The following is a 51476-nucleotide window of genomic DNA, read 5'->3' on the forward strand; positions in this document are numbered from 1 at the left end:
CTCCGCAGTTGGCAGGTACGGCAGCCACCGGCCCCATGCTGGTGCTGGGTACGCCGCAGTCGTCGGCGTTGATCGCGCCGTTGCGTGCGCAGATGCAGCCGCTGGGCGAGGAAGGCTACCTGCTCAAGCGCACACGGGTGGGCGGACGCGATGTGCTGCTGGTCGCCGCACCGCGGGATATCGGCGTGCTGTACGGGGTGTTCCATCTGCTGCGGCTGCTGCAGACGGGCGCTGCACTGGACGCCCTGAATGTGCGTCAATCGCCACGGCTCCGGCTGCGCGTGCTCAACCACTGGGACAACCTGGATGGCCATGTCGAACGTGGCTACGCAGGCCGCTCGCTGTGGGACTGGCAGACGTTGCCGGAGTGGCGCGACCCGCGCTACACCGACTATGCACGCGCCAACGCGTCCGTAGGCATCAATGGCACCGTGCTCAACAACGTCAATGCAGACGCACAGAGCCTTGCGCCGGACTATCTCGACAAAGCGGCAACACTGGCCGATCTGTTCCGGCCGTACGGCATCCGTGTCTACCTGAGTGCACGCTTCAGCGCACCCATCGAGCTGGGCGGACTCGACACCGCCGATCCGCTCGACCCGGCCGTGCAACGCTGGTGGCGGGACAAAGCCGAGCAGATCTACGCGCGCATTCCCGATTTCGGTGGCTTCCTGGTGAAGGCCAATTCGGAAGGGCAGCCCGGCCCGCAGGACTACGGCCGCTCGCACGCCGACGGCGCCAACCTGCTGGCCGATGCGCTGGCCCCGCACGGCGGCGTGGTGATGTGGCGCGCCTTTGTCTATGCGCACGACGTTCCTGCCGACCGGGCCACGCAGGCCTACAGCGAGTTCGCCGGCCTGGATGGTGCGTTCCGCACGAACGTGGTGCTGCAGGTGAAGAACGGGCCCATCGACTTCCAGCCGCGGGAGCCGTTCCATCCGCTGTTCGGGGCCATGCCGCGCACGCCGCTGGTGATGGAAGTGCAGATCACCAAGGAGTACCTGGGCTTTGCCACGCATCTGGTTTACCTCGGGCCGTTGTACGAGGAAGTGCTGCGGGCCGACACCCGCACACGCGGCAAGGGGGCCACCGTGGCGCAGTCCCTGGCCGGCATGGCCGGGGTCGCCAACATCGGCAACGACCGCACCTGGAGTGGATCGCACTTCGACCAGGCCAACTGGTACGCCTTCGGGCGCCTTGCGTGGGATCCGCGGCAATCGGCCCAGGACATCGCGGCGGACTGGGCGGCGCTGACGTTCTCGGCCGATCCCGGCGTGGTGCAGCCCATCGTCGGGATGATGATGGCCTCGCGCGAGGCTGCGGTGAACTACATGACGCCACTGGGCCTGCACCATCTGATGGCGCGGGGGCACCACTATGGTCCCGGTCCATGGGTCGATGGCGGCCCGCGCGCGGACTGGACGTCGGTGTACTACCACCGTGCGGATCACAACGGCATCGGCTTCGACCGCACCGCACGCGGCAGCAACGCCGTGGCCCAGTATTCCCCCGGCGTGGCCGAGCAGTATGGCGACCTGGCGCGGGTTCCGGAGCCGCTGCTGCTGTGGTTCCACCACGTGCCGTGGGATCACCGCATGGCCTCTGGGCGGGCGCTGTGGGACGAACTGGTCGGGCGCTATTCGCTGGGCGTACGGCAGGTGCAGGCCATGCAGGCCACCTGGGCGGGGCTGCAGGGCAAGGTGGATGCGCAACGGCATGCGCAGGTCTCGGACTTCCTGCGTATCCAGCTGCGCGAAGCACAGTGGTGGCGCGATGCCAGCGTGGCGTACTTCCAGTCGGTGAGCGGCAGACCGTTGCCCGCAGGCGAAGCCGCGCCGCCGCATCCGCTGGCCTGGTACCAGGCCCTGCAGTTTCCCTCCGCGCCAGGAGATGGCCGATGAAGCCGACGTCGTGGGTGGGATGGCTGCTGGTGGTTGCCATGGGCGGCTGCGCCACGCGTGCAGCGGCACAGGAACCAACGATGGCGCTGCTGCATCCGCTGTTCCAGGATCACGCCGTGCTGCAGCGTGACCGGCCGATTCCGGTGTGGGGCCAGGCCACACCGGGCGCCTCGGTTTCCGTGGCGTTTGCAGGGCGCACTGTCAGCACGCACGCGGCTGGCGATGGCCGCTGGCACGCAACGCTGCCGCCTGCCGCAGCCGGCGGACCTTACGAAATGTCGGTCCGCTCCGGGCATGCCAGCCAGATCGTGCGCGACGTGCAGATCGGCGATGTCTGGTTGTGTTCCGGGCAGTCGAACATGGAGCTTCCGGTGTGGCGCGCGCTTGATGCAGGCAGCGAGATCGCCTCCGCCACGGAACCGGGAATCCGCCTGTTCACCGTGCCGAAGGCGGCGGCGGTTTCACCGCAGAGTGATTTTTCCGCGTCTGTGGCATGGCGCCCCGCGTCACCGGACACCGTGCGTGACTTTTCCGCCGCGTGTTTCTACTTTGCGCGTGAACTGCGCAGGACCGTCGACGTTCCGATGGGGCTGATCCAGGCAGCGTGGGGCGGCTCGCGTATCGAGGCCTGGACCAGCAGCGATGCCCTGCGCATGCAGGGTGGCCTGGGCCCAGCGCTTGACGTGTTCGCGCTGTACGCGCGTGATCCGGCTGCGGCAAACGAACGTTGGGGCCAGCAGTGGCAACACTGGTGGACAACACGCGCCGATGCCGTCGCCGCCGATGCACCCTGGCAGCCAGGCAACGACAGCCGTGGATGGCAACGCGCACCCGCCACGCTCGGGGCGTGGGAGCGCTGGGGTGTGCCAGCGCTGGCCGGCTACAACGGCATGGTCTGGTACCGCACCCAGGTGACGCTGAGCGCCGACCAGGCAGCCAAGCGCGCACAGCTTGAGCTCGGCCCCATCGACGAGACGGACATGACCTGGGTGAACGGCGTGGCCGTGGGCAGCCAGTACGGTGCGGGCGAGCGGCGAACCTATGCGCTGCCAGCCGGATTGCTGAAAGCCGGCGCCAACACCGTGGTGATCAACGTTCTGGACACCTACGGTGAGGGTGGCCTTGCAGGGCCCGCGAGCGCGCAGGCCATCGGCCTGGATGACGGTACGCGCATCGAGCTGGATGCCCGCTGGCAGTACCGGGTGGCGCCAGGCGCACAGGCGCCGCCGCTGGCACCGTGGCACGCCGCCACGGGGCTGTCGACGCTGTACAACGGCATGATCGCGCCGCTGGGGGCCTATGGCCTGCGCGGCATGCTGTGGTACCAGGGTGAATCCAACACCGGCGACGCAACGGCATACCTCGCACGCCTGCGCAGCCTGCGTGACGACTGGCGGGGGCGGTTCGGCGCGCACACGCCGCTGCTGCTGGTGCAGCTGGCCGGCTATGGCCAGCCACCCGTGGCGCCGGTTGAAAGTGGCTGGGCGCAGGTGCGCGAGGCGCAGCGGCTCGCTGCGGCGGAAGACCCGCGCACCGGACTGGCCGTGGCAATCGACATCGGCGATGCCTACGACATCCACCCGCCGAACAAGCAGGAACTGGGCCGGCGGCTGGCGCGGGCGGCGCGCCATGTGGTCTATGGCGAGCGCAGCCTGGCGCCTGCCGGCCCAACTGCACGCGATGCATCGGTCACGCGCGCCGGCGTGCGTATCCGCTTCAACGGCGTCACCGGCGCCCTGGTCACGACCGGCGCGAACGGCCCCATCGGCTTCGAGCTGTGCGACGCCGATGCGCACCACTGCCACTACGCCGACGCGGTGTTGGACGGGCACGACGTCGTGCTGCGCAGCCCGCTGGCTGACACGGACGGGCGCGTGCGCTACTGCTGGGCCGATGGCCCGGTGTGCACCCTGCGCGACAGCAGTGGGGCGCCCGCCGGCCCGTTCGAGCTTTCCATCACCCCTGCGGAGGCTCCCTGATGCGTCTGCTGCTGGCTCCAGTACTCGTGTTGATGTCGTTGCTGCCGCAGGCGTGGGCAGTGCCGCCCGCGCCGCCGGTCTACTTCGACTGGTTCGAGTACAGCGGTCGCGACGCGGCCTTCGATGCGCCGTTGCCGGCCGGGCAATATCGCAACCCGATTCTTGCCGGGTTCCATGCCGACCCCAGCATCGTCGCCGCAAACGGGCGCTTCTATCTGGTCAATTCCAGCTTCACCTACTTCCCGGGCATCCCGGTGTTCGAAAGCGTGGACCTGGTGCACTGGAAGCAGATCGGCAATGTGATCGACCGACCGTCGCAGCTGGACTTCGACGGACTGGGCGTGTCGCGCGGCATCTTCGCACCGGCCATCAGTTACCACGACGGCATGTTCTACGTGGTCACCACGGCTGTCGACAGCGGCGGCAACTTCATCGCTACCGCCCGTGATCCTGCCGGCCCCTGGTCGGACCCGCACTGGCTGCCTGGCATCGACGGAATCGATCCGTCATTGTTCTTCGACAGCGACGGCACCGTGTATCTGCTCAACAACGATGTACCGCCCGGCCCGCCACGTTACGAGGGCCACCGTGCCATCTGGATGCAGCAGATGGATCTGGCGACCTTCACCCCGGTGGGGCCCCGCAAGGTGTTGATCGACGGCGGGGTGGAGCCGGCCAGCAACCCGATCTGGATCGAGGGGCCGCACATCTACCAGCGCGATGGCTGGTACTACCTCTCCGATGCGGAAGGCGGCACCGGGCCGCAACATTCGCAGGTGGTGCTGCGCAGCCGTGATGTGTGGGGGCCCTACGTGCCGTATGCGGGCAATCCGATTCTCACCCAGCGCGACCTGCCCGCCGACAGGCCGTTGCCGATCACCAATGCCGGGCATGCGGATCTGGTGGAGGGGCCGGACGGCTCATGGTGGGCGGTGTTCCTTGCCAGCCGCAACTACGACACGCGCCACTACAACACCGGACGCGAGACCTATCTGCTGCCGGTGCAATGGCGTGACGGCTGGCCGGTGATCCTGCCGGCCAACCAGGCCATTCCGTATGCGGCCAGAGCGCCCTCCTGGATGCAGGGCGAAGCGTCGCAGGCGCCGTCCACCGGCAATTTCACCGAACGTGACGAATTCGATGCGCCGGCACTCGGCAGCGGCTGGCTTCGCGTGCGCATCCCCAAGCAGCCGTGGGCGGACCTGCGCGAGCGACCGGGGGCCTTGGCCGTGCGTCCGCTGGCGGAGAACCTGGACACGCTGCGCAACCCCGCGTTCCTCGGCCGGCGCCAGCAGCACCTGCGCTTCGAATCCAGCACGGCCATGAGCCGGCCGGCGGCGGGCGTGGCCGCAGGCCTGGCTGCTTTCCAGAGCGAGACCCACTGGTATTTCCTTGGCGTGCGCAGCCTTGGCAGTGACCGCGTGGCGGTCTTCCTGGAAGCGCGCGACGGCGGCGGTGTCACCCGCACCCTGGCAACGCGCCAGGCAACGGCAGCGACGTCGCTGCGTCTGAAGATCGCCGGTGACGAAGGCCGCTATGCGTTCGCCTTCGACAGCGGCGACGGGCGTGGCTGGCAGACACTGGCCGATGACGTGGACGGAACGGTGTTGAGTACGGATCGTGCAGGCGGCTTCGTCGGCGCCCTGCTGGGACCATTCGCGCGCGACGAGCGTGCATTGAGGAGCAAATGATGACGCGCACTCCCATCTTCCGCACGCTGGCCCTGTGCGCTGCCATCGCGCTGGCGGGCACGGGTTACGCAGCCGAGCCCGCGCCCTGGCTCGACACCTCGGCCAGCTTCGAAAACCGCGCCGCTGCCCTGGTCGCACGGATGACCCTGGAGGAGAAGGCAGCGCAGATGCAGAACGCCGCGCCCGCGATCGAGCGCCTGGGCGTTCCCGCCTACGACTGGTGGAACGAAGGCCTGCATGGCGTGGCGCGGGCAGGGCAGGCCACCGTGTTTCCGCAGGCCATCGGCCTGGCGGCCACCTTCGATGTGCCGCTGATGGGGCAGGTGGCCAGCACCATCAGCGACGAAGCCCGTGCCAAGCACCACCAGTTCCTCCGTGAGGGCTCGCATGGCCGCTACCAGGGGCTGACCTACTGGTCGCCGAACATCAACATCTTCCGCGACCCGCGATGGGGCCGTGGCCAGGAAACCTACGGCGAGGACCCGTACCTCACCGCCCGCATGGGCGTGGCCTTCGTGCACGGCCTGCAGGGCGATGACCCGGTGTACCGCAAGCTGGACGCCACCGCCAAGCACCTGGCCGTGCATAGTGGCCCCGAGGCCGACCGCCACCACTTCGATGCGCGCCCGAGCAAGCGCGACCTGTACGACACCTACCTGCCCGCGTTCGAGGCGCTGGTGAAAGAGGGGCAGGTGGACGCGGTGATGGGCGCCTACAACCGGGTGTACGGCGAGTCCGCCAGCGCCAGCCGGTTCCTGCTGCGCGACGTGCTGCGCCGCGACTGGGGCTTCAAGGGCTACGTGGTGTCCGACTGCTGGGCCATCGTCGACATCTGGAAACATCACCGGATCGTTCCAAGCCGCGAGGCGGCTGCCGCGTTGGCGGTCCGCAACGGCACCGAACTGGAGTGCGGCCAGGAATACGCCACGCTGCCGGCGGCAGTACGGCAGGGCCTGATCAGCGAGGCGGAGATCGACGATGCGGTGACCCGCCTGTTTGCCGCGCGGATGCGGCTGGGCATGTTCGACCCACCCGAGCGCGTGCGCTGGGCGCAGATTCCCGCGTCGGTCAACCAGGCTCCGGCGCATGATGCGCTGGCCCTGAAGGCCGCCCAGGAATCGCTGGTACTGCTGAAGAACGATGGCGTGCTGCCGCTGTCGCGCAACCTCAAGCGCATCGCCGTGATCGGTCCCACGGCCGATGACACCATGGCACTGCTCGGCAACTACTTCGGCACCCCGGCCGCGCCGGTCACCCTCCTGCAGGGCATCCGCGATGCCGCCAAGGGAATCGAGGTGAGCTATGCACGCGGCGTGGACCTGGTTGAAGGGCGCGACGATCCCAGCGCTACACCCTTGATCGAAGCGACCTACCTGCGCCCGTCGGCTGACTCGCCGGAGCGCGGGCTGCGCGGCGAGTACTTCCGTACCGCCGATCTTTCCGGTACTCCGGCCCTGGTCCGCACCGATGCCCAGATTGGATTCCGCTGGGATCGGGGTTCCCCGACCGACAACCTGCTGGCCCGTGGTGAAGCCGCACCGGGGCAGGGCATCCCGAGCGATGGTTTCAGCATCCGCTGGACCGGCCAGTTGCTGCCGCCCGTCTCGGGGCGCTACCGGATCGAGGCGGCCGCCGACGATGGTTTCCGCCTCTACGTGGACGGCAAGCGGGTGCTTGACCACTGGGCCAACAGTGATCGCCTGCACGGCGATGGCGTGGACCTGGACCTGCAGGCCGGCCGCGCCTATGACCTGGGGCTTGAGTACTTCGACGCCGAGCGCGATGCCGGCGTCCGCCTGGGGTGGCGCATGCCCGGTGCCAAGCCGCCGTTCGAAGCGGCACTGGAGGCCGCGCGCAACGCCGATGTGGTGGTGTTCGTGGGCGGCCTCACCGGCGATGTCGAAGGCGAAGAGATGAAGGTCAACTACCCGGGCTTCGCCGGCGGTGACCGTACCGACCTGCGCCTGCCGGCGCCCCAGCGCTCGCTGCTGGAAGCGCTGCATGGCACCGGCAAACCGGTGGTGATGGTCCTCACCGGCGGCTCTGCCATGGCGGTGGACTGGGCGCAGCAGCATCTGTCCGCCATCCTGATGAGCTGGTATCCCGGGCAGCGCGGTGGCACTGCCGTCGGCCAGGCGCTGTTTGGCGACGTCAATCCAGGCGGGCGCCTGCCGGTGACCTTCTACAGGGCGGACGAGGCGATGCCGGCCTTTGACGACTACACGATGGAAGGGCGCACCTACCGCTACTTCCGCGGTACCCCGCTGTATCCGTTCGGGCATGGGCTGTCGTACACCCGCTTCGACTACGGCAGGCTGCAGCTCGATTCAACGCGCATCGCCAACGACGGCACACTCAAGGTGCAGGTCGAGATCGCCAACACGGGCAAGCGCGCCGGCGACGAAGTGGTGCAGCTGTATGTGCGACGGCTGCAGGCCGGGCCCGGCGACGCGCGCCAGACATTGCGCGGCTTCCAGCGTGTGCACCTGGCCGCTGGCGAGCGGCGCACCGTGGTGTTCGACCTGGAGGCGCAGCACGCCCTGCGCCACTATGACGACGCGCGCGGGGGCTATGCCGTGCCGGCGGGCGCGTACGAGGCATGGGTGGGCGGCTCCAGCGCCGACATCCGCGCGAAGGCCGGGTTCACCGTGGAGACCAACCGTGACTGATGCGCGCCGCATGGAAAGCACCGGGCACACGCTGTCCATCCGGGAGAAGCTCGGCTACAGCCTGGGCGACCTGGCCGCCAACCTGATCTTCCAGACGCTGATCACCTACCTCGCGTTCTTCTACACCGATGTGTACCGGCTGCCGCCCGCCACGGCCGCCACGATCATCTTCGTGATCGGCGTGCTCGGTGCCTTCGTGTTCACCCCGTTGATCGGCATCGCCGCCGATCGCACGGTCAGCCGCTGGGGCAAGTTCCGGCCGTGGATCCTGTGGACGGCCATTCCCTTCGGGGTGCTGTCACTGCTGGCCTTCAGCACGCCCGACCTGGCGCCGCGCGCCAAGGTCGTCTACGCCCTGGCCACCTACGGCCTGTTGATGCTCGTGTATGCGGCCAACAATCTGCCGTACTCGGCACTCAGTGGCGTGCTCACCGGCAGCATGGCCCAGCGCAACAGCCTGTCGGCCTACCGCTTCGTGGCGGTGATGATCGCGCAGTTCATCATCCAGGTCCTGCTGCTGCCGCTGGTGCTGATCCTCGGCGACGGCGACCGGGTGCTGGGCTTCGAGCGGGTCATGACGGTATTTGCGGTGCTGGGAACGGTGTTCTTCCTGATCACCTTCGCCACCACGCGCGAGCGCATCGTACCGGCGAAGGAACAGACTGCCGGGGTGCTGCAGGACCTGTCCGACCTGCTGCGCAACCGCCCGTGGAAGGTGATGCTGGCGCTGACCATCCTGGTCTTCATCAACCTGTCGCTGAAGGGCGGCACCTACGTCTACTACTTCCAGTACTACATGAGCGAGGCCGCCCTGGCGGGCTTCCTGGACAGCTCCGGCTTCAACCGCTTCATCGGCGCCGTCAACGCGGCACTCAACGGTCTGGGCCTGGCCGGCTTCGCCTGGCCGAAGGATCCGGCAACATCGGCCTTCAGCCTGTTCAACGCCTGCGGCATCGTCTGCATGATCCTGGGCATCGGCGTGTCGCGCCGCCTGGCCGACCGTTTCGGCAAGCGTGATGTCTTCGGCGGTGCCTTGCTGGTGTCCACCGTATTCCTGCTGGCGTTCTATTTCTTCCCGCCCACGGCGGTTGCCGTGGCCTTCGCTGCCTTCATGCTGCACGGATTCTGCTACGGCATCACCATCCCGCTGCTGTGGGCGATGATCGCCGACGTCGCCGACTACTCCGAATGGAAAAACCATCGCCGTGCCACCGCCATCGTCTTCTCGGCGATGCTGTGTGGCCTGAAGATCGGGCTCAGCATCGGTGGCGCGCTGGTCGCTGGCATCCTCGCCCATCACGGCTACCAGGCAGGCGCACCGCAGCAGCCCGAAGCCGTGGTGGACGGCATCCGCCTGACGGTGAGCGTCTACTGCTCCTTGCCGTTCCTGGCTGCGGTAGCGCTGCTTTTCCTCTACGAGATCAACAAGCGCATGGAGACCCGCATCGAGCAGGACCTGCAGTCGCGGCGCCAGGGCAGCGATCTGCAGCAACTGGCAGCACACGCCATCTCCCAGCCGCTGGTAAGCCACATCTACACGGCCGACCCTTCGGCCCATGTGTTCGAGGGGCGGCTGTACATCTATCCATCGCACGACATCGACAGCGGCGCCCCCTTCGACGATGAGGGCGGCCACTTCGGCATGCAGGACTACCACGTACTGCGGATGGACACGCCGGAGGGCGAGGCCACCGATTGCGGCATGGCGCTGCATGTGCGCGACGTGCCCTGGGCCAGCCAGCAGATGTGGGCACCGGATGCCGCCTCCCGCGATGGCCGCTATTACCTGTACTTCCCGGCCAAGGACGCGCACGGCAGGTTCCGCATCGGCGTTGCGGCGGCGGATCGGCCGGAGGGCCCGTTCACTCCCGAACCTGAACCCATCGAGGGCGCGTACTCGATCGACCCGGCCGTGTTCGAGGACAACGACGGTACGCACTACCTCTGTTTCGGTGGCATCTGGGGTGGCCAGCTGCAGAAGTACCGCGACAACCGCTACGACCCGGCGCATGAAGAACCTGCCGGCGAGGCGCCGGCACTGGGCCCGCGTATCGGGCGACTGGACGCCGGCATGACCCGGCTTGCCGAACCCACCCGGGAGATCGTCATCCTGGACGAGCACGGGCAGCCGCTGCGCGCCGACGACCATGCACGTCGCTTCTTCGAAGGGCCGTGGCTGCACAAGTATCAGGGCCGGTATTACCTGTCGTACTCCACGGGTGATACGCACCTGCTGTGCTATGCCACCAGCGACAGCCCGTACGGGCCGTTCACCTATCGCGGCGTGATCCTCACCCCCGTGGTGGGCTGGACCACCCATCACTCCATCTGTGCGTTCCAGGGGCGGTGGTACCTGTTCTATCACGACGCGTTGTTGTCTGGCGGGGTCACCCACCTGCGTTCGGTCAAGTGCACACCGCTGCACATGGAAGCAGACGGCAGCATCCGGACGATCCATCCCTATGGCACCTGAGCCGACATCGCCCAAGGATGATGCGCAGGCGGCACTGCCTGCCGGCCCACTGCACTGGTTGCGGGCAGGCAGGCTGGAGGTCGCGCTTGCACCGGAAGCCGGTGGCCGCATCGCCCAACTACGCTGCGACGGTGTGGACTGGCTCGTCGGCGAACATGACGCCCGGCAGGCAAGCATTGCGTGGGGGTGCTATCCCATGCTGCCCTGGGCCGGGCGCATCCGCCACGGGCGCTTCGCCTTCGACGGCAGGCCCTATCAGCTGCCGGTGAACTTCGGAATGCACGCCATCCATGGCGTCGGCTTCTCACGGCCCTGGCGCATCGACCGCCTTGAACCGGACGGCGCCTTGCTGTCGCTGGACCTCCCTGAGGAGGCCTATTGGCCCTTCGGGGGCAGGGCATCGCAGCACCTCCTCGTGCAGCCCGACCGCCTGAAGCTGCGCCTCGCGGTGCAGGCCGGTGCCATGGCAATGCCAGCCGTGCTTGGCTGGCACCCCTGGTTCCGCAAGCCGGAGCGACTGCTGTTCGCACCCAGCGCGATGTACCCGCGCGACGGGGAGGGTATCGCCACCTTGCCCTGCGTGCAGCCAACGCAGGGGCCGTGGGATGACTGCTTCATCAACCAGGCCGAAGTGACGCTGGTTGCCGCCGGCCAGCGGCTGCGGCTGAGCGCCGACACCGATCACTGGGTGGTCTACGATGGGGCAGCGCACGCCACCTGCGTCGAGCCGCAGACCGGCCCACCTGATGGATTCACCCTGGCGCCGACCCGGTTGCAGCCGGGACAGCAGCTGGAACTGAACTTCGAGCTGCGTTGGGAGATCGGCAGCGATGACGATCTGGCTGGCGCCGGCGCCGGCTGATCACATCTCCGCAGTAGAAGCCAGGAACTCCCCCCGGCTGTTCCGCTGCATCGAATGCCTGCCGGCCCTTCTGTTCTTCGCATCCGCCGGGCATGGCCCGGCGCTACCCATCTTCGCGTCTGCCGGGCATGGCCCGGCGCTACCATCTTCGCGTCTGCCGGGCATGGCCCGGCGCTACCCATGCGTCGCGTCCGGTAGTGCCGGCCGCTGACCGGCAACCCGCGATCCGGCGCGCGCCTACAGCACACTCTGCGGCCGCACCTTCAGCTAGGAGGCTCGCCATGTCGCGTGGCACGCACCGTTGGCTTCAATTGGCGTCAACCCGCCGTGCCTAGCCGGTCGGATCGGGATCGGGCCGTTCGTAGTCGTCGGGCGTAGCTTTGGGGTCATCACCATCATCGGGCATGTCGTGCTCCTTCCATGTCGCTTTGTCATTCCTGAGCCTGTCCGGGGTATGGCTCTTCGACGCATCGTCCACGTCGGCGCCAGGGTTGAAAGGCAGGTCATCCTGCAGCTTCTTCTCGTTCACTGGAGTGCTCCTGGGGCGTGTTGATGGGGCGTGTCGACCAGCCTCTGCCAGGGAGCGTTAACGCTGCAAGACAACCGGATGAAGGGCCGCCGCACGCCCCAGCAACCCTTGTGCGCAGCCCCGGCATGCGGCTGCGATGGCAGCGCTCCCTGCCTCATTGACCTGTCGTTGACGCACAGATGTCAGACTCGCGCACAAAGGGATGTCCGGGTGCATTGCAGGGGAGTGGTCATCAGGAGAGCTGGCAATGCCGTTCTTCACTGATTCAACGGAAGTCGCCGTCGAGGGCGTCGGCGCGGCGCGGCGCATCGGCTGGATGCGCTTTGTGGGAAACGGCTTGGGCGCGCTTCCGATTGCCTCGATCATTCTGGAGCGTCAGACCGGGGCTGCCCCTTGGCTGTTGTTGTTGCTCAACGCTCTCGCATGGCCGGCGCTGGCAATGCTGCTGACACGTCGCGCCCGCGAGCCGGCGGCAGCGCAGTTCCGCTGCATGATCGTCGACTCTCTCTTTGGAGGCGCATGGATCGCCTTCATGGCCCTCAGCACGGTGCCCTGTGCCTTGTTTGCCGCGCTGCTGGTGGCCGACAAGATCGCCGCCGGCGGCATCCGCCTGGCAACGAGGGCAACCCTGGCCCTCGTGGTCGGGTTCGCCGCCACCTGGCTTGCCCTGGGCCTGCCTTATCAACCCATCACCTCGCAGCGCACGATCGTTCTCAGCCTGCCTTTCCTGTTCGTCTATGGCATTGGGTTGAGCGTGCTGAGCTGGCGACTGGCGCGCCGGGTGAAGTCACAGAACCGCCAGCTGCAGCGCCTGAGCCGGATGGACCCGCTGGTGGAACTGGCCAACCGCGGCTTCCTGATCCAGCGCGCCCAGCAGATGCTGCAGACGGGGCAGCACCACGGCGGCGGCGCCTGCCTGCTGATGCTCGATGTTGATGATTTCAAGCGGATCAATGACTCGCATGGCCATCGTGCCGGCGATGAGGTGCTTCGCCGCATCGCGGTCGTGCTGCGTCAGCTGGCCCAGCCGGGTGACATGGCGGCGCGTCTGGGGGGCGACGAGTTCGCCATCCTGCTGGGCCAGCGGACACCGGCGCAGGCCATGCGTGTGGCCGAGCAGATCAGGCGCCGCCTGCAGGAACCGGGCGCTCCTGAAACAGCCGACATCCGGTTCAGCGTCAGTATCGGTATCGCCGCCGCGGCTGGCACGGCAAGCGCAGAGGACTGGCTGGCGAAGGCGGACAAGGCGCTCTATCACGCCAAACGGCACGGCAAGAACACCGCCAGCTACGCCGAGTGACCTGGTCCGAGACGGGGAGCTGCCCAGGTGTTCAGGAAGCAGGCTGCCGACCCCGTGCGGACGCACTGACCGCGAGAGGGGCGCCCGCGGTTGCAGCCAGGCCTTGATCAAAGCAGCAGCAAGGCCCCGATCAGCGCGGGCGGCATTACCAGCGCGCCGACACGCAGGAAGTCGAGCGCGCTGACATGCTCGCCCTCGCGGCGCAGCGCCACCAGCCACAGCATGGTGGCCAGCGAGCCGGTCACCGACAGGTTCGGGCCCAGGTCCACGCCAATCAGCAACGCCGCGCGCGTCTGCGCCGGCAGCTCGGCCATCTGCCCCAGCGAGCCCGCCGCCAGGCCCACGGGCAGATTGTTGGCCACGTTGCTGAGCAGTGCGGCTGCGCCTCCGGCCAGCCAGCCCGCCTGGTGCGGCGAGGTCTGCGCCAGCGCCTGCAGGTTGCTGGCCGCTGTCTGGATGACGCCGGTCTGCGAAACCGCTTCAACCAGCACGAACAGGCCAGCGACCAGCGGCAGCACGCCCCAGGAGACGTGGCGCAACAGCGGCAGCGGGCCGCGGCGCTGGCGGATCGCCACCACCGCCACGCTCAGCGCGCCCGCACAGAACGTTGTCAGGCCCAATGGGCCGTTCATTGCGGAGGTCACCAGCAGCACGCTGCCGGTGAACAACACGCCCAGCGCACTCAGCCGGCCACCCTCGGTAAGCGGGCGATGCTCGGGCGACGCTGCCAACGGCTGCGCGATCTCGCGGCGATGCACCCAGCGCAGCACCAGATACGTGGCACCGATCGCGGCCAGCGACGGCAGCGCGAACTGCGCCAGCCACTGCAGCAGCGGCGGCATGTGGTTGCCGTACACCACCAGGTTGGCCGGGTTGGAAATAGGCAGCACGAAGCTCGCCGCATTGGCGATGAATGCACAGACGAACAGATAGGGCAGGGGGTTGGCGCGGGCCGCCTTGCACGCCGCATAGACTGCGGGCGTCAGCACCACCGCCGTGGCATCGTTGGACAGGAACACCGTCACCAGCGTGCCGACCAGGAACACCAGATCGAACAGGCGCCGCCCCGAGCCGCCTGCATGCCGCACCGCATACAAGGCCAACCAATCGAACAGACCCTCGCGCCGCGCCAGCTCGGCCAGCACCATCATGCCGACCAGGAACAGATAGACATCCCGCCCTTCGGCAACCGCGTGCCAGGTCGTGCCGAACGACACCGCGCCAAGCAGCGGAAGCAGCGCGGCCGCGCCGAGCGCCCACACGTACTCCGGAATGCGGAACGGCCGGAACAGCAGGCCAACGGTGGCAACGGCCACGGCCGCCCAGATGAGGAGGGGAGAACTGGAAGCGAGCATGGAGTCGATGGGGTCTCAGCTGCACCGGCGCTTGGCCGCGCTGCCCGTCTCCGGGACGCGCATGGCCAACAGGAATGCGCCCGCTGCAACCACGGCAAGTGCAAGGAAGGCGGCATCATACCCTGCCAGCCGCACCACCAGTCCCGCCAGGCCCGGGCTGAAGGCGGCACCGATGCCGAACACGGTGGCCGCCGCGGCCAGGGTGACGTTGAAGCGCCCGCTGCCCGCGGTCAGGTCAGCCTTCGTAGCCAGGCACCGAGGCCTGGCCGTGCAGTGAGGGTGCGCTGGATGTGCCCTGCTCAGCGCCCTGTTGACACGTGTTCGTGGATGGCCGTCACCAGCTGCCCGAACCGATAGGGCTTCGGCAGGAACCTTACGGTATCGGGAATCGGTGGCAGTTGGGCGCGTTGCAGGCCAGAGGCGATCATGACCCGCGCATTGGGTTGTGCCACTGCCGCTTCTCGGGCCACATCAAGACCGGAGGCGCCCTCGGGCATGCTGTAGTCCGTCACCACGATGGCAAACTGCGCGTCGCCGCGCAGGAACGCGATCGCCTCGACCCCGTTTTCGGCGGCGGTAACGGCAAAGCCCTGCGCGGCCAGGGCGTCCGCAACAATGTTGCGGAGATCGTCTTCGTCTTCCACGAAAAGAACATGTATCGACATTTCAGTGCTCTTCCAAAGGGAAGCAGAGGCGGACCCGGGTTCCCTTTCCGACTTCGCTCTCAAGCTCGGTGAATCCGCCGGACTGGCTGGTAAAGCCAAACACCTGGCTCAGCCCCAATCCGCTGCCCTTGCCGACGGACTTGGTAGTAAAGAAAGGCTCGAAGACGCGCGCCTGCACGTCCACAGGGATCCCCTCTCCGTTATCGGCCACGGTAATGCAGACGTGTCCTGACAACCCTCTCTCCGAGTGGGCAGGATCGCGTGCCTGGCGCGCAGACGCCGTGATGGCGATATCGCCGCCACGTGGCAGTGCATCACGACTGTTGGACACCAGATTGAGAATTGCCGCCTCCAACTGTGCCTTGTCGACCGAAAGGCGTGGCAGGCCGGGGGGCAGTTCGATGCTGAGCGTGATGCCGTCGCCCGCCGATCGCCGCAGCATGGCCTCGCAGTCCCCCAGCATTGTCGCCAGATCCACCGACTCTGGTACGAGTGGCTGTCCGCGTCCAAAGGTGAGCAGCTGGCGGGTCAGCAGCGCGCCACGGTCCCCGGCCCGCTGCGCTGTTGCGAGCAGCGAAGAGACCGGTTGCTCTTTCACCTGGGCGCCGATCATGTCCAGGCAGTTTGAAATGATGGTGAGCAGGTTGTTGAAGTCGTGCGCCAGACCCAGGGTGAACTTGCCGATGGCTTCCATCTTCTGCGCCTGCAGAAGATCACGTTGCGCATGCAGCAACTGCTCCTGGGCGTGGTAGAGCTCGGTGATATCGCGCGTGATCTTGGCAAATCCCACCAGCTGGCCGTTGTCCCAGACCGGATCGATGACGATGCTGGCCCGGAAAACCGAACCATCCTGACGCAGGCGCCATCCCTCGCCGATGTACCGGCCTTCCTCGGCCGCCACCTTCAGGTTGCGCTGCGGAAGCCCGGCTGCCGCCTCCTCAGGCAGGTAGAACCGGGAGAAGTGGGTGTTGACCACGTCGGCGGCGCTGTAGCCTTTGATGCGCTGCCCGCCGGGATTCCAGGTACGGATGACGCCGGCAGGGTCCAGCATGTAGATGGCGTAGTCGGTGATCGAGTTGACCAACAGGCTCAGTTGCCGGGACTGGTCTGTCAGGACCCCGTCGGAATGTCGGGTGCTGCTCATGGATCATCCTGCCGTTACAGCTTGCAAAAAGCGAACGACCGCAAGTGTAGGGAAGAGATGCCAAGCGGTTGTCATGACGCCTTCACATCGCGTGTGCGCTACCGGCCGATGCCTCGCCGGTGGCACTCACGGCTGGCGTGGGAGCGTGATGGAGAACGTGGTAATCCCATCCAGACAATGGGCCTCAACACTTCCGCCGTGGGCCCGGCTGATTTCGCGCACGAGAAACAGGCCCAGCCCCAGGCTGGTGTGTTCGCCCTGCGAAGCGTTGTGCGGGCCGCGGCGCAGGGGATCGAACATTGTCCTCAGCACATCCTCCGACAACTGCTCCCCGGCGTTGGCGACAGTGATCAGCACGTGGCGGGGGTGTCCGGCCACAGCAACCACGACGTCGGTATCCGGATGCCCGTATTTTGCTGCGTTGGTGGTGAGATTGTGCAGCGCCTCCCGCAGCGAGGATGCATCGAAACACCCCGAGGTATCACCGGTGGCGCTGTAGCGGATCGATACGGTAGGCAATGATGCCCGTAGCAGATCGATTTCCTCACCCAGCGCCGATGCCAGATCGCAGGGCTCGGCAGATATTTTCATGCCACCGCCCAGTTTGCTGCGACTGTAGATGAGCAGATCGTCCAGCAGCTTGGTCATGCGCATGCTGCCGTTGAGAATCATCTCTATCTGCCGAGCGTGCAGTGGGTCCTGCAGTTCTTCGGACAACATGTCAGCCGAGAACATTACCGCCGCCAGCGGGCCGCGCAGGTCGTGCCCAAGCGCGGCCAGAAAGATCTGTCGCCAGGACTCCACTTCCGCGGAAAACTGCGCCAGTGATTCTGCAACCGCCTGGTCGATCGCCTCATTGAATCGCAGGATGTCCTCGATGGACGCGGTAACCAGCGCTTGGCTGTCGGCCCAACGTTTCAATACCGAAACCCGCAGCGCCCGGTACTCAGCCACCATCTGATTCAGGCCGAAGCCTGCGACAGCACGCGTCCTGCCATGGTAGCTGGCAGCGGATTCCGGCCCTGCCTGCACCGGCGCATGCCCTTGCGCTTGCATGGCCCGCTCGTCGTCGGTGCGTACGGACCTCAGCTCGCCGACGATTGCCTGCAGTATCTGTGGCAGGTGGTCCCGCAGCTCCTTCAGGCTGAAATCCGCTGCCGATGGCGCCTGCGATTCTGCGAACCTGACGGCATCCTCAATGATGGCCCGCGAATTCTGCTCGATGAAGTCGGCCAGGCGCATAGCTGTTGATCGGTGAGGGGACTGATGCTGGATCCTACCGCACATCACGACCGCCCACGTGAGCACGCCCGGACCGCTTCGGCCACGCAGTCATGCGGGTGGCGGGCAAGGATGGACCCGCTATGTGCGGCCCCTGGAAAGGGCGGTCCCGCCTCCCCCGTAGCAGGCAATCAAAGCAAGCGCGCCGGCCGCCGAACCACCACCTCGCGACGGCCGCGTGTAGATGAGGCCGAAGCTCCTCACAGCGGACATACGCCCGCAAGACGATGCCATGGCTGCATGGTGGCGCACTGTCCATGCACACCGCAGGAATGTTCCGGCGGCTCAATGAGGAATGCCGAGATGACCCAGAACAACCAGAACGACCGCAACCAGCAGGAAAACCGCGAGGGCCAGCAGAACCAGCAGCAGAACCAGCAGGAAAATCGCGAGGATCAGCAGAACCAGCAGGACAACCGCCAGAACCAGCGCAACGAGCGCTGATCCCGACGGTGCAGCGTCGGCGCCCCGGCAAGGTCCGGGGCGCCTCAAGGAATCACGTCATTACCTGAAGCCGGGAGATCCCATGTCGGCCATCGGACCGTCCGACCTCTATGAACATGTCAAGGTCGTCGCCCTGGATGCGGTCCCCACCTCCAACCTGGTTGCCTTTACGACCTCCCGCCCACAGCAGGATGGCGACCACTATCAGTCGGCGCTGTGGGTGCTGCATACCGACCGCGGCCATTGCGATGCGCGCCAGCTGACCCACCAGGGCAGCGCTGCATCACCCCGCGTCTCACCTGCGGGCGATCGGATTGCATTCCTGTCCTCGCGGCAAGGCAACAACTTGCCTGTGCCTTACCTCATTTCGCCGGAAGGAGGAGAGGCCTGGCCAGTCCCGGGCCTGGGTGATCTGGAGATCGAACAGCTTCTGCAGTGGTCCAGCGACAGCGACAGGCTGCTGGCATTGATCAAGCTGCCCTATGCAGAGGACGGGCGCGACGACGTGCAGCACCCAGCCCGTCCGCATGTGATTCACCACGTGCCGTTCAAGCTCGATGGCAGTGGCTACACGGCAGGGTTCCGTCGGCACCTGTTCGAGATCCATGCCGACGGCAGCAGGCCACCACGCCCGCTCACCTGCGGAGATTTCGATGTCACCTCAGGCGTGTGGTCGCCGGATGGCCGGCGGCTGGCCTACGTTGCCCATGGTAGCGGCACGCAACGCCATCGCTCCAATCTGTGGGTGATTGACGACCACGCCCCGGCGCGGCCGGTCACCACCAACATGGCGACGGTCATCGGGCCGGTATGGTCGGGTAACGGTGAATCGTTGGCATTCGCGGGCAACACCCTCGAAGGCGACTCCGCCAGCTACCTGCATGTCTGGAATGGTACGCACGTATCCGGGCCGCTCGGCCCGCATGCGCTGGAAACCGGGCAGATCCTCTGGGAGCCAGGCGACCAACGGCTGCTGACGATCGCCAACGACCGTGGCCTTTTTCCTCTGCTTGGCATCAATGCTGACGGCACCGAACCGGTGCTGCGCGATCTGGGCGCTTCGCAGGTCAGCCTGCTTGCCGCCGGCGGCAGCGGGCCCGTGTGCGTCTTCACCACCTGGTGCATCCTTGATGAGGTGCATCTGCTGGCATGGGCCCCGGACCGGGCCTCCTGCTGCGCCACTTCGCTGAACCGCGCCCTCAGCGAGCGCTTGCGCATGCACTGCGAGAAGGAGCGCTTCACCGTGCCCGACGGAGACGGTGGCCAGGAGGCCATCGATGTCTGGATTTTCAGTCCCTGGCAACAGAAGGGCGGCCAGCTGCCGCTGCTGGTGGACATGCATGGTGGCCCGCACAGCGTGGCATTGATGGATTTTGCCAGCCATGTCTACCTCTATGCGCTGGTCGCGCAGGGGTGGCGAGTGATCGCGGCCAATACGGTGGGGTCGTCCGGCTACGGCGATGCCTTTGCGCGCCGGTTGTGCGGACGCTGGGGAGCGTTGGATTTTCCACAGATACAGTCGATCGTCGCCCAGTTGCAGCAGACCGGGCGCGCCAGCACGTTCGTCGCCGCGTCGGGCAAGTCCTATGGCGGATTTCTCAGCGCCTGGGCGATCGCCAACGGTCCAGAGTTCGGTGCAGCGGTCATCAGCGCGCCCGTGGCAAACGTAGCTTCGCACGCTGGCACCTCCGACACCGGCTATTATGTCGCACCTTATGCGATGGGCGGGGAGATCGATGATGTCCGCGATCGCTATGACGCACTGTCGCCGGTGGAATATTTCGGCAAGGTCACGCGGCCCGTGCTCCTGCTCAACGGTGATCAGGACCAGCGTTGCCCGGTCGGGCAGGCGGAGGAACTCTACACGCGCCTGCTCCGGCTTGGCTGCCCCAATGCATCGATGGTGATCTACCCGGGCGGCAGCCATGGGCTGGCGGCATCCGGCAGGCCCTCCCACCGCGCGGACTATCACGGCCGCATCGTCGACTTCCTGGTGCAGAGCGAGGCCGACGCACAGGAGGAAGGATGAGGCGGCTGATCATGTCGACGCGCACCAGGCCAGGCTGCGCACACCCCGCATCCCCCTCAAGGTGCACCCTCTGTTGGTGCCATGGCGGGCCCATCTGTCCACTGTTGGAGTACACCACATGCCACTGAGTGCGATTGTCTACGCCAGTCAGGCGGTGGCGGGCCTGGACAGTGAACGGCTGGCGCTTGTGGTGGAAATGGCCGCCGCCGCGAATGCGGAACTGGCCGTCACCGGCGTCCTTCTGCATGACGGCCAGCGGTTCCTGCAGTACATTGAAGGCCCGGATCCTGCGCTGAGACAGGTCTACCGGCGCATCTGCGCGGCAACCTCACATCATGAAATGATGGAGCTCTGCCGCGGACGCATTGATGCGCGGCGCTTTCCGGGCTGGGCCATGCGTCTTGTGCCCAGTTCACCGCCTGCGCTGCGTGAACTGGTGTTGTCGGACTGGAGCGCCCTGGTGCGCACCCGCCAAGGCGTCGCCGGTGCTGGCACCGCCATTGACCGCTTGATCGGATTGATCAACAGCGACGGCGCGAACGCTCCGCTGGAGCATGCCGGGTGAAACCGGGTACAGCGCTCCAGCCGGGTCAAGGCTTGCTGTCCCTGCCGCTCCCCGTCATCTGCGAGAGGAGCTGTTGCGCCTCTGTCAGGTGCTCGGCCACATGCATGCGCGTGGTCTTCAGAAAGCTGGCCACATCGGCGTCCTGGGCCGAGGGAACCAGCCGCGCGTCCAGCACTGCCAACGCGCCCTGGTGGTCATTGACCATGGCCCGCAGATAGGCACCGCCGAACGCAGCGCCCTTGGCCTGCTTCAGCATGGACAGCGTTCTCTTTCCGTCCTCCTTCTTTTCCAATGCCGCAGGCGCGGTAGTGTCCACCTTCCACCCTGCCATCTGCCGGTTGCTTGCGGTGTGGGCGTCCACCATCTTCTGCGCGTAGCGCTTTACACGGGCGTCCTGCGCCTGGCTCAGCGCTGCACGACCGGCATCGATCTCTCCGCTATTGATGGCCGCCAGCGTGCCAAGTGCAGCAGGCTGATCCATTGCGCAGGCAGCTGCCGCGCAACGGGCGGCACCCGGTCCCCCATCGGTGATGATTGTGCGAGCGCCGAAGGCGCGGCGAACGCCATGGCAATCGCGCTGGCGTACAGCCATGTGGTACGTGGTTTCATTGAGGCGGTCTCCGCTGCTGGGCCTGCAGCGTGGTGCAGCCAGGCTGATGACGGTGAGACGCCGGCGCCAGCGCACGCATCGCTGCGCAGACGCGATGCTCACAGCGTGAACACAGTAACCTGGTGCAGCAGGCCTCAATCGCCGGTCTGCGAGTGCGGTGCCTGCAGCGGCTTCGACTGCGGCGAGTCCTTCTGCCGCAGGAAGATGGTCAATACCACCAGGGCCAGCACGGCCAGAAACTCGCTCTGCCAGTTCTGCATCGATTCAAACCAGAACGTGCTGCTGAACAGGTGCTCCAGGAACCCGGGCGGTGGCAGGCCCTGCAGTTGCTGCTCCAGTTGTTCCGAGCGCCAGCTGCCCACCGCGTGCAGGATGAAGCTGAGGAGGAACAACAGGCCGAAGGCAATGGCCAGCGAATGGCTGTACAAGGACTTCCACAGCCCGCCGCGCCGCACTGGCCAGGGTGTCGGACCTGCTTCGATCCGCTCCTGCTCCTGCGCCGGATCCAGCGGGCGGGACTCGGCCGAGCCGCGCTGGCGCAGCGTTACGGTCAACAGCACATACATACCCATCTGCAGGAACTCGCTTTCCCAGTTCTCGAAGGTTGCGCTCATGAAGTGGCCGCTGTGCAGGTAGTGCCACAGGTCCAGCGGCAGCCTGCCGTGCTGCATCAGTTCCTGGTTGTGCACCTGCAGGCCCGCAGCTATCTGCCCCCCCAGAAACAGCAGCATCAGTCCAAGCAGGACCAGGGACAGGCCGTTGCGCTTCCACATGACGCACCTCTTGGGCATTCGCTGCCGTCAGCGTGCTGAACGCGCTTGCAAACACGCGTGAACACCGTGCATGGCCGCGGTGAGGCAGTGCGAGCGCCCGCCTGCAGCACGCACCGCGTGCAGCAGAATCGACGCGACGCACACTGCGGGCTCACCCGTTGTGCAGCCGGCGCCGTGCCACCCTGCAGGTCCACACCGGCGGGAGAACGACGATGCAGGCACTTACCTACCATGGCCGCAAGGACGTTCGTGTCGAGACCGTGCCCGACCCGGTCCTGGCCGCCGATGACGACCTCATCCTTCGCGTTACGGCAACTGCCATCTGCGGCTCGGACCTGCATCTCTATCGCGGCAAGATTCCCGATCTGCATACCGGCGACGTGCTGGGCCACGAATTCATGGGGATCGTGGAGGATGTGGGTTCGGCGGTCACCCAGGTGCAGCCTGGCGACCGGGTGGTCATTCCGTTCGTGATCGCCTGCGGCGCGTGTTTCCACTGCCAGTTGGCGGAATATGCGGCGTGCGAGACCACCAATCCCGGCAAGGGTGCGGCATTGAATGCGAAAGGCCTGATGCCCCCTGCAGCCTTGTTCGGCTACAGCCACCTGTACGGTGGCATCGCCGGAGGGCAGGCCGAGTTCGTGCGCGTACCCAAGGCCAACGTAGGCCCGCTTCGCATCCCCGAAGGCGTGGCGGACGAACAGGTGCTGTTCCTGTCCGACATCCTGCCCACCGGCTACCAGGCGGCGCTCAATGCCGGGGTGAAGCAGGGCTCGTCAGTGGCGATCTTCGGTGCAGGGCCGGTGGGCCTGATGAGCGCGGCCTGCTGCCGGCTGCTCGGGGCCGAAACCATTTTCATGGTCGACCATCTGCCGTACCGTCTCGATTTCGCGCAGCGTACCTACGGCGTCACTCCCATTGATTTCAGCAAGGTGGATGACCCCGCCGATTACATCGTCAGCCAGACCGGCGGCCGCGGCGTGGACGCCTGCATTGAAGCGGTCGGCTTCGAAGCCGAGGGCAGCGCGCTGGAGAGTGCGCTGACCGCCGTCAAACTGGAAGGCAGCAGCGGCGTGGCGATCCGCCAATGCATTGCCGCCGCCCGGCGCGGCGGGGTAGTGAGCATCCCGGGCGTGTATGCCGGCTTCATCCACGGGTTTCTGTTGGGTGACGCGTTCGACAAAGGGCTGACGTTCAAGATGGGGCAGACCCATGTGCAGGGCCTCATGCCGGAACTGCTGGTGGCGATCCTGGAGGGGCGACTGGATCCGGGCAACATCATTTCCCATCGCATGACGCTGGCCGAGGCGGCGCAGGGCTACGCCATGTTCGATGCAAAGGATGACCAGTGCCGGAAGATCGTGCTGACCCCATGAGTGGCGCGGTCATGGCGGTTCTTTTCGCGCTGTGGTTGCTGGCCGGAACGCTGGACTTCCACTTCCACCGTCGCGCCGACATCGCCCATACCTCGGGCCTTCGCGAAAGCGTCCTGCATGGGCTGCAGCTGGCGTTGATCGGTGCCGGCGTCCTGGCCTGGCTGGCGCTTGCCGACACCTGGGGGCTGGCGGTGGTGTTGGGCGTGCTGGCGGCGGCACACGCGGTGGTGGGCTATCTGGATACGGCCAGTGCAGACGGGCGCCGACGGATCAGTCCGGCCGAGCAGCACGTGCACAGCGTCCTCGACATGGCACCGTGGATGTTTCTTGCCTGGATCGTCTGGCGATCGCAGGCGCAATGGACACTTACCTGGCAGCCGGCGCCGCCGTCCCTGTGGTCAGCTGCGCTGGTATCGGCCACGTTGATCGTCGGTGCCCCCTGGCTGTACGAACTGATGCTCTGTGTGCGCGCGACACGGAATCGCACCCTGTGAGCAACGCCGGTCCCGCGCTCACCCCCGACCGGCGCTATCTGGTGGTGCGCGGGCGGCTCTGGCGGGCATCCAATCCCAACCTGAGCGCCGGAGCGCGTGCGCAGCTGGTGGCTGCCTTGATGGAAGCGCGCCGCGCCGTGCGAGCGGCAATGAAGGCCGGCAACGCAAGGGCGTTACGTGACGCGCGAAACGCTGTGGATGCTGCCAAGCAGGGGCTGGGCGAACGCGGCCCGGTCTGGTGGACCGACGGCAGCACGGACTACAACCGGCACCTGGTAAAGAACACCCCCTATGCGGACTGGTTCAAGACTGTCCGAGCCAACCCGCTGGACGGTGGGGACCCGCAGCGTGTGAGACAGCTTCATCACCTCCACCTACAGCCGGAGGTGAGAGAGTAGGGTGCAGCTGATCCGCTGCGATACCAAGGAATTTCCGTGCCCCTTCGAGCCATCGCCTACGCAAGTGAGGCGATATCGGGGCTGTCCATCGACCATCTGGATGACCTGATCCGCGACGCCGCCCGTTTCAACCTCGACATGGGTATCACCGGCGTCCTCCTTTATGACGGCTCGCGCTTCCTGCAGTACATCGAAGGCCCGCCTGACGCCATCGGCGTAGCTTACGGCCGCATCCTCGCCGCCCGCAGCCACCACGAATTCGTTGAACTCGGCCGTGGCCATGTGTCCAGGCGCTTTTTCCCCTACTGGTCGATGCAGATGTTGCCGGCCGAGCCGCACGAGATCCGACGTGTAGCGCAGGGCGACTGGAGCTGGCTGTCGCGCGCCGGCGGTCTGCGTCGCCTGGAAGAAGTCGTCCTGCCGCACGTGAACAGATAGTTCACCGCCACCGCACATCCGGCGTGCAAGTGCAGTTTCCAATCGCCGGTTGTGCTGTTGCCGATGCTTGCCCGAGACTGGCTGACGCCGGGCGTTAGCGTCGCATCATCGCCGTGTGCCCACCGCTCGCATTCAGTGCTCACACAGACAGACGCGGCAGTGATCGCCGCATCGCCAGGATGTCTTCCCAGGGCACGTCGCCCGACGGGAGGAAGCAGATGTCCGACAAGCACAGCGCACGAACCGAACGCCTGCTGAAGTGGCTGCAGGATGCCTACGCCATGGAGCAGGAGGCAGAGACCATGATGAAAGCGATGGCCTCGCGGATCGAAAACTATCCGCAGTTGGCCGCACGCATCGCCCAGCACGTGCAGGAGACCCGGCAGCAGGCCGATTCGCTTCGCGAGTGCATCCATTCGCTGGGCGGTAGCGTGCCTACTGCCAAAGGGCTGTTTGCCAGTTTGACGGCGGCCATGCATGCCGCCGGAAACAGCTTGATGGAAGACGAGGTGATCAAGGGCATCGGTCTGTCCTTCGGCTTCGAGCACACGGAAATCGCCACCTACCGGGCGCTGGTGGTAGCTGCCGAACGTGCCGGTGCCACCGACATCGCCGCAGTCTGTTCGCAGATCCTGCAGGAAGAGATGGCCATGGCGCGCTGGCTGGAGGATCACCAGGACGGACTGGTCGGCGCGTTCCTCAATCGCGAAGAAACCCCCGGCGCTGAATCCAAGCGCTGATCCCCGCTCGCCCGCAACGCAACCGCCAGCACAGGAAACCTCCCATGTTCTTCCACCACAAAAAGCTGATGTACACCGTTCGTGTCCGCCAATCCGACCCGCAGCTGGCGACGCTCATGCTTGAGCAGTTCGGTGGCCCGCAGGGCGAGCTTGCCGCAGCCATGCGGTACTTCACCCAAGGCCTTGGCGAATGCGATCCGGGTCGCAAGGATCTGCTGATGGACATCGCCACCGAGGAAATCAGTCATCTGGAAATCATCGGCACCATCATCGCCATGCTCAACCGCGGTCCGAAAGCCGTCCACTCCGAAGGCATGCTCGAAGCCGAGGATATGCGCCAACTTGGCCAGAACAGTACCAGCCACACCGAACAGATCCTGTACGGCGGCGGCCCGGCGCTGGTCAACTCCAGTGGCGTACCGTGGACGGCCGCTTACATCGACACCATCGGCGACCCGACGGCGGATCTGCGCTCCAACATCGCGGCCGAGGCCCGTGCCAAGCTCGTCTATGAGCGCTTGATCAACGTGACCGACGATCCGGGAATCAAGGACGCACTGCGGTTCCTGATGACGCGGGAGATCGCGCACATGAAGTCGTTCGAGAAAGCGCTGCACAGCATCAAACCGAGCTTCCCCCCAGGAAAGCTGCCGGGCGATCCGGCATTCACCGACCTGTACATGGACATGTCGCAGGGCGGGGAGGACCTGCAGGGCAGCTGGAACAGCGGCGATCTGTGGGAGCGGGTGAGCGACCGCGACGCGCAGGCGGCATTGGATGGCGGTGACGGGGACAGCCGTGTCGGCCTTACGCCCCGCGAGCAGGCGGCCGAAGAGGCGATGACGCTTCGCACGCTGTCCGATCCGGCAGCGCAGCCGACTACCGGCGCCGAGCTGGGGGCCGGTCCCGGCGCCGGCGCCCTGGATCTGCCACCGCGTGAGCCCTGATACCGCGTGCGGTCCGTGCGGTCCGTGCGGCGCAGGTACCGAGTCTGCGCCGCAATAGAGAAGCCCGCTGCGTGTGCCATCCACCCGCTGCGTGCTTAATGCGCGGGGTGGCCACGTACGCCTGCGCACGGCCTGCACAGTGGGCCGACCAGGGTTTCACGGCGCAGGCGGTATCAGCTGGGGTAGTGCCCGCATCAACTGCAAGGACCGTGATCCATGACCGAACCTTCCCTGCGCGGCAGCCTCTGGCTGCATGACACCGACCTGCGCCGGTACCGTCCCCTGACCGCCTCGACCCGCGCTGACGTGCTGGTGGTGGGGGCCGGCATGACCGGACTGCTGACCGCAGCACGGCTGGCCGACAACGGCCTGGATGTGGTCGTGGTCGATGCCGGGCCGGTGGGGGGACGCAACACCGCGTTGTCTACCGGCAATCTTTACGCGCCAGTGTCAAGGATGGCCGACCTCGTCGCCCGCTGGGGAGGCGACACAGCCACGCGCGTTGTGCAGTGGCGACAGCAGGCAGTGCGATCCATCGAATCGCTGGTGCATCGCTACGACCTGCGCTGCGGCTTCCAGCGCGTGACGATGCAATACGGTGTGCAGGAGCGCAGCCGCGATGCCACTGCCGCGTTCGAGCGCGAGCTGCAGGCCTACCAGCGGGTTGGCCTGTCGTGCGACCACCGTCAGTCCGGCCTGCCGTTTGCGCTGGGCCACGCGTTCCAGATTCCAGACCAGGCGCAGCTGGACCCCGCCGCCTTCTGCCAGGAGCTGGCCCAGCATCTGGTCGGTCGCGTCCGCGTCCACGACTGGACCCAGATTGTCGATATCGATGCTGCCGCCGGTATCGCACGCACACCGGACTGCAGCATCCGTGCGCGCCACTTCGTGCTGGCAACGCACTCTCCGGCGGGCTTCAACCTGGTACAGGCCGAGATGGAGGTGTACCGCGAATATGCGGTGGCCGTCCCGGTGCGCGATATGCCGGCGCCCGGCATCCATTGGATCGCAGACCGGCAGCGGTCCCTGCGCGGCGTACGTGGCACCGATGGCCGCCACTGGCTGGTGCTGGTAGGCGAAACGCACCGCACCGGCGAGACGCCGGCCACCGATCCGGCGCAGCGCCTGATCGTCGATGCGCAGCGTAACTTCCGTGTCGAGGGCGAACCGATGTGCTGGTCGGCCCAGCAGTTCCGGTCGGCCGACCAGCTGCCCTACATCGGGGGCAGCGCTCACGACAACGTATGGGTCGCCACCGGTTACGGCCCCGACGGACTGACCTGGGCGGGCGTTGCTGCGCGCATGATCGCAGAGGGCATCCAGGGCAGCAGCAACGAGATGGACGATGTACTCAGCCCGATGCGCTTCACGCCTGTGCGGTCAGCGGCCGGGTGGCTGCGCACCAACGCCACCGTCGCCCGCCATATGGTGGGCGACCGCTTGGCCGCTGTCTCTGCAGGAACCGCGCAGACACTGGCGCCGGGCTGCGGCGCCCTGCTGGCGGTGGACGGCAAGCGCACCGCCGTCTATCGCGACGATGCGGGCACCCTGCATGCAATGTCGCCCCTGTGCCCGCACCTGAAATGTGTAGTGCAGTGGAATGGGCATGAACGTACGTGGGATTGCCCGTGTCATGGCAGTCGCTTCAGCGCCACCGGACAGCTGCTGGAGGGGCCCGCCAGGCAGGGGCTCACACCGCAGACGCTGTAGCCAGGCACAACGGGCGCTGCCTGCGTTCGCTGGTCGGGCCCGGCAAAGCGCCGTCCCTGATGCAAGTGGGCGGGCCCTGAGCCCGCCCACACCCTCATTCCCACAACACACGGGGCTCAGCGCTGCTGGCCGCCGCGGTTGCTGCCGCCACGCTGCTGCTGTTGCTGGCCACCCTGGTTGCCGCCTTGGCTGCCGCTCTGGTCGTTACCTTGGTTGCCGCCCTGGCTGCCGCTGCGTGACTGGCCACCTTCACGACCGATGTCTGCCATGTGCTGGCGGTCTTCGCTCACCGACTCGCCTCCCTTGCGACCGGCCTGGCGGGCTTCTTCCGAAGTGAACTCATGGGCGTTGCCTGACTCGTGCGCGGCGCGGCCGCCCTTGGCGGCGATTTCCCGCTGCTTGTCCTCGTCCATCGAAGCGAAACCGCGGTTGCTGCTGCCCTGGTTCTGGTTGGCCATGGGATGTCTCCAGTGGTTGCGCCGCCGGATTGGCGACAGCAACATCCTGGCAACCGGCCCCGTAGACCCGGGTTGCGCATCCGCCAAGGGAATGTCGCTGCTGATGAGTTTTTCCGTCATCGCGCCTGCACACGACCCTGTCTCCCGCTGCAGGCGCACAGCCACCCAACGCGCCGCCCCGCGCGTCCTTATTCCTTGCGATCGGCCTCCGCGGCGTGCGCATCCGCGCGCGCCCACTTGCCGAGCTGGGCGATCACCTGGCGGTTGCCCAGCACCTTGGCCGCGCCAGAGCGCTGCAGCGTCTGCAGTGCTGGCTGGCGGCGGTCGGGCAGGGCGGCGGTTGCCTCCCGGGCAACGATGGTCTCGTATTCGCGCGAGTTGGCATCCATCGCCGTGGCCAACACACAGGAATCCAATGCCATGCCGGCCAGTACCAGCCGCTTCACGTCGAGCTTGGCAAGCAGTACTGGCAGCGGCGTCGCGAGGAAGGCCGAGTGCTTGGGTTTGAGGATGAAGTAGTCGCTGGGCCGGGGCGCCAGCAGGTCTGCTATGCCCGCAGCAGGCCCGCCGTGCTGACGGCAGGCCTCGACCAGGGCAGGGAAATCCCGCTTCCAGTCGCCAAAATTGTCATTGGCGTGGATCACGGGAAGTCCGCGTGCATCGAACGCGCGCCGCAGTGCCACCGCACGGACGGCTGCCTGCGCAGCCAGTGGACCGAGTTGGCGCCCGCCTGGAAAGTCGAACAGACTGAAGATGTCGATGAGCAGCAGCGCGGTTCGTGATTGCATCGGGGAACTCCATTGCGCATTACGCGTCCACGGGCGAATCGGCAGCGCAGGGCATGCAGCGCTCCTTCTTGGTCTTGATGTCCGCCGCCGTGCGGGCAAGGCCCTCGTAGCGCTTGCGGATCTCTTCAAGATGGGCCGGCTCCATCGCCTCCAGGTTCAGCAGCTCCTGGTTGGCATCCTTGCTGACGCGGATCAGTTCATCCAGCTTGATGTGCAGTGCGGCGGTATCGGCGTTCTGGGTGTGTTGAATCAGAAAGACCATCAGGAAGGTGACAATGGTGGTACCTGTATTCACCACCAGCTGCCAGGTGTCATTGAAGTGGAAGGCCGGTCCGCTGGCGGCCCAGGCAATGATGACCCCGAGTGCGGCAACGAACGCCCCGAGGCTGCCTGAAAGGCGCGCGGTGCCCGCCGCCACCCGGGCAAACGCCCCGCGCATCACCGGTCGCCTCCGCCGACCTCCGCGTCGTCATGCCGGTCCGGCAGTTTGATCCGTTCGGCAAGGCGCGCGGACTGCTGGTCTGGCGTGGGGGCGGCCACGAACGGGGAGATCGGATCGCTGGCCGGGAAGGTCTCCTGCAGCGCCTGGTCATGATTGCGCGTATTGCGTGCGTCTGCCTGCGCCTTGCTGATCGGTTCCGGGTCGGGCACCTGCGCATCGGCGTGCGGGAGGTCTTTCTGATCACGTTGCATGGTTCGTCTCCTGGTTACGGTACACACCGCAGTTGGCGCGGTATCTCCACCATAGAAGCGTTGCCGTGAGCGCATCCATCAAACGGGCGTCAGTGCCGTGTCAAAGCTTATCGCACGTTAACGGCTGGCTCGCAGGGGTCTACATCGCCAGCAACGTCAGCGTCCGTACCGCTGCGCCCATGTGGCTTCACCACCGGAAGGGTGCAGGCATCCGGTGCGCATCACGCAGTAGGTCCGCGCATCCGGGTCAGCGCTGAAAGCGATGTAAGACAGCGCTTCGGCAAGCATGCGGATGAACTGTTGTTCGGAATAGACCTCTACCCATTCCGGCAGCTTCTCCTCCAGCTGCGCGACCATCAGATCAATTTCGCTTCGGCTGCTCATCGCCCGGTCCTCCCATGCACAGCCTAGGACGGTTGCGTCGTGCGGCTGTGTGCGGATGGGAACAACAGAACACGCAGCGTCCACATGGTGCTCACGACACGCCCGGTCGTCCCTCGTGCCATCCCTGTCCGCGTGCTCGGGGTGAGGACACCGTGCGGCGAAAGGAAAATCCCTGCACGCAGGCTGGACGCCACGGGTGTCAGACAGGCCGCATACCAGTGCTGCTGGTTCTTCAGTCCCGGGACAACAATGAATACTTCCAGCACCAATCCTGTTGTGGCCGACGTCGCCGTTATCGGCGGCAGCTTCGCCGGAATGTCGGCGGCATTACAGCTGGCACGCGCCTGCCGCACGGTGGTGATCATTGACCTAGGGCGGCCTCGCAACGCAGCTGCCGATCGCGCGCACGGCTGCCTGGGATGGGATGGCTGCGCGCCCGGCGTTCTTCTGCAGACAGCGCGACGACAGCTGGCCGCGTATCACGGCGTGAGATGGATCGCCGACGAAGCCGTATCTGTTGCGGGTTCGGCCAGCACCCTGTTCGAGGTGGCCATCGCGTCTGGCGCGGCGGTGCTGGCCAAGCGGCTGATACTGGCGCACGGGGTGATCGATCATCTGCCTGAACTGCCGGGTCTGCAGCAACGCTGGGGCAGTACCGTGCTGCATTGCCCGTATTGCCACGGCTACGAGGTCCTCAACCAACGCCTCGGGCTGTTGCTCGCAACGGGCCAGGATGCGGCAGGGCACGCCCGATTCCTGTCGGAGTGGGGGCAGATCACGGTTTTCCACCGCGGAGATCACGGCGACGGTGCGTTGGATCTGCTGGAAAAGGAACTGGCGCACAGCGGGACAGCCCTGGAGCGGTCACCGTTGCTGGCCGTTTCTGATGACGCCACTGCGGATCTGGCGGACGGACGCCGGGTCGCGCTGGGCGCCTTGTTCGTGCATCCAGAAACCAGGCTCTCCTCTCCCATCGCCTGCCATTTGGGTTGCAAGCTTGAAGCCGCCGGCTGCATTTCCACAGATTCTGCGAAACAGACGACCGTGGAAGGGGTCTTCGCCTGCGGAGACGCGGCCCGTTTTGCCGGCAACATCGCGCTGGCCATCGGGGAGGGGGCCCTTGCGGGCGTCGCTGCACACCGCTCGTTGTTGGGTCTGCTTGATTAAGGGTGTTCAGGCGTTCGCTGCGCCTTCACGGAAGCGTCGCCTTGTCCCCATGCCTGCATCGATACGTTGAAGGCCCATCCAAGAACGGAGAACCCCATGGCTGAGCTCAAGGAAAACCTGCTGGACTGGCTGCGCGACGCACACGCGATGGAGCAGCAGGCAGAAACCATGCTCAAGGGACAAGCCTCGCGAATCGAGCACTATCCGGTTCTGAAGGCGCGCATTGAAGAGCACATCCAGGAGACCATCGACCAGCGTGAAAAGCTCGAGGGCTGCATCACGCGCCTTGGCGGATCGCCTTCCACCCTCAAGGATGTCATGGGCAAGATGGCTGCCTTCGGGCAGGCGGTAGGCGGAATGACGGCGTCGGACGAGATCGTCAAGGGCGCGATGGCGGGCTATGTCTTTGAACATTTCGAGATCGCCTCCTACACCGCCCTGATCGCCGCAGCGAAGACCGTCGGCGACACCGAAACAGCCCGCGTATGCGAAGAGATCCTCGTGCAGGAAGAGGCCATGGCCGACTGGCTGGCCGCCCACCTGCCGGAGGTGACCGAAGAGTTCATGGTCCGGGACGCCACCCCGGGCGTAGAAGCGAAGAAGTGATCGGCTCAATTACACGAGGAGATTGCCGTGAGTGATGACAAGAAGAACACGGGCAGCCCGGACCGAGATCGCATCAACGTCCACGAAGACTACGAACTGCAGTACTGGACGAAGGCGCTGGACGTATCGGCCGACGAACTCCGGGCGGCGGTGGAGGCCGTAGGCCCGACGGCCGCGGCCGTGCGCGAGCATCTGCGCAAGTAGCCAAGTAACCTGGAGGCCGCCATGTCCCTGGTCGAGTACCGCCGCAAGCGCCGTTTTGACCAGACCAAGGAGCCGGAACCTGGCAAAGCGCTGCCCAAGGGGCAGCGCGCCATTTTTGTGGTGCAGCTGCATCATGCCAGCCGCCGGCATTATGACTTCCGCCTGCAGGTGGGCGATGCACTCAAGAGCTGGGCCGTTCCAAAGGGGCCCAGCTACGACCCCAAGGTCAAGCGGATGGCGGTGGAGGTGGAAGACCATCCGGTCGACTACGCGTCCTTTGAAGGCGAGATCCCCAAGGGCCAGTACGGGGGCGGCCACGTGGCCCAGTTCGATCACGGCGTCTGGGCGACCCAGGGCGATCCGGAGGCCCAGCTCGCCAAAGGCCACCTGCGTTTCGAGCTGTTCGGCAGCAAGCTCAAGGGCGGCTGGCACCTGGTCCGGTCAGGCAGGCCCGCCCGTCAGCCGCAATGGCTCCTGTTCAAGGACGATGATGCCTTCGCCAGCGATCTGGAAGCAGATGATCTGCTGGCGGACGTACCTGCGCCCCCCGCAGACGACCTCAAGAGGGCCGGTGCCGGAAAGACGGACAAGAAGAAGCTGAAAGCCATTCCCGCAAAGCGGTCGAGACGGAAGAACTGGGCCGGGAAGGCCATGGCGTTGTCGAAAGCCAAGGCGTCGGCTGCACCCTCCGGCCCCTTCGAGCCCCAGCTGGCAAAGCTGGGATCGGTGCCTCCCGAGGGCGACCAGTGGGTACACGAGATCAAATGGGACGGCTACCGGATTCTGGCAACGGTGGCAGAGGGTCAGGTCCAGCTGTGGTCGCGCAATGCCCTCGAATGGACCGACAAGATTCCCGAGATACGTGACGCCATCGCCGCATTGGGCCTGACCTCGGCCGCTTTGGATGGCGAACTCATTGCGGGGTCTGGCACCAAGGAGGACTTCAATCTGCTGCAGGCCACCCTGTCAGGGGAACGCCAGGGAGCGCTGGCTTACGCCCTGTTCGATCTGCTCCACATCGATGGGGTGGACCTGGCCGCCGCACCCCTGTTGGAACGCAAAGCGCTGCTGCAGGAACTGCTGCAGGGGCAGGGCGCTCCCTTGGCCTTCAGTTCCCATGTTGAAGGTGATGGCAACGAAGCGTACCGCCTGGCCGGGGAGCAGCACTTCGAAGGCATCATCTCCAAACGCGCCGACCGCGGGTATCACAGCGGTCGCAGCGACGATTGGCGCAAGACCAAGCAGCTGGCCAGCGACGAATTTGCGGTCGTTGGATACACCGCACCCAAAGGCAGCCGCAACGGCTTTGGCTCGCTGCTGCTGGCCACGCCGGACCCCGCGCACGGCTGGCGCTATGTTGGGCCCGGGCCATGCCCGGCGAGCGCAGCGGCCATCGGACCGGTAGCGCCGTCCGTGCCCGGCGAGCGCAGCGGCCATCGGACCGGTAGCGCCGTCCGTGCCCGGCGAGCGCAGCGGCCATCGGACCGGAGCCTTACCCCAGATCGCCCAGTCGTGCCTGCAACGCTGCGATCGCGGCCAGGCCTGCGGTTTCCGTGCGCAGGATGCGTGGGCCCAACTGCAGGCCCTGGAAGCCTGCGGCGGCGAGCTGCTCACGGTCACGCGGCGACCAGCCACCTTCCGGGCCGATCGCGATCACCACGCCGCTGGCCGGTGCCGTCTGCAGTGTCGACAACCGGTGCGCTCCCAGCGGGTCCAGGGTCAACCGCAACGTATCGGCGGGCAGCGCCGCGCTGGCCTGTGCCAGCGACTGCGGCGCTCCCACCTGCGGAATGCGCGCACGACCGGACTGCCCGCAGGCCGACTGCACGACGTTGTTCCAGTGCGCCACGCGTTTTTCCGCGCGTGCTGCATCCAGCTTCACTTCGGTGCGCTCGGCATTCACCGGCACGATGGCGCTCACCCCCAGTTCGGTGGCCTTCTGCAGGATCAGATCCATCTTCTCGCCGCGTGCAATGCCCTGCAGCAGGGTGATGGTCAGCGGCGATTCGTTGGCGATCGGCTGCACCGCGTCGATGCGCACCTGTACCTCGCGTTTGCCGGCCATGGTCAGCGTCGCGGTGTAGTCATGGCCATCGCCGTTGAACAGCACGCAGGTGTCACCCTCGCGCAGGCGCATCACCCGTACCAGGTGGTTGGCCGTCTCTTCCGGCAGAGTCACGGTCTGGCCGCTGTGCAGCGCCAGGTCGATGGGGCAGCGGGTCACGCGCATGCAATCGCCTCGTCGATGGCCGCCAGCGTGGTATGCGCCAGCAGCTCCAGTTGTTCGTCGTCCACGCAGTACGGTGGCATCCAGTACAGCACGTTGCCCAGCGGGCGCAGCACCACGCCGCGCTTCAGCGCCGCCTTGTAGGCGTGCAGCCCCAGCCGCAGCGCCGGATCGAAGGGCGTGCGCTTGTCGCCGTTGCGGGTCAGTTCGAAGGCCACCACCATCCCGGCCTGGCGCACATCGGCCACGTGTGGATAGTCGGCGAATGGCGCGGCCAGGGTGCCCATCACCGAGGCGATCCCACGATTGCGCGCGATCACATCGTCCTCGCCGAAGATGTCCAGCGTGGCCAGCGCCGCCGCACAGGCCAGCGGGTTGCCGGTGTAGCTGTGCGAATGCAGGAAGGCACGCTCGCGCGAATCATCCAGGAAGGCGTCGTACAGCGCCTGCGTGGCCAGCACCGCAGCCAAGGGCAGGAAACCACCGGTCAGGCCCTTGGACAGGCACAGCAGGTCCGGCATCACCCCGGCCTGCTCGCAGGCGAACATCGTGCCGGTGCGGCCGAAGCCGGTGGCGATTTCGTCGGCGATCAGGAACGCACCATGGGCGTCACACAGTTCACGCACGCGCTGCAGATAGGCCGGATCGTGCATGCGCATGCCACCGGCACACTGCAGCCGTGGCTCCAGGATCACCGCGCAGATCTCGCCGGGATGCTGGTCGAACAGCGTGGCCAGGCCATCGGCGGCCTGGCGTGCGCGGTCGGCCGCGCTCTGCCCGGGCTCGGCCAGGTAGGCGTCGGGCGAGGGCGCGAACAGGCCCTCGGCCAGCAGCGGCGCATAGACCCGGCGGTACAGCGGAATGTCGGCCAGCGCGAGGGCGCCCAGCGTCTCGCCGTGGTAGCCGTTTTCCAGCGAGACGAAGCGCGTGCGCCGGCTCTCACCGCGGTTCTGGAAATACTGGAAGGCCATCTTCAGTGCCACTTCGACGCCGGCCGAACCGTTGTCGGCGTAGAACACCTTGGCCAGTGGCGCGCGGCCGGGCTGGCGCGGCGCGAGGGCCAGCAGGCGCTCAGCCAGGGTGATCGCGGGCTCGTGGCCGAACCCGGCCAGCATTACCTGCTCCAGCTGTCCAGCCTGGGCAGCGATGGCAGCGCCGATGCGCGGCTCGGCATGGCCGAACAGGTTGGTCCACCAGCTGCTGACCGCATCCAGGTAGCGGTTGCCGTCGTGATCGATCAGCCAGGCGCCTTCGCCGCGGGCGATCGGCACCAGCGGCAACGTGTCCGGATGCTCGCGCATCTGCGTGCACGGGTGCCATAGGACCTTGAGGTCGCGTTGCCGCCAGTGCTGGACCAGCGGAGAGGGGGTTGGGTCTGCTAGCATTTCGGGCTCATGAACATGTTGCTGCCTGCACATTCTATCGGCCTCGGCGCACGCGCCGTCTGCCCCGGAGATTCCGCGTGAACGATGACCGCGCAAGGCGTGCTCTGCCGATCATCCATCGGATCACCGACGAGGAGAACGGACCCTTCCAGCGCCAGCATCTGGACCTGGAGTTCTCCAACGGCGAACGCCGCCGCTTCGAACGCCTGGTCAGCCGTGGCCATGGCGCGGTGGTGGTGGTGCCGATGCTGGATGAAGAAACCGTGCTGCTGGTACGTGAATACGCGGCCGGCATGCACCGCTACGAGCTTGGCCTGGTCAAGGGCCGGATCGATGCCGGCGAAACGCCGGAGCAGGCCGCCGACCGTGAGCTGAAGGAAGAGGCCGGCTATGGCGCTCGACGGGTCGACGTGCTGCGCGCGATGACCCTGGCGCCGACCTACATGAGCCATCAGTCCTGGCTGGTGGTCGCGCGCGATCTGTACCCGGAGAAGCTGGCCGGCGACGAGCCGGAGGAACTGGAAGTGGTGCCGTGGAAGCTGGCCGATCTGGACCAGTTGATGCTGCGCGAGGATTTTTCCGAAGGGCGTTCGCTGGCGGCGCTGTTCATCGCCCGCCAGTGGCTGCAGGGAGCACGATGATCAAGCTGACCACGGAACTGCGCGAAACCGCGATCGCCATCGCCCAGGAAGCCGGGCAGGCGATCATGCAGATCTACAACAACGGTTTCGATGTGACACTCAAGGACGACGACAGCCCGGTCACCGCTGCCGACCTTGCCGCCGACCGGGTGATCCAGCAGGGGCTGCGCCAGCTGACATCGGACCTGCCGATCCTGTCGGAGGAGTCGCCGCTGGTGCCCTGGGAGCAGCGTCAGCACTGGGGCGCGTACTGGCTGGTCGACCCGCTTGATGGCACCCGCGATTTCGTCAAGCGCAATGGCGAGTTCAGCGTCAACATCGCGCTGATCTACCAGGGCGCCCCGGCCTTCGGCGTGGTCCAGTCGCCGGTCACCGGCATTGTCTGGCACGCGATGCGCGGCGAGCTGGCGTATCGCCGGCAGGGTGTGCATGACACCGTGCTGCGTACCCGTACACCCGCGACTGCGCCCCTTCGCGTCGCCGCCAGCCGCTCGCATCGTTCAGCGGAGACGAATGCCTTGCTGGCCCGCATGGGCGACATCGAGACCGTGGTGCAGGGCTCTTCGCTGAAATTCTGCCGGATCGCCGAAGGCGGACTGGATGTCTATCCGCGGCTGGGCCCGACCTCCGAATGGGATACCGCTGCTGGCCAGTGCGTGCTGCACGCGGCCGGTGGCGCGGTGCTCTCGGTCGGGACCGGCAAGCCGTTCCGCTACAACCGCCGGCCGACGCTGTTGAACGGCGATTTCATGGCGCTGGGCGATACCAGCCTGCCGTGGCGGGACTGGTTGTCCGATTGATCCAGGAGAAACGCATGAGCACGCACGATACCCCTGCCACCGGCAACGCCAGCGCGGAGCTGGAGCGCCTGCTGGCCATCATGGCGCGCCTGCGTGACCCGCAGGGTGGCTGTCCCTGGGACCTGGAGCAGAACTTCGCCACCATCGCGCCCTATACGATCGAAGAAGCCTACGAAGTGGCCGATGCGATCGATCGGGGCGACCTCGATGACCTCTGCGATGAACTGGGTGACCTGCTGCTGCAGGTCGTGTTCCATGCGCGCATGGCTGAAGAACAGGGGGCGTTTGCCTTCGCCGAGGTCGCGCGCGCGATCAGCGACAAGATGCAGCGGCGGCACCCGCATGTGTTTGCCGATGTCAGCGTCGACGATGCCGATGGCGTGATGCGCAACTGGGATGCGATCAAGCGTGCCGAGCGCGCGGCAAAGGGCGATCAGGACACCTCGGCGCTGGCCGGGATCTCCCGTGGCCTGCCGGAATGGCAGCGGGCGGTGAAGCTGCAGTCGCGCGCGGCCAAGGTGGGGTTCGACTGGCCCGGTCCGCTGCCGGTACTGGACAAGGCGGCCGAGGAACTGCAGGAACTGCGCGAAGAGTTCGAACGCGGTGACATCGTGGGCAACAAGGCGCGCCTGCAGGAGGAACTGGGTGACCTGCTGTTCGTGTGCGCCAACCTGGCACGCCATGCGGACATCGATCTGGGCGCGGCGCTGCGTGGGGCCAACCACAAGTTCGAACGTCGCTTCCGTTCGATGGAGGCGCAGGCCGAGGCACAAGGCGATTCGCTGGCCGCACTCGATCTGGATGCGCAGGAAGCGCTCTGGCAGCACGCCAAGGCCACCGAAAAAGCGTGAAAACGCTCGGCCTGTTCCTGCTGACCGCGCTGGCCGAGATCATCGGTTGCTACCTGCCGTGGCTGTGGCTGCGCAAGGGTGGCAGTATCTGGCTGCTGCTGCCGGCGGCGGCCAGCCTGGCGTTGTTCGCCTGGCTGCTGACCCTGCACCCGACCGCCAGCGGACGCGTGTATGCAGCGTACGGTGGCGTGTACATCGGCACGGCGCTGTTCTGGCTGTGGCTGGTCGACGGCATCCGTCCCAGCCGTTGGGACATGCTGGGGGCTGCGCTTTGCCTGGCCGGCATGGCAGTGATCATGTTCGGGCCGCGGCAACCGGGGTAAGCCGGCTCTGCGCTCTTTCAACGCGCGTTGCAGCCCAGCGCCGCCAGGTTGATCGCGTCGGCCATGCGCCGGTAGCCCTCGTCGTTCGGGTGCAGATGATCGCGGGTGATGTCCGCCGGCAATGATTCCGGCTGTTTCGGATCGCGCAGGGCCGCATCGAAATCCACCACGCCATCGAAGCCGGTGTCCTGGCCACGCGCCCACTGGTTGATCGCGGTGCGGGTGGCGGCCGATACCGGTTCGTAGCGCTCCGAATCACCGAAGGGCGTCAGTGTTCCCAGATGAGCGCGGATGCCATGCGCATGCAGCCGGGCGGCCACTTGGCGGTAGCCCAGCAGCATGTCCGCCGCGCTGCGGCCCGGCAGCGGCTGTGCGCCGCCACCGTGGCGGATGTCATTGATGCCTTCGAACAGGATCACCTGGTCGGCGTCGGCCACTGCGATCACGTCGCGATCCAGCCGTGACAGCGCGCTGTGGCTGCGGCCATGGTCCAGCAGCTTGTTGCCGCTGATGCCCTGGTTGAGCACCACGAAGCGGTCAGGGCACGCCTGCTGCAGGCGCTGGCCCAAGCGCTCGGGCCATTGGTTGAACGAGCCACGCGAAGCCGTCGCGCCCTCGGTGATGGAATCACCCAGGGCCACGATCACCTGCGGCCGGTCCGCGCGCTGCACCAGTACCGCCGAGAACACGTTCTGCTGGTAGCCCACGCGCACGCTGTCGGCCACCGCGTCCTGCTTTCCGTCGGCCACCCGCACCACCGTACGGCGCACCGCAGGGCGGGTGGGCTGCGGGAAGTACGCGGTCACGCTGATCTCCTGCAGGGCGGCAACCCGCAAGGGCAGTGCATCACTGAGCAGCGCTGCGCCCACCGGCACGTCGATGGACGTGCGTCCATCTACGGTGACCGGCAGCGCTGCCGCCTTGCCATCCTTCAGGCGCACCCGTACGTCTTCCACATGCAGCGGCGTGGTGCCCAGTTCGTTGCTGATGCGCAGCCGCAGCGCATCGCCCTTGCTGCCCAGGCGCATGTCCTGGCGCACGGTCTGCGCTGCGAACTGCACGGGCGCGTCAGCGCTGCCATCCTTGCGGTCAGGTGCGGGCGAAGCGGTCCAGGCGGTGACCCAGACCGGTGCGGCCAGCGCCACGGGGGCGGCCACGGCGGTGCCGATGGCCAGGGAAAGCAGGGTGATCCAGCGCTGCATGGGCTTCGGTCCGGTCAGGAGAAGTAGGTGCCGCCGTTGACGTCCAGATTGGCGCCGGTGATGAAGGCTGCCGCTGCTGACGCCAGGTAGACCGCGGCATCGGCGGCTTCGTCCGGCAGGCCCTGGCGACGCAGCGGCGTCGCGCCGGCCACCGCCGTACGCACTTCCGGTTTGGTGAATTCGTCATGGAAGCGGGTGGCGATCATGCCGCAGCACAGTGCGTTGACGCGGATGCCCTTCGGCCCCAGCTCCTTGGCCATGGCCCGGGTGAAGGTCATCACAGCCGCCTTGGCAGTGGCATAGATCGCCGCACCAGGGCCTCCGCCATCACGACCGGCCTGCGAGGCGAAGTTCACGATCGCCGCGCCTTCGCCCATGTGCGGTACCACGGCGTGGGTGGTCAGGTAGGTGGAGGTCAGGTTGAGGTCGATGACCTTGTGGAAGAACGCCGGGTCGATGTCGGCCAGCGGACGGCGCTCGACCATGCCGCCGGCCACGTTCACCAGCACGTCGATGCGCTGGCCGAATGCAGCCTGCGTTGCTGCGACCAGTCCGGCCACGGCGGCGGGATCGGTGACGTCGGCGCGGTGGGCGATGGCCTGGCCACCGGCCGCCTTGATCAGCGCCAGCGTCTCCTGCGCGCTGGCTTCGTCGTTGGCGTAGTTGAGGCAGACGCGTGCACCGGCCGCAGCCAGCTTGATCGAGACGGCACGGCCGATATCACGGCCACCACCGGTGACGATGGCCACCTTGTCCTGGAACGACATGCGGGAAACTCCTTGGTTTGCGGGGGAATGCGAGGGAATGGGGGGCTCAGCCGTCGGTGCGGTCGAGCTTGTGGATCGGTCCGGTCCACCACCACAGTGCGGCCAGCGACAGCGGCACCAGTGCGGCAACGAGGATGAAGATCGGTGCATAGGAGTGGCGGGTCAGCACCGGCACCAGCCAGGTGGTGATGAGCGTTCCTGCCACTGCGGCCAGGCCGCCGAGGCCGGCCAGCGTGCCCACCGAGCGGCCGTCGAACAGATCACCGGGCAGGGTCTGGATGTTGCCGATGGCGATCTGGAAACCGAACAGCACTGCTGCAATCGCCAGCACCGCAAACAGCGGCTGGTTGGCCAGTACCGCGCCCAGCAGGGCCGGTGCCATGATCACGCAGCCCAGCGAAATCGACAGCTTGCGCGCACGGTCCACGCTCTGGCCGGCATTGATCAGGCGCCCCGACAGCCAGCCGCCGCTCAGGCTGCCGAGCATGGCGCCGACGAAGGGCACCCAGGCGAACAGGCCGATCTGCTTGATGTCGAAGCCGAAGGTCTCGGCCAGATAGATCGGCAGCCACGATACGAACAGCCACCAGATCGGATCCAGCAGGAAACGGCAGGCGAGCATGCCCCAGCTCTGCCGGTGGGCCAGCAGCGAACGTACGCTGACCTTCGGTGCATCCACGCGTTGCTGGCCAGCCTGGTCTTCCATGATCAGGCGCCGCTCGGCGTCACTCACCCACGGATGCTTGTCCGGGCCGGCGCGATAGACGAACAGCCATGGCAGCAGCCACAGGAAACCAAGTGCACCGACCAGCACGAAGGTGCCGCGCCAGCCAAGCCACAGGTACAGGCCGGCGATGGCCGGCGCCGAAACGATGGCACCGATGGACGCACCCGCGTTGAAGATGCCCTGTGCGAGGGCGCGCTCACGCGCAGGGAACCACTCGGCGTTGGCTTTTACCGCGCCGGGCCAGGCACCGGCTTCGCTGATGCCCAGCATCGCCCGCACCACGCTGAAGGACAGCATGGAGTGAGTGACCGAATGCAGCGCGATCGAGATCGACCACACACTGATCGACAAGGCGAATCCCAGCCGCGTCCCGATCATGTCGAACAGGCGCCCGAACAGGAACTGGCCGGCGGCATAGAACAGCATGAACACGGTCACCAGCAGTGCGTAATCGTCCTTGGTCGCGCCGACTTCCCTGGCGATCTCCGGCCACATCACCGCCAGCGCATTGCGGTCGATGTAGTTGATCACCGTGGCCACCGCGATCAGGCCGACGATCAGCCAGCGCACGGCCGAGCGCACCGGCACCTTGCGCAGCGTGGCCACGGCCGAGGGGCCGTTCATCGTGCATCCCCCTTGCTGCGGTCCATGCGCGCATGGCTGCCGCTCCAGCGGTAGGCATGGCCATCCACCGTCACGCTGTGTTCGCCTTTCGCGTCGCTGTCGTCGGCCACGCCGAGTGCGATGCGGGCGCCGCTGGCCAGGCGCAGCTCGAGCACCTCGGCATCATTGCCACGGGTGCGGATGATCTGCTTGATGCGGCTGTCGGCACCGTGCACGTACTCGGCGGTGCCGTTGTACTCGCCATGGGGCTCCAGCACGCTGAAGAAGGTCACATCCTTCTGTCCTTCCACGCGCTGCAGCAGCGCCGGTTCGCGGCGCAGGTTGAACTCAGGATCATTGGCACCGCTCTCCACCAGCAACGCCTGCGCCGGCGCGCTGCTGCCGAAGCGGTAAGTGTAGAAGCGCCCGTCGAGCAGCCACGCCAGCGTGCGCGGCTCACTGCCGGCCTTGCTGCGCGCGTCCAGCCACAGGTGCTGGTAGCCGTTGTCGCTGCCGAGCACCGGGCGCTGGGTGGGGAAATGCTCGGCCTCGAAACCGGTGGTGACGATATGGCCGTTGAAGTGCAGCGGCAGGTCGTAGCGAGCCGCCTTGTCGCCGTGCACCTGCAGCAGGTCCAGCACCACCGGCAGGCCCAGTTCAGGGTGGCGCAGCAGTGCCTGGGTGCGGGTGAACACCACGCCCGGATAGGCATCGCGCATCGTCGCCGAAGCGATCTGGGTATCTGCGTCGGCCTGGAAGAAGCGCACCTGCGGGGCGAGTTCCTCACCGCGCTTCCAGTCGCCCTTGAAGTGGCTCTGCTCGTTCACCACCAGCGTGTTGTGGGCCACGGTCTGCTTGGCCCAGCTGCGGTTCTCGGCCAGATAGATGCCACCGCGCTTGGCTTCCACGTTGAGGAAGCGCGCCGCGCCGTAGTCGGTCACCACGGCGTTGCCATTGTCGTAGAACAGCCAGTTGAGCTTGTCGAAGTGGCCGTGGCCCATGCCCTGCATGGTGTCCTTCTGCACCAGCGCCTGGCCGCGTTCGCCGCCCATGCGCAGGATCGCCAGACCGCCGCGTTCACCGTCCGGGCCGTCGCGCAGCAGCATCGGCCGGTAGTCGAACGGTTTGGCTTTGTTGGCTGCCAACGCGTGCGCCACCTGCAGCCCTTCCGGCGACAGCAGCAGGCGTTTCTGCTGCTGGGCGACCGACAGCAGACGGTCATCGCCGGCCTGCGCATAGGCGATGCCGATGCCAGCCACCAGCTCTTCGGTATCGATGCCCTTGTCCAGGATCGCATCGTTGATCGGGAAGAACAGGCCGTCGTAGCTGGTCTGCACCAGCACGTCCACCGCCTTCAGCAGCACGCCGTCGCGGCGCGCGAAGATCTTCCGCTGCGGCTCGTTGCGTTCGATCGCGTTGGCAAACAGCAGGAACGGCGCCAGCGCATAGCGCTGGTAGTAGGGGCCTTCCTCGTAATACCCATCGGGCGAGAACAGCAGGTCGATCTGCCGCAGGAAACCGAACTGGTCATCCTTGCGGCTGCCGCGCAGCGATTTCTCCACCAGTTCGCGATCACGCAGCACGTAGCCGGTCATGCCGGTGGCGGCCACCGCCCAGGTCGCGTGGTTGTGGATCTGGTCGTAGTTCTTCGGCTCGCTGGCCAGGAACTCGGCCATCGGCCGGAACACCTGCGATTCGATGGTCTGCCGATCCTGCGGCGACAGCGCATCGCGGATCGCGTCGTAGCCCTGGATGGCGTTGACCAGCCAGACCGAATCGTTGAGCACCTGCCAGAACACCCGGCCGGGAATCTGCCCGCGTCCTTCCGGATGCGGGCCAAGGGTCGGGTAGAGCTTGGCGTACTGCAGCAGCATGTCTCGCGAATAGGCGACATAGGCCTTGTCGCCGGTCAGCCGGTACAGGGTGCCGGCGGCCAGCAGGGCCTGGTAGTTGCGCTTGTGCTGCTCATGGGTGCGACCGCCGCCCTTGTCCTTCGGCACCGGCACGTCGATGCCGGCCTTCATCATCTTCTGCAGCGATTTCTGCGTACGCGCCTGTTCCTTGGCGAACCACGGATAGCGGCTGCCTTCGCTGGCCATCTGCTGCCACTGCGCGGCGGTCACCAGTACCGGCGCGGTATCGCCTTGTCGCGCGGCTGCGGCAGGTGCTGCATGCAGCGGTGCCGTCGGCAACAGGGCGAAGGGCGCGGCCAGGGCGAGGGCGAGCGCCAGACGGAGGGAACAAAGGGACAGCGGCTGCAACCTCATCGATCAACTCCGGTGCTGGTGCGTGACAGGGCAACCTCGCCCACCTTGGGATACCAGTCCACCCCCGTCTGTTCGCGCGGGGTCATTGCCAGCGCCGGATCGGCGCCGATGGCGGGCAGGGGCGTTGCCGGCACCCACAGGCCGGTGGCGGCCTGCTGCAGGGTAATGCTGGCGCTGCTCACCCCGCCCGGGAACACGCTGCTGGCCTGCGGCGACTGCACGTTGTTGCTGAAGGCGATGCCGGCCAGCGAACTGGCCGCATTCGGTGGATTTTTGCTGGTGCGGTTGACGATCAGGTTGCCGCTGAAGTGGCTGTTGCTGGCAGCGACCACGATGCCCTTGGTTTCGTCATGGCCCACACCGAAGCTGATCTTCGCCACGTCGACGAAGGTATTGCGGCTGATGGTCGCGTTGACCACCGGCGCGTAGCCGGATAACGGCGGATTGGCCTGTGCATCCATCACCGCCAGTGCCGAACGGTTGCTGGAGCCGGCCAGCCGTTCGAAGTAGTTGTTGCTGACGGTCTGGTCGGCATTGATGATGCGCACGCCGCCGGTGCCGGCCTTGTCGTCGCCGAGGAAGAGGTTGTCGACCACCCGGTTGCCGTTGCCATGGCGAAGGGTCAGCGCGCCGGCCGACCGATAGAACACGTTGCCGCGGAAGGTATTGCCGCCGGACTTGTTGGAGACGATCTCGGTCTCGCCATCGCAGCCCTCGAACCAGTTGTTCTCGACCGTGCTGTTGGAATCGCTCAGCGAGGTGTCGCTGGTGCCGACACGGATCGTCTCTCCGCCATTGACGCCCAGCGCTGGTCGCGGGCCGAACCAGTTGTGGTCGATGCGGTGCCGGTTGTCCAGGCCCTGGGTGGCATCGCGCACCACCACCACCGTCGGGCCAGCGTTGGTCTTGCCGCGCAGCTGGCTGTGGTCGAGGCGGTTGTTGCTGCCGTACAGCGACACCCAGTAGTCCTGGTCGATGCCATCGGGGTTGCTGTAGTCATCGATGACCAGGCCGGTGACGCGGCTGTGGCTGGCCACTGCCTTGCTCGACTCGCGGAACGCCACCACCGCGTCGCCCGGGGTGTAGCCGTTGCGGAACACCAGGTTGGAGACCTGCAGGTAGCTGCCGGCCAGGCGCAGGTCCGACCCCCCGCTGAGGATCACCTTGCCCGGCGTCTGCGCGCGCAGCACGATCGGTGCGGCGGCGGTGCCCTGGCCCTTCAGCAGCAGGCGCGCATCGGTCCAAGTGCCATCGGCCAGCACGATTTCATCGCCGGGTTGCAGTGCGGCAGCGGCGGTGGCGAACTCGGCGGCATCATGAACCAGCCAGCTTGCAGCATTCGCCGGTAAATTGGTCAGGCATGTTGCCAGTCCAATTGTCAGGCAATGTCCGAGGGTGGTTTTCGAAAGGCGGTGCGAAGTCGGTTGAATGCGCATGAAGTCCTTCCAGAGAGGGCGATGCCGCGGTTTCGGAGTGGGTGTGCATACCACTTGGTAGGTGTGTTGTAAGCCACGTCGCGCGCAAAGTCATGCTGCATCAGCACATGAGATGCCGGGCAACCGGTCTGAATCAAAGGTATTACGAAAAATCCAGTCCAGTTGGTTGACATTTCGGTGTCGGCGTGTCGAAGCTGCGTCCCACGCCTACCGTCCGGGCGATCCTTTGGGAGGAGGAACACCATGCGGCAACCTGCCGGAGTTGTACGTCGTACACCGTTGTCACCCACACCGCTGATCGTGGCACTGCTCGCTGCGCTGGCGGCTTCACCGGCCGTGCAGGCGCAGTCTGCCGGTAGCGGCTCCGGGCAGGACGCCACCACCCTGGACCAGGTCCAGGTCACCGGCATCCGCGAGTCGATGCAGAGCTCGATCAACAAGAAACGCGACGACACGGTGATCGCCGATGTGTTGTCGGCCGATGACATCGGCGACCTGCCCGCGCCATCGCTGGCCGATGCGATCGAAACGCTGACCGGTGCCGCCTCGACCCGCGACAAGACCGGTGCATCGGAAATCTCGATCCGCGGTCTCGGCGCCTTCCTCAGCAGCACCAATTTCAACGGCCGCGAAATCACCAACGGCAGCGGCGACCGCTCGGTGAACTTCAACATGTTCCCGGCCGAGCTGATCAATACGGTGGCGATCTACAAGACCCAGCGTGCCGACATCATCGAAGGCGGTGTTGCCGGCACCATCGGGCTGGAGACGGTCAAGCCGCTGGAGTACGGCAAGCGCTCGGCGCAGATCGATCTGCGCGGCAGCTGGGCCGAGTATGACAAGAAGTACCGCAACGACGATGGCATCGGCTATCGCGGTACCGCCAGCTACATCGACCAGTTCGAATTCGGCAACGGCCAGAAGCTCGGCATCTCGCTGGGCATCCAGCGGCTGGAAGGCACCGATCCGGAGGAGAGCATCACCAGCGGCTCCACCTGGTATGCCTGCGATGGCAGGCAGAACGTGGCCAATGCCAACTGCAATGAAGTCAGCGCCCAGGCCATCGCCAACGGCGCGCCGTACTACCTGGTGCCAAGCAGCCGCATCTATCGCCTGAAGCAGGAACGCAATGATCGCCAGAGCGAATTCGCGGCGATCCAATGGCGGCCCAACGACGTGGTCGAGGTCAACCTCGATTTCGAACATACCGAGCGCAACTGGGACGAGGACCGCAGCGACCTGAGCCTGTCCAATGCACGACGCGGCATCACCCAGCGCGAGGTGGACCAGGACGGCATCGTCCGCCACCTGCATGGCAGCACGTCCATCGATTCGACCTCCAACCGCTACTGGCGCGGCGAGGAATACACCGGTGGTGGCCTCAATCTGATCCTGCGCCCCAGCCCGGCCTGGGAGCTGTCCACCGATCTTTCCTATTCGCATACCAACCGCCTGGACAGCGAGCGCATGACCCGGCTGCGCGCCAACCAGCGCGACGTCAACAATGCCCTCGTGCCGGGCATCAGCAGCGGCGCCACCGGCTATGTCGACTACGACTGGGACTGGCATGGCGAGGTGCCGAGCGTCGCGCTGGCGCCGAACTTCGACCCGAACAACTGGGATGCCTACACCGGCGCGGCGCGGGTGACCTCCAGCGCGACCGAGAACGACCACAAGATCAAGGCCGGCCGCTTCGATGCCAGCTTCATGCCCGAGTCGGGTTTCTTCACCCGCATCAAGGGCGGCGTGCGCGCCAGCCAGGCCGACTACCGCCTGCGCGACAACACCCTGGTGACCGACTACGACCAGCGCGTAGCGGCCGACAAGGCGAAGATCATCGCCGCCAACCGTGCCTGCCGTGCACCGTTCCCGCAGGACGACTTCATGGATGCGGCCAGCGGCAATACGATCTCCTCGTGGGCGTACTTCGATCCGAGCTGCCTCTACGCGTCCTTCCGCGGCACCAGCGACAGTGGCCTGGACCCGGACTTCCAGGACCCGAACAACGTCGATGTGACCGAGAAAACCCGCGCACTGTACCTGATGGGGGAATTCAGCAGCACGCTGTTCGGCCTGCCGGTCACCGGCAATGTCGGCCTGCGCTGGGTCAAGACCGACGTGCGTTCGGAAGGCGTGCGCACCGACCTGGCGGTCATCGACAACGGCGACGGCACGATCCGCCTGCAACCCACCGGTGATTTCACCACCCAGGTGTTCAAGGCGGGCAACGACAAGCTGCTGCCCAGCCTGAATGCCGCGTTCGAGCTGAAGCCGGACCTGTTGCTGCGGGTGGGCGCGTACCGGGCGATGTCACGCCCGGACATCGCCGCACTCGGTGCCGGGCGAACCATCAATGTCAGCAGCGATGCCACCTATACCGGCCTGGCCGACGCGCTGGACGACATCAGTGCCAGTGGCAATCCGGCTGCGCAGCCGCTGATGTCCTGGAACGGCGATGTCTCGCTTGAGTGGTATGCCAACCCGGACACGCTGCTGGCCGGTGCGGTGTACTGGAAGCAGTTCAACGGCGGCACCGCCACCGCGCTTGTGCCGGAGACCTACACCCTCAACGGACAGACGGTGACCGTACCGGTGCGCCAGCAGGTGACCACCGATGAAGACAGCACCCTGACCGGTATCGAGCTCAGTGCCACCCACCGGTTCTCGTACCTGCCCAAGCCGCTCGATGGCCTTGGCTTCAAGGTCAGCTACAACTATGCCGACGCCGACTACCAGACGCAGGATTCGCGGTTGGGCGAGCAGTTGGCCGCCGATGGATCGATCATTCCGGCCATCGTTCCGCCGGCCGGCCTGAGCGGATTCTCGCGGCACGTGCTGTCCGGTTCCCTTTACTGGGATGTGGGCCGCTTCAACATCCAGGCCATCGGCAAGTTCCGTTCGCACTATTACCAGGACTTCACCGGCAACACGGCGCAGCAGAACCGCTACTACGATGACAACACCAGCGTCGACCTGCGCCTGCGTTACCGGGTGAACAAGCAGCTGTCACTGTCGCTGGAACTGATGAACCTGACCGACGAGCCACGCGTGGCGTACCAGCCGCTTTACGGGAATTTCCGCGAGGTGGTGAGCTACGGGCGGCGCGCGTATTTCGGTGTACGATACAAGTTCTGAACAGGGCGGCGCGGCCAATGGTCGCGCCGTCGCTCCAACCGGACCCGCACCGTGCCCGGTGGCCGGGGACGGGCCCGGAGGGAACCGCCAAGGGTCAGCCGCATGTCCGCCAACCGTCTCTACCAGACCATCGCCGCCAAGCTCCGCAAGCTGATCGAGGATGGCGAATATCCGTCGGGTTCGCGCCTGCCGGGCGAACGTGAACTCGCCGAACGCTTCGGCGTCAGCCGGGTCACCATCCGTGAGGCGGAAATCGCCCTGGAAGCGCAGGGCTGGATCGCGATCCGCATCGGTTCGGGCGTCTATGTGAAGCCGCGCCCGGCCCAGGCTGCCGGCGGGCTGCCCGATATCAGCGCCTTCGACCTGACCGCGGCGCGTGCCGTGTTCGAAGCGGAAGCTGCAGCGCTGGCGGCAAGCAATATCGATGAGGCCGGCATCGCCGAGCTGCAGGTGCTGGCTGAAGCGCTGTGCCGGCGTGACCTTACCGATGAAGAGGCCGGCGACTACGACCGCCGCTTCCACCTGGCTATTGCCCGCCTGTCGGGCAACCCGGTGGTCGAGTATCTCGTGCAGCAGATCTGGCGCATGCGCAGCGAGCTGCCGCGGGTCACCGAGGTCTATGCACGGGTGTGCCATGACGATGGTGCCAGCCGCGCCGACGAGCACATGGCGATCTTCGAGGGGCTGCGCGCCCGCGATCCCGTCGCTGCACGCAATGCTATGCGGCATCACTTCCAGCGCCTGTTCGAGGCCATGCTGGAGGCGACCGAAAGCCAGGCGCTGGCCGAGATCCGCCGGCAGACCCAGCAGGACCGCGAGCGCTTCCTGGCCACGACCCGGATCTGAGCGGGTTGATCCTGCAGCGCCGGGCCATGCTCGGCCGCTTTCGGCTGCAACGTGCGGTACCCGCATCGCCTGCAGCCACGCGCTATGCTGGGCTCCGGACGTCTCCCATAAGGAAAGCGCGATGTTCCCGACCATGTTCTTCAGTGCGGTACTGGCCTTGGTGGCCGTGGTCATCCTGTTCAAGGCTGTGCGGATGGTGCCACAGGGCTATGAATGGACCGTCGAGCGGTTCGGCCGTTACACCCACACCATGTCGCCCGGCCTGCATTTCCTGATCCCGATCGTCTACGGGGTGGGGCGCAAGGTGAACATGATGGAACAGGTGCTGGACGTGCCCGGCCAGGAAGTGATCACCAAGGACAACGCCGCCGTGCGCGTCGATGGCGTGGTGTTCTTCCAGGTACTGGACGCGGCCAAGGCCGCCTACGAGGTATCGGTGCTGGAAGTGGCGATGATCGCCCTGGTGCAGACCAACATCCGTACCGTGATCGGTTCGATGGACCTGGATGAATCGCTCAGCCAGCGCGAGGTGATCAACGCCAAGCTGCTGAGCGTGGTCGATCATGCGACCAACCCGTGGGGCGTGAAGGTCAACCGCATCGAGATCCGCGACATCCAGCCGCCGCGCGACCTGCTCGATGCGATGGCACGGCAGATGAAGGCCGAGCGCGAGAAGCGCGCGCAGATCCTCGAGGCGGAAGGTTCGCGGCAGTCCGAGATCCTGCGTGCCGAAGGCGAGAAGCAGGCCACGGTGCTGGAAGCGGAGGGGCGGCGCGAGGCCGCATTCCGCGACGCCGAAGCACGCGAGCGCCTGGCCGAAGCCGAAGCCAAGGCGACCCAGGTGGTGTCGGCGGCGATCGCCGACGGCGACGTCCAGGCCATCAACTACTTCATCGCCCAGAAGTATGTGGAAGCGTTCAAGGAACTGGCCACGTCGCCGAACCAGAAGCTGGTGCTGATGCCGATGGAGGCCAGCGGAGTGATCGGTTCGATCGCCGGCGTGGCCGAGCTGGCCAAGCAGGCCCTGTCCAACCAGGAAACCCGGCCGCCGGCAAAGCGGCCGCCACCGATCGGAGGCTGACATGCGCTGGGAAGTCGTTGCCTGGGGTGCGTTGGCCTTGCTGCTGTTCGCCGCCGAAGCGCTGGCGCCCGGCGCGTTCATGCTGTGGATCGGCATCGGTGCGGCGGCGGTGTTCGCGCTGGTAGCGGTGTTCGCCGATATCCCGGTGCTGTGGCAGGTGGTCGCTTTCGTGGTGCTGAGCGTGCTGTCGATCCAGTGCTACCGGCACTGGGGCAAGCCGCGTGCGCGGCAGAGCGACGCACCGCTGCTGAACCGCCGCGCTGAACAACTGGTCGGGCGGGTGGTGCCCTTGCAGCAGGCCATCGTTGCCGGGCTGGGCAGGGTCAGCATCGACGACGCGTCGTGGCAGGTGAGTGGGCCGGAGCTGCCGGCCGGCACGCTAGTGCGGGTGGTGGCGGTGCAGGGCAGTGCGCTGGTGGTCGAGGCGGTCGCCTAGGGTTCCAGCGANCGGCGTTTGCTTCTGCTCTTCTTTTTCTTTTCCGTGGGTGGACGCCACCGGAAACTGTCAGAGG

The 51476-nt window shown here is 66.4% G+C and carries 47 protein-coding genes and 2 pseudogenes (1 of these 49 cut by a window edge); 30 read left to right on the forward strand and 19 right to left on the reverse strand.

The features are described from left to right. The 7 genes and pseudogenes from TEP_RS09305 to TEP_RS09330 all read left to right on the forward strand — a co-directional run. Positions 1-1901 carry the 3' portion of an alpha-glucuronidase family glycosyl hydrolase gene (locus TEP_RS09305; RefSeq protein ID WP_132825089.1) on the forward strand. It extends 232 nt beyond the left edge of the window, so the window shows 1901 of its 2133 coding nt (coding positions 233-2133); the start codon falls outside the window, past its left edge; its stop codon occupies positions 1899-1901. Then, positions 1898-3880: a sialate O-acetylesterase gene (locus tag TEP_RS09310; protein ID WP_132825090.1), complete on the forward strand. Its 1983-nt coding sequence runs from the start codon at positions 1898-1900 to the stop codon at positions 3878-3880. Before TEP_RS09305 ends, TEP_RS09310 begins: the two co-directional genes overlap by 4 nt. After that, on the forward strand, positions 3880-5571 hold the full coding sequence (locus tag TEP_RS09315) for a glycoside hydrolase family 43 protein (protein WP_132825091.1): 1692 nt from the start codon (positions 3880-3882) through the stop codon (positions 5569-5571). Before TEP_RS09310 ends, TEP_RS09315 begins: the two co-directional genes overlap by 1 nt. Continuing rightward, a complete protein-coding gene (locus TEP_RS09320) occupies positions 5568-8240 on the forward strand; it encodes a glycoside hydrolase family 3 protein (protein ID WP_132825092.1) in 2673 nt (890 codons plus the stop codon). The genes TEP_RS09315 and TEP_RS09320 overlap by 4 nt, the downstream gene beginning before the upstream one ends. A 10-nt stretch (positions 8241-8250) precedes the next feature. Further along, positions 8251-9723: pseudogene (locus tag TEP_RS19910) on the forward strand (MFS transporter); the annotation flags it as partial. Further along, entirely contained in the window at positions 9697-10713 is a 1017-nt protein-coding gene (locus TEP_RS19915; protein ID WP_343134002.1) for a glycoside hydrolase family 43 protein, read from the forward strand. The pseudogene TEP_RS19910 and the gene TEP_RS19915, both read left to right, overlap by 27 nt. Beyond that, positions 10703-11575 carry an aldose epimerase gene (locus TEP_RS09330; protein WP_132825094.1) on the forward strand — a complete coding sequence of 291 codons (873 nt, stop codon included), beginning with the start codon at positions 10703-10705 and terminating at the stop codon, positions 11573-11575. The genes TEP_RS19915 and TEP_RS09330 overlap by 11 nt, the downstream gene beginning before the upstream one ends. A gap of 331 nt (positions 11576-11906) precedes the next feature. Here TEP_RS09330 and TEP_RS09335 read toward each other — a convergent pair whose 3' ends face one another. Beyond that, entirely contained in the window at positions 11907-12089 is a 183-nt protein-coding gene (locus TEP_RS09335) for a hypothetical protein (RefSeq protein WP_117311905.1), read from the reverse strand. Between the two features lie 262 nt (positions 12090-12351). On the opposite strand from TEP_RS09335, the gene TEP_RS09340 reads away from it, so the two are divergent. Further along, the gene (locus TEP_RS09340; RefSeq protein ID WP_132825095.1) at positions 12352-13404 is read left to right on the forward strand and encodes a sensor domain-containing diguanylate cyclase; all 1053 of its coding nucleotides are present in this window, start codon (positions 12352-12354) and stop codon (positions 13402-13404) included. A 107-nt stretch (positions 13405-13511) separates the two neighbouring features. On the opposite strand, the gene TEP_RS09345 is transcribed toward TEP_RS09340, so the two are convergent. The 4 genes from TEP_RS09345 to TEP_RS09365 form a co-directional block, all read right to left on the reverse strand. After that, positions 13512-14759 carry an arsenic transporter gene (locus TEP_RS09345; protein WP_132825096.1) on the reverse strand — a complete coding sequence of 416 codons (1248 nt, stop codon included), beginning with the start codon at positions 14757-14759 and terminating at the stop codon, positions 13512-13514. 299 nt (positions 14760-15058) lie between these two features. Then, positions 15059-15403 (reverse strand): response regulator, encoded by a 345-nt coding sequence (locus TEP_RS09355; protein WP_240790670.1) that lies wholly within the window; start codon positions 15401-15403, stop codon positions 15059-15061. Between the two features lie 22 nt (positions 15404-15425). Next, entirely contained in the window at positions 15426-16568 is a 1143-nt protein-coding gene (locus TEP_RS09360) for a PAS domain-containing sensor histidine kinase (protein ID WP_132825098.1), read from the reverse strand. Between the two features lie 126 nt (positions 16569-16694). Continuing rightward, entirely contained in the window at positions 16695-17810 is a 1116-nt protein-coding gene (locus TEP_RS09365; protein ID WP_132825099.1) for a sensor histidine kinase, read from the reverse strand. Positions 17811-18152: 342 nt separating this feature from the next. Here TEP_RS09365 and TEP_RS19765 point away from each other — a divergent pair, with 342 nt between their 5' ends. The 3 genes from TEP_RS19765 to TEP_RS09375 all read left to right on the forward strand — a co-directional run bounded on the left by TEP_RS19765 (position 18153) and on the right by TEP_RS09375 (position 20887). Further along, positions 18153-18293, forward strand: coding sequence for a hypothetical protein (locus TEP_RS19765; protein WP_165933876.1), 141 nt, complete (start codon positions 18153-18155; stop codon positions 18291-18293). Positions 18294-18375: 82 nt separating this feature from the next. Continuing rightward, positions 18376-20322 carry a prolyl oligopeptidase family serine peptidase gene (locus tag TEP_RS09370; protein ID WP_132825100.1) on the forward strand — a complete coding sequence of 649 codons (1947 nt, stop codon included), beginning with the start codon at positions 18376-18378 and terminating at the stop codon, positions 20320-20322. A 118-nt stretch (positions 20323-20440) separates the two neighbouring features. Continuing rightward, positions 20441-20887: a BLUF domain-containing protein gene (locus tag TEP_RS09375; RefSeq protein WP_165933910.1), complete on the forward strand. Its 447-nt coding sequence runs from the start codon at positions 20441-20443 to the stop codon at positions 20885-20887. Positions 20888-20912: 25 nt separating this feature from the next. Here the strand turns inward: TEP_RS09375 and TEP_RS09380 are convergent, their stop codons facing one another. Beyond that, complete coding sequence (locus TEP_RS09380) at positions 20913-21368, reverse strand: DUF4142 domain-containing protein (RefSeq protein ID WP_165933911.1); 456 nt, start codon at positions 21366-21368, stop codon at positions 20913-20915. A gap of 263 nt (positions 21369-21631) precedes the next feature. Continuing rightward, positions 21632-22270, reverse strand: a complete 639-nt coding sequence (locus tag TEP_RS09385; RefSeq protein WP_132825103.1) for a DUF6766 family protein — start codon at positions 22268-22270, stop codon at positions 21632-21634. 212 nt (positions 22271-22482) lie between these two features. On the opposite strand from TEP_RS09385, the gene TEP_RS09390 reads away from it, so the two are divergent. The 7 genes from TEP_RS09390 to TEP_RS09420 all read left to right on the forward strand — a co-directional run bounded on the left by TEP_RS09390 (position 22483) and on the right by TEP_RS09420 (position 28373). After that, complete coding sequence (locus TEP_RS09390; RefSeq protein WP_132825104.1) at positions 22483-23646, forward strand: zinc-dependent alcohol dehydrogenase; 1164 nt, start codon at positions 22483-22485, stop codon at positions 23644-23646. An 11-nt stretch (positions 23647-23657) separates the two neighbouring features. Then, positions 23658-24140, forward strand: a complete 483-nt coding sequence (locus TEP_RS09395) for a hypothetical protein (RefSeq protein WP_240790671.1) — start codon at positions 23658-23660, stop codon at positions 24138-24140. After that, entirely contained in the window at positions 24137-24538 is a 402-nt protein-coding gene (locus TEP_RS09400; protein WP_240790672.1) for a hypothetical protein, read from the forward strand. The genes TEP_RS09395 and TEP_RS09400 overlap by 4 nt, the downstream gene beginning before the upstream one ends. Positions 24539-24574: 36 nt before the next feature. Then, entirely contained in the window at positions 24575-24976 is a 402-nt protein-coding gene (locus TEP_RS09405; protein ID WP_132825106.1) for a BLUF domain-containing protein, read from the forward strand. A gap of 218 nt (positions 24977-25194) precedes the next feature. Next, complete coding sequence (locus TEP_RS09410) at positions 25195-25716, forward strand: ferritin-like domain-containing protein (RefSeq protein ID WP_132825107.1); 522 nt, start codon at positions 25195-25197, stop codon at positions 25714-25716. Between the two features lie 44 nt (positions 25717-25760). Beyond that, on the forward strand, positions 25761-26663 hold the full coding sequence (locus TEP_RS09415) for a manganese catalase family protein (protein WP_132825108.1): 903 nt from the start codon (positions 25761-25763) through the stop codon (positions 26661-26663). 216 nt (positions 26664-26879) lie between these two features. Continuing rightward, positions 26880-28373: an FAD-dependent oxidoreductase gene (locus TEP_RS09420; RefSeq protein WP_132825109.1), complete on the forward strand. Its 1494-nt coding sequence runs from the start codon at positions 26880-26882 to the stop codon at positions 28371-28373. Positions 28374-28489: 116 nt separating this feature from the next. Here TEP_RS09420 and TEP_RS09425 read toward each other — a convergent pair whose 3' ends face one another. The 5 genes from TEP_RS09425 to TEP_RS09445 form a co-directional block, all read right to left on the reverse strand. Continuing rightward, positions 28490-28831 carry a KGG domain-containing protein gene (locus TEP_RS09425; protein ID WP_132825110.1) on the reverse strand — a complete coding sequence of 114 codons (342 nt, stop codon included), beginning with the start codon at positions 28829-28831 and terminating at the stop codon, positions 28490-28492. Positions 28832-29019: 188 nt separating this feature from the next. Then, complete coding sequence (locus TEP_RS09430; RefSeq protein WP_132825111.1) at positions 29020-29619, reverse strand: isochorismatase family cysteine hydrolase; 600 nt, start codon at positions 29617-29619, stop codon at positions 29020-29022. A gap of 19 nt (positions 29620-29638) precedes the next feature. Then, the gene (locus tag TEP_RS09435) at positions 29639-30061 is read right to left on the reverse strand and encodes a low affinity iron permease family protein (RefSeq protein ID WP_088099928.1); all 423 of its coding nucleotides are present in this window, start codon (positions 30059-30061) and stop codon (positions 29639-29641) included. Continuing rightward, the gene (locus TEP_RS09440; RefSeq protein ID WP_132825112.1) at positions 30058-30312 is read right to left on the reverse strand and encodes a hypothetical protein; all 255 of its coding nucleotides are present in this window, start codon (positions 30310-30312) and stop codon (positions 30058-30060) included. Before TEP_RS09440 ends, TEP_RS09435 begins: the two co-directional genes overlap by 4 nt. Before the next feature lie 156 nt (positions 30313-30468). Further along, positions 30469-30696: a hypothetical protein gene (locus TEP_RS09445; RefSeq protein ID WP_132825113.1), complete on the reverse strand. Its 228-nt coding sequence runs from the start codon at positions 30694-30696 to the stop codon at positions 30469-30471. 249 nt (positions 30697-30945) lie between these two features. On the opposite strand from TEP_RS09445, the gene TEP_RS09450 reads away from it, so the two are divergent. The 4 genes and pseudogenes from TEP_RS09450 to TEP_RS09465 form a co-directional block, all read left to right on the forward strand. After that, positions 30946-31863 (forward strand): NAD(P)/FAD-dependent oxidoreductase, encoded by a 918-nt coding sequence (locus TEP_RS09450; protein WP_132825114.1) that lies wholly within the window; start codon positions 30946-30948, stop codon positions 31861-31863. A gap of 96 nt (positions 31864-31959) precedes the next feature. Then, positions 31960-32469 carry a DUF892 family protein gene (locus tag TEP_RS09455; protein WP_132825115.1) on the forward strand — a complete coding sequence of 170 codons (510 nt, stop codon included), beginning with the start codon at positions 31960-31962 and terminating at the stop codon, positions 32467-32469. 27 nt (positions 32470-32496) lie between these two features. After that, positions 32497-32673: a DUF3606 domain-containing protein gene (locus TEP_RS09460; protein ID WP_132825116.1), complete on the forward strand. Its 177-nt coding sequence runs from the start codon at positions 32497-32499 to the stop codon at positions 32671-32673. Positions 32674-32694: 21 nt separating this feature from the next. Further along, positions 32695-34035 (forward strand): annotated as a pseudogene (locus tag TEP_RS09465) (DNA polymerase ligase N-terminal domain-containing protein); the annotation flags it as partial. Positions 34036-34165: 130 nt separating this feature from the next. Here the strand turns inward: TEP_RS09465 and TEP_RS09470 are convergent. Both TEP_RS09470 and bioA read right to left on the reverse strand, forming a co-directional pair. Continuing rightward, positions 34166-34903, reverse strand: a complete 738-nt coding sequence (locus TEP_RS09470; RefSeq protein WP_132825117.1) for a 16S rRNA (uracil(1498)-N(3))-methyltransferase — start codon at positions 34901-34903, stop codon at positions 34166-34168. Beyond that, a complete protein-coding gene (gene bioA, locus TEP_RS09475; RefSeq protein ID WP_240790673.1) occupies positions 34894-36285 on the reverse strand; it encodes an adenosylmethionine--8-amino-7-oxononanoate transaminase in 1392 nt (463 codons plus the stop codon). Before bioA ends, TEP_RS09470 begins: the two co-directional genes overlap by 10 nt. A gap of 77 nt (positions 36286-36362) precedes the next feature. Between bioA and nudE the strand changes: the two genes are divergently transcribed. The 4 genes from nudE to TEP_RS09495 are packed head-to-tail and all read left to right on the forward strand — an operon-like array spanning position 36363 to position 38900. Continuing rightward, positions 36363-36926 (forward strand): ADP compounds hydrolase NudE, encoded by a 564-nt coding sequence (gene nudE, locus TEP_RS09480; RefSeq protein ID WP_132825119.1) that lies wholly within the window; start codon positions 36363-36365, stop codon positions 36924-36926. Further along, entirely contained in the window at positions 36923-37726 is an 804-nt protein-coding gene (gene cysQ / locus TEP_RS09485; RefSeq protein WP_132825120.1) for a 3'(2'),5'-bisphosphate nucleotidase CysQ, read from the forward strand. Before nudE ends, cysQ begins: the two co-directional genes overlap by 4 nt. A 14-nt stretch (positions 37727-37740) precedes the next feature. After that, positions 37741-38577, forward strand: coding sequence for a nucleoside triphosphate pyrophosphohydrolase (mazG, locus tag TEP_RS09490; protein WP_088100967.1), 837 nt, complete (start codon positions 37741-37743; stop codon positions 38575-38577). Next, positions 38574-38900, forward strand: coding sequence for a YnfA family protein (locus TEP_RS09495; RefSeq protein WP_032974968.1), 327 nt, complete (start codon positions 38574-38576; stop codon positions 38898-38900). Before mazG ends, TEP_RS09495 begins: the two co-directional genes overlap by 4 nt. Positions 38901-38917: 17 nt before the next feature. Here TEP_RS09495 and TEP_RS09500 read toward each other — a convergent pair whose 3' ends face one another. The 5 genes from TEP_RS09500 to TEP_RS09520 are packed head-to-tail and all read right to left on the reverse strand — an operon-like array spanning position 38918 to position 45902. Beyond that, on the reverse strand, positions 38918-40102 hold the full coding sequence (locus tag TEP_RS09500) for a GDSL-type esterase/lipase family protein (RefSeq protein ID WP_132825121.1): 1185 nt from the start codon (positions 40100-40102) through the stop codon (positions 38918-38920). Positions 40103-40116: 14 nt separating this feature from the next. Then, entirely contained in the window at positions 40117-40869 is a 753-nt protein-coding gene (locus tag TEP_RS09505) for a glucose 1-dehydrogenase (protein WP_025877770.1), read from the reverse strand. A gap of 46 nt (positions 40870-40915) precedes the next feature. Then, a complete protein-coding gene (locus TEP_RS09510) occupies positions 40916-42220 on the reverse strand; it encodes an MFS transporter (protein ID WP_033831792.1) in 1305 nt (434 codons plus the stop codon). Continuing rightward, the gene (locus TEP_RS09515) at positions 42217-44466 is read right to left on the reverse strand and encodes an oligoalginate lyase (RefSeq protein WP_132825122.1); all 2250 of its coding nucleotides are present in this window, start codon (positions 44464-44466) and stop codon (positions 42217-42219) included. The genes TEP_RS09510 and TEP_RS09515 overlap by 4 nt, the downstream gene beginning before the upstream one ends. Then, positions 44463-45902, reverse strand: coding sequence for a polysaccharide lyase 6 family protein (locus tag TEP_RS09520; RefSeq protein WP_132825123.1), 1440 nt, complete (start codon positions 45900-45902; stop codon positions 44463-44465). Before TEP_RS09520 ends, TEP_RS09515 begins: the two co-directional genes overlap by 4 nt. A gap of 243 nt (positions 45903-46145) precedes the next feature. Here TEP_RS09520 and TEP_RS09525 point away from each other — a divergent pair, with 243 nt between their 5' ends. The 4 genes from TEP_RS09525 to TEP_RS09540 all read left to right on the forward strand — a co-directional run bounded on the left by TEP_RS09525 (position 46146) and on the right by TEP_RS09540 (position 51400). Further along, a complete protein-coding gene (locus tag TEP_RS09525) occupies positions 46146-49037 on the forward strand; it encodes a TonB-dependent receptor (protein ID WP_132825124.1) in 2892 nt (963 codons plus the stop codon). A 102-nt stretch (positions 49038-49139) separates the two neighbouring features. Further along, positions 49140-49883, forward strand: coding sequence for a FadR/GntR family transcriptional regulator (locus TEP_RS09530; protein WP_132825125.1), 744 nt, complete (start codon positions 49140-49142; stop codon positions 49881-49883). A 121-nt stretch (positions 49884-50004) separates the two neighbouring features. Then, positions 50005-50964 carry an SPFH domain-containing protein gene (locus TEP_RS09535; RefSeq protein WP_093818687.1) on the forward strand — a complete coding sequence of 320 codons (960 nt, stop codon included), beginning with the start codon at positions 50005-50007 and terminating at the stop codon, positions 50962-50964. Between the two features lies 1 nt (position 50965). Then, positions 50966-51400 (forward strand): NfeD family protein, encoded by a 435-nt coding sequence (locus TEP_RS09540; RefSeq protein ID WP_132825126.1) that lies wholly within the window; start codon positions 50966-50968, stop codon positions 51398-51400. Positions 51401-51476 lie beyond the last annotated feature (76 nt).

Source organism: Stenotrophomonas sp. TEPEL (assembly GCF_004348785.1).
In the GTDB taxonomy this organism is placed as follows: domain Bacteria; phylum Pseudomonadota; class Gammaproteobacteria; order Xanthomonadales; family Xanthomonadaceae; genus Stenotrophomonas; species Stenotrophomonas indicatrix.

What these genes read in the sequence shown, in the direction of transcription:
- TEP_RS09310 (WP_132825090.1), top strand. Translation starts at nt 1,898, where the DNA reads ATGAAGCCGACGTCGTGGGTGGGATGGCTGCTGGTGGTTGCCATGGGC.
- TEP_RS09315 (WP_132825091.1), top strand. Translation starts at nt 3,880, where the DNA reads ATGCGTCTGCTGCTGGCTCCAGTACTCGTGTTGATGTCGTTGCTGCCG.
- TEP_RS09320 (WP_132825092.1), top strand. Translation starts at nt 5,568, where the DNA reads ATGATGACGCGCACTCCCATCTTCCGCACGCTGGCCCTGTGCGCTGCC.
- TEP_RS09330 (WP_132825094.1), top strand. Translation starts at nt 10,703, where the DNA reads ATGGCACCTGAGCCGACATCGCCCAAGGATGATGCGCAGGCGGCACTG.
- TEP_RS09340 (WP_132825095.1), top strand. Translation starts at nt 12,352, where the DNA reads ATGCCGTTCTTCACTGATTCAACGGAAGTCGCCGTCGAGGGCGTCGGC.
- TEP_RS09345 (WP_132825096.1), bottom strand. Translation starts at nt 14,759, where the DNA reads ATGCTCGCTTCCAGTTCTCCCCTCCTCATCTGGGCGGCCGTGGCCGTT.
- TEP_RS09360 (WP_132825098.1), bottom strand. Translation starts at nt 16,568, where the DNA reads ATGAGCAGCACCCGACATTCCGACGGGGTCCTGACAGACCAGTCCCGG.
- TEP_RS09365 (WP_132825099.1), bottom strand. Translation starts at nt 17,810, where the DNA reads ATGCGCCTGGCCGACTTCATCGAGCAGAATTCGCGGGCCATCATTGAG.
- TEP_RS19765 (WP_165933876.1), top strand. Translation starts at nt 18,153, where the DNA reads ATGACCCAGAACAACCAGAACGACCGCAACCAGCAGGAAAACCGCGAG.
- TEP_RS09370 (WP_132825100.1), top strand. Translation starts at nt 18,376, where the DNA reads ATGTCGGCCATCGGACCGTCCGACCTCTATGAACATGTCAAGGTCGTC.
- TEP_RS09375 (WP_165933910.1), top strand. Translation starts at nt 20,441, where the DNA reads ATGCCACTGAGTGCGATTGTCTACGCCAGTCAGGCGGTGGCGGGCCTG.
- TEP_RS09380 (WP_165933911.1), bottom strand. Translation starts at nt 21,368, where the DNA reads ATGGATCAGCCTGCTGCACTTGGCACGCTGGCGGCCATCAATAGCGGA.
- TEP_RS09385 (WP_132825103.1), bottom strand. Translation starts at nt 22,270, where the DNA reads ATGTGGAAGCGCAACGGCCTGTCCCTGGTCCTGCTTGGACTGATGCTG.
- TEP_RS09390 (WP_132825104.1), top strand. Translation starts at nt 22,483, where the DNA reads ATGCAGGCACTTACCTACCATGGCCGCAAGGACGTTCGTGTCGAGACC.
- TEP_RS09395 (WP_240790671.1), top strand. Translation starts at nt 23,658, where the DNA reads ATGGCGGTTCTTTTCGCGCTGTGGTTGCTGGCCGGAACGCTGGACTTC.
- TEP_RS09410 (WP_132825107.1), top strand. Translation starts at nt 25,195, where the DNA reads ATGTCCGACAAGCACAGCGCACGAACCGAACGCCTGCTGAAGTGGCTG.
- TEP_RS09415 (WP_132825108.1), top strand. Translation starts at nt 25,761, where the DNA reads ATGTTCTTCCACCACAAAAAGCTGATGTACACCGTTCGTGTCCGCCAA.
- TEP_RS09420 (WP_132825109.1), top strand. Translation starts at nt 26,880, where the DNA reads ATGACCGAACCTTCCCTGCGCGGCAGCCTCTGGCTGCATGACACCGAC.
- TEP_RS09425 (WP_132825110.1), bottom strand. Translation starts at nt 28,831, where the DNA reads ATGGCCAACCAGAACCAGGGCAGCAGCAACCGCGGTTTCGCTTCGATG.
- TEP_RS09430 (WP_132825111.1), bottom strand. Translation starts at nt 29,619, where the DNA reads ATGCAATCACGAACCGCGCTGCTGCTCATCGACATCTTCAGTCTGTTC.
- TEP_RS09440 (WP_132825112.1), bottom strand. Translation starts at nt 30,312, where the DNA reads ATGCAACGTGATCAGAAAGACCTCCCGCACGCCGATGCGCAGGTGCCC.
- TEP_RS09445 (WP_132825113.1), bottom strand. Translation starts at nt 30,696, where the DNA reads ATGAGCAGCCGAAGCGAAATTGATCTGATGGTCGCGCAGCTGGAGGAG.
- TEP_RS09450 (WP_132825114.1), top strand. Translation starts at nt 30,946, where the DNA reads ATGAATACTTCCAGCACCAATCCTGTTGTGGCCGACGTCGCCGTTATC.
- TEP_RS09455 (WP_132825115.1), top strand. Translation starts at nt 31,960, where the DNA reads ATGGCTGAGCTCAAGGAAAACCTGCTGGACTGGCTGCGCGACGCACAC.
- TEP_RS09470 (WP_132825117.1), bottom strand. Translation starts at nt 34,903, where the DNA reads ATGCGCGTGACCCGCTGCCCCATCGACCTGGCGCTGCACAGCGGCCAG.
- bioA (WP_240790673.1), bottom strand. Translation starts at nt 36,285, where the DNA reads ATGCTAGCAGACCCAACCCCCTCTCCGCTGGTCCAGCACTGGCGGCAA.
- cysQ (WP_132825120.1), top strand. Translation starts at nt 36,923, where the DNA reads ATGATCAAGCTGACCACGGAACTGCGCGAAACCGCGATCGCCATCGCC.
- mazG (WP_088100967.1), top strand. Translation starts at nt 37,741, where the DNA reads ATGAGCACGCACGATACCCCTGCCACCGGCAACGCCAGCGCGGAGCTG.
- TEP_RS09500 (WP_132825121.1), bottom strand. Translation starts at nt 40,102, where the DNA reads ATGCAGCGCTGGATCACCCTGCTTTCCCTGGCCATCGGCACCGCCGTG.
- TEP_RS09505 (WP_025877770.1), bottom strand. Translation starts at nt 40,869, where the DNA reads ATGTCGTTCCAGGACAAGGTGGCCATCGTCACCGGTGGTGGCCGTGAT.
- TEP_RS09510 (WP_033831792.1), bottom strand. Translation starts at nt 42,220, where the DNA reads ATGAACGGCCCCTCGGCCGTGGCCACGCTGCGCAAGGTGCCGGTGCGC.
- TEP_RS09515 (WP_132825122.1), bottom strand. Translation starts at nt 44,466, where the DNA reads ATGAGGTTGCAGCCGCTGTCCCTTTGTTCCCTCCGTCTGGCGCTCGCC.
- TEP_RS09520 (WP_132825123.1), bottom strand. Translation starts at nt 45,902, where the DNA reads ATGCGCATTCAACCGACTTCGCACCGCCTTTCGAAAACCACCCTCGGA.
- TEP_RS09525 (WP_132825124.1), top strand. Translation starts at nt 46,146, where the DNA reads ATGCGGCAACCTGCCGGAGTTGTACGTCGTACACCGTTGTCACCCACA.
- TEP_RS09530 (WP_132825125.1), top strand. Translation starts at nt 49,140, where the DNA reads ATGTCCGCCAACCGTCTCTACCAGACCATCGCCGCCAAGCTCCGCAAG.
- TEP_RS09535 (WP_093818687.1), top strand. Translation starts at nt 50,005, where the DNA reads ATGTTCCCGACCATGTTCTTCAGTGCGGTACTGGCCTTGGTGGCCGTG.
- TEP_RS09540 (WP_132825126.1), top strand. Translation starts at nt 50,966, where the DNA reads ATGCGCTGGGAAGTCGTTGCCTGGGGTGCGTTGGCCTTGCTGCTGTTC.